We start from the raw sequence: 40999 nt of genomic DNA on the forward strand, positions 1-40999 counted from the left end.
GAAATGGGAGGCAGTTCACAGGCACCTTTGTGGTGGTTTTTTCGTTCTAGTCGTTCTAGTAGTATTCATTCTTAGCGATACCTACGAGCACAAGGAGCCTCTTATGGCAGAGCCACTTACCGCCGGAATCACCCGCGACCGTGCGTTCGAACTGCTCAACGAGCACAACAAGGACCCGTTCCACATCACCCATGGCGAAACGGTCGAGGGCACCATGCGCTACTTTGCGCGCGAGTTCGACCCCGAGAACGAGGAGTTTTGGGGCATCGTCGGCCTGCTGCACGACCTGGATTGGGAGGAGCATGAGGATGACCCCATGAACCACACCATCTATGCGGCCGAGATCCTCGAGGGCGAGGGCGCCTCTCCCGAGCTCATTCGCGCCATCCAGACGCACACGTCCGATTTCAACACCTCGCTGCCCAAGCCCGAACTGCAGATGGAAAAGATACTGTTCGCCTGCGACGAGCTCACCGGCCTGATCGGAGCCGCCGTCGTCATGCGCCCGAGCAAGAGCGTCATGGACTTTACGACCAAGTCGCTCAAGAAGAAGTTCAAGGACAAGCGCTTTGCCGCCGGCTGCTCGCGTGACGTGATTTCGCAGGGCGCCGAGATGCTGGGCTGGGAGCTTCCCGAGCTCTTCGACCGTACCATCGCGGCCATGCAATCCTTCGCTCCCGATCGCGACACCTTCCAGGCCTAACCGCCCACGCCACCTATAACCACCGCAAAGGGGACAGGAGCCTTTGTGGTGGTTTTTCGTTTGCAACAGGTTTAGGGACGGACCTGGCCGGTGCCGCGGAGCTTGTATTTGTAGGTAGTGAGGGCCTCGGCGGCAAAGGGGCCGCGGGCGTGGAGCTTTTGGGTCGAGATGCCGATCTCGGCGCCCAGGCCAAACTCGCCGCCGTCGGTGAAGCGCGTGCTGGCGTTGGCATACACGGCCGAGGCATCGACCGCGTCCAGGAAGCGCTCGCAGGCATCCTCGTCCTCGGCAACGATGGCCTCGGAGTGCATGGTGCCGTAGCGGTTGATGTGCGCGATGGCTTCGTCCTCGTTCGCCACGACCTTCACGCTCATCTCGAGCGCCAGATACTCGCGGCCCCAGTCCTCCTCAGTCGCGGCAACATAGTCGTCGCCCTCGGCAAGCCCGGCGGCAGCGCATGCGGCGCACGTGGCCCCGTCGCCGTGAATCAGCACGCCGTGGTCGTGCAGCACGGCAACGACCGCCGGCAAAAACGAATCCGCCACGGCACGGTCGACCAGCAGCGACTCGGCGGCATTGCACACGCCCACGCGCTGCGTCTTAGCGTTGACGATAATGTTGAGCGCCTTGTCAAAATCGGCGGATTCATGCACGTAGATGTGGCAGTTGCCTGTGCCCGTCTCGATCACCGGCACAAGCGACTCGCGCACGCAGCGCTGGATCAGGCCCGCACCGCCACGCGGAATGAGCACATCGACAATACCGCGGAGCTTCATGAGCTCGCCGGTGGCCTCGCGGTCGGTAGACTCGATCATCGAGACGGCCTCGCGCGGGAAACCCTGGGCCTCAAGCGCATCGGCCAGCAGCTCGGCAATCATGGCGCACGAGTGATAGGCCAGCGAACCGCCGCGCAGGATGCAGGCGTTGCCGGTGCGGATGCAGATGCCCGCGGCATCGGCCGTCACGTTGGGGCGCGCCTCGTAGACCATGGCAACCAGGCCCAGCGGCACACTCACGCGCGTAAGGTCCACGCCACTCGCAAGCACACGGTGATCGAGCACGCGGCCCACGGGATCGGGCAGCTCGGCGAGCTTCTCCAGGCCGGCGGCCATGCCCTCGACGCGCTCGGGCGTCAGCAGCAGACGATCGAGCAATCCGACCGAGGTGCCCGCATCACGCGCAGCGGACATATCGAGCTCGTTGGCGGCGACGATGGAGTCGATACCGTTGCGCAGTGCTGCGGCCATGGCGCGCACGGCCTCCTGGCGCTGCTCGTCGCTCGCCGTGGCAAGCGAGGCCGACGCTGCCTTAGCGGCAACGGCAAGATCGTGGACATACGTGGCTATATCGACCGACATGGACGGCCCTTTCTCCTAGAAGTTTGCAACCATGGTAGCCGATTTGCGCATGGCCTCGCCCGCGGCGGTAGAATTGGTCAACCCGAAACACCGCAACGAACGGAAGACTCACATGGCCCTCATTACTTCGTACCACGTCCCCGGCCTGTATGTCGAGGACCACAGCATCGACGTCCCCCTCGACTGGCGCGGCCTGGAGCCAATGCTCCTGGCCGTCGGCAGCACCATGCGCCGCGGCGCTATGCCGGCACCAATCGCCGGCGCGCCCGAGAGCATCAAGCTCTTCTACCGCGTGGTTTGCGCGCCCGACCGCATCAACGACGATCTGCCGCTGCTTCTGTTTTTGCAGGGCGGCCCCGGCGGCGAGAGCCCGCGTCCGCTGTCACCCACAAGCGATGGCTGGATCGAGGAGGCCGTCAAGCACTTCCGCGTGGTCCTGCCCGACCAGCGCGGCACCGGACGCAGTAGCTGCGTGGACGGACGCACGATTGCCACCTTGGGCGATCGCGCCGAGGCAGCCGGCGCCGATGCGGCCCGCTCGCAGGCGGACTTCCTCAAGCGCCACCTCGCCAGCTCCATCGTGCGCGATTTTGAGTACCTGCGCCTGGTGGGCTTTGGCGGCAAGCCCTGGGTCACACTCGGGCAGAGCTACGGCGGCTTTTTGACGTTGAGCTATCTGTCGCTCTTCCCCGAGGGCGTGGCGGCAAGCTTTACCTGCGGCGGCATCCCCCACGTGCCGGCGAGCGCAAGCGAGGTCTACGCGCACACCTTCCCGCGCATGGCTGCCAAGACACAGCAGTATTACGACCGCTACCCCGCCGACGTCGAGCGCGTGGCGGCTCTTGCCGATGCGCTCGAGGCTCAGAAGCCCGTGCTGCCCGACGGCTCGCCGATGACGGTCGAGCGCCTACAGCTCATGGGCAGCGACTTTGGCATGAAGCCGAGCTTTGAGCGCATGCATTGGATTATCGATCACGCTTTTGTTGACGGCGACGGCACGCTGACCTGCGGCGTCTCGATATCTGACAGCTTTTTGATGCGTGCCTTCGAGCGCACCAACACGCGCACGAATCCGCTGTACTGGACGCTTCAGGAGTTCATCTACGCCGACGGCGATACCATGCCCATTCGCTGGGCCGCGGCAGAGGAGAAGGCACACCGTGCCGAGTTCGACACCCTCGCGCGCCCGCTCATGTTTAGCGGCGAGGCCATGTTCCCGTGGATGTTTGAGCAGATGCCCGAGCTTAAGCCGTTTAAACCCGCCATGGACCTGCTGATGGAAGACACCAGCTGGGACAAGATCTACGACCCGCAACGCCTGGCCTGCAACGAGGTGCCGCTCCAGGCCGCGGTGTATTTCGACGACATGTACGTCGATTCGGGCCTGCAGCTCGATACGCTCAGCCGCGTGGGCAACTCGCATGCCTGGGTGACGAACGAGTTCGAGCACGACGGCCTGCACGGCAGCGTGGTGTTCAAATGCCTCTTCGACGAAGCCCTCAACCGAGGAGACCTGCGCCGGATCTTCTAGCAAAGGAGTGTCCCCACCTGCCGGCACAAAAGGAACGTCCCGAAGTGCCGCCGACGACAACGCCGCAGGTAGAGGACGGAAAGCGAAAACGCCCCTAAGCGATCAAGGTGACGTGAAAGAGGAGGGCATTGACCTTTTGGTCATGCCCGACGATTGAACGTCAGATTGCCGCTTAGGGGCGTTTGCAGCGTCAATTGGTTAGGCGAAGACGATCAGATTATCTCGATGGATCGCGGGCTTCTCGGCCAGGTTAGCGAGCAGGCGGTTGCTGGCGATCTGGTCCTGGCGGCGGCCGGCGGCAAGCTCCAGCACGTCCGAATCGGCCTCGGCGATACCGCGGGCGACGACCATACCGCTCGGGTCGCACACGTCGAGCACATCGCCCTCGGAAAACACGCCATCGACCTCGCGAATACCCACCGTAAGCAAGGAAGAGCCACGGCTTACCAGCGCCTTCGCAGCACCATCATCGACCGTCACCGAGCCATGTGCCTTGTCACCCAGCGCGATCCACAGCTTGCGCGGCGCAATGTCCAGGCGCTCCGCCGGCGGATCGAACAGCGTACCCACGCTCTCGCCGCGGGCCAGACGCACGAGCGCATCGGGCTCCTCGCCCGAGCAAATCACGCTCTGAATGCCCGCCGTCATGAGAATGCGGCTCGCGCGGATCTTGGTGATCATGCCGCCCGTGCCCACCGATGTGGAAGAATCGCCCGCCGAGGCGATGATCTTGGCGTCGATCTTATGCACGACCGGGACGAACTCGGCCGTGGGGTCCTCGTGCGGATTGGCGGTATAGAGGCCATCGATGTCCGAGAGCGTCACGCACAGATCGGCGGAAACCAGACAGCTCACAAGCGCCGCCAGCGTGTCGTTGTCGCCAAACTTGATCTCATCGACGGTGACGGTATCGTTCTCGTTGACGACCGGCACCACACCCAGCTCCACAAGGCGCAGCAGGGCGTCGCGCGCGTGCAGGTAGGACGTGCGGCGCGCCGTGTCGTGGCGCGTGAGCAGCACGAGCGAGGTGAGCAGGTCGCGCGCATGGAACTCCTCGTCATAGGCCGACGAGATGATGCACTGACCAGCCGAGGCGCAGGCCTGCAGGCTCGGCAGGTCACCGACCGGCTTACGGTCGAAGCCCAGCACGGGATAGCCGCAGGCAATGGCGCCCGAGCTCACCACGACCAGGCGCCAGCCAAGCTCGCGCAGCGCTGCGGCCTGATCGGCAAGCCCGCCGATAAAGGCGCGGTTGACCTTGCCGTCGGCGCCCACCACCGTGGACGAACCGATCTTTACCACCATCGTTTTATAAGAAGTCGTCATACGTCAAACCAATCAACTGTTCAGCGAACGGCCGAGCTGGCGGCCAGGAAAGCGTGACTCGCCCCTACCGCCCAAGGAATTAGTGAGCCCAGGGAAAGGCAGAGGCCGCGGCCATGTTCTTACGCACGAGCTCGTCGCGCACCTGAGCCAGGCCCTGCTCCATACCCACCACATAGGTCTGCGGGTACAGGAAGCGCTTGAAAGCTGCGTCCAGATGGTCGAGCGCCCAAGCACAGCGCTCGCGCGCGTCCTGGATGCTCTCACGCGGAGCCACCGCACTGCCATCGCGCACAATCGGCACCAGCAGCTCGCGATACTCGAGTTCGGACACGTCGGTCACCAGGGCGGCATCGTTCACGGCCACAAGGGTATTGCCGCGCGCGGCGCCCTCCCCCGCCAGATGGTCCTCGTCGTAGATCATGTCGCAGACCGGGCCGCCAAAGCCGTCGTAATAACGGCGCACGCGTTGCACACCCGGGATCGTGCGCTTGTATGGCTGCTCAGAGAGCTTGACCACCGGCGTCCATGGATCTGCCTCGCTCGCACGGCGGGCGGAAAGCTTGTACACGCCGCCCAGCGCCGGCTGGTCATAGCAGGTCGCAAGCTTGGTACCCACGCCAAAGCTATCGATGGGCGCGCCCTGGTCGAGCAGCGACTGAATCGTGTACTCATCCAGATCGTTAGAAACCGAGATCCCCACATAGGGCAGGCCCTCGGCATCAAAACGGCCGCGCACATACTTGGAGAGCTTGGCGAGGTCGCCGGAGTCGATGCGAATAGCCGACAGACGCTCGCCCACCGCCTCCATCTCCTTGGCAACCGTAATGGCATGCTCGCAGCCCTCACGTACGTCGTAGGTGTCGATGAGCAGCGTGCAGTTCTTGGGACTCGACTTAGCAAAAGCCCGGAATGCCTCGAGCTCGGAATCGAAGCTCATCACCCAGCTGTGCGCATGAGTGCCAAAGACGGGAATACCGTAGCGGCGGCCGGCGAGCACATTGGATGTAGAGGAGCAGCCGGCAACGTAGCTCGCGCGCGCGACGGCCAGCCCGCCATCGGGACCCTGGGCGCGGCGCAGGCCAAACTCGGCAACGGGACGGCCGTCCGCCGCCAGCACCACGCGCGCCGTCTTGGTAGCGACAAGCGTCTGGAAGCCGACAATGTTGAGCAACGCCGTTTCGAGCAGCTGGCACTCCAGCGCGGGGCCGGTGACGCGCACCATGGGCTCGCGCGGAAAGACGAGCTCGCCCTCGGGCACGGCGTCAATGTTCACATGCGCGCGGAAGTTGCGCAGGTAGTCGAGGAATGCGGGCTTAAACATCGAGCCGCCGGCCGGAGCCTGGAGCGAAGCTAGATAGTCGATGTCCTCGGGCGTAAAGCGCAGGTTCTCGACAAGCTCGGGCAGCTCGGCGGTGCCGCACATGACGGCATACGCGCTGCCGAAGGGATGGTCGCGGTAAAACGCCGTAAAGCAACCCTGCTCATTGGCCTTGCCGCTCTCCCACAGGCCCTGGGCCATAGTGAGTTCGTACAGATCAGTGAGCATTGCAATGTCGGTGGGATGCGAGATGTCGGTCAAAGCCATGGGGCGACCTTTCGGATGCGTTGTGCAGAGGTTGAGGGTTGGCGAGGCGGGCGTGCGGGCATGGAGCCCAGCGCGAACAGGCTAAAGCAGGCCCATGCTGGTCAGGATCGTGTAGCCCATAAAGATGACAAACGCGATGAGGGCAAGGACAATGATGATTTTTTGAGCCGGCGCCATACCGGGGATCTCGTTCTCACCCGCAGGCTCCTTGGAGGTAACCATGCGCTGGGCAAAGCTCATCTCGTCACGGCTCGGCTTGGGATCGACGGACTTGGGACGAGCGGCCTTTTTAGGCTGAGGTTTGGGCGCGGCAGGTGCAGGCTTCGCAGCAGCGGGCTTGGGTGCGGGCGCGGGCTTGGGCTCGGATGCAACCTTCGCAGCGGCCTCCTCGGCCTTCTCGCGCTCGGCACGCAGGGCGGCCAACTCCTCACGCTCGCGGCGTGCCTCTTCCTGGGCCTCGCGACGAGCTTTCTCGGCGCGGAGCTCTTCCAACTCGGCGCGTTCCTCGGCAGACAGTGGTTGGGACTCAAGCTCGGCCATGGTACAGCCCTTTCTTTTAAAAAAAGCCGCCGACACAATGTCAGCGGCTTATCAAATCCAAGGGTGGAGACGAAGGGAGTCGAACCCTCGGCCTCTGCCATGCGACGGCAGCGCTCTCCCAACTGAGCTACGTCCCCAGGACAAGTCGATATTTTACCTACGGCTCGCCAACTGTCAACGCCCAATAATCAGTCTTTTTGGGGCGCGGCTATTTTGACAACTTTTCGAGCAGGCGATCCTCTCGATGATTTTTCTGGGACGGGGATTAAAAAACATTGTGTACCGAATGATTTTTTAATCCCCGTCCCAGAAAAATCATCGGCGAATGCGTTACTTTGTGCTGGTAAGGACGCCGGTGGTATCGAAGGCTGGGGTGAAGCTCTCGTCTACCGCGCCGCCCTCTTGCCAGAACATCGTCGTAAAGCCCAGGTCGTCGGCATGGTCGAGCACCTGCTCATACTCCTCGCGCGTCACGGCGCGCGCCAAGTCGCCGCCTTGTTCGCGCATGAGCGCATTGGGCGTGTACTGGTTCATGACCGAGATCGGCACGTCGCCCACCGTCTGCCACACAAGGTCTAGCACGCGGCACGAGTCATCCGCATGCCCCGGCAGCACCAGGTGGCGCACGATCATGCCGCGCTTCATGAGCCCATTCTCGTCCACTAGCTCTCCCCCGCGGCGCTCGATCTCGCGTGCCATCTGCGCTAAGCCCGACACGGCCACACGCGGGTAGTCCTTAATGTGGGAGAGCGACTGCGCAAGCCCGGCATCGGCATATTTAAAGTCCGTAAGCCACACGTCGACCAGGTCGCCCAGCGCCGCCACGGCACTCGCGCGCTCGTAACCACTCGTGTTGTAGACAATTGGGATGACCAACCCGCGCGTCCGTGCCGCGGCAATCGCGGCAGGCAACAGGTGCGCATAGTGCGTCGCCGTCACCAGGTTGATGTTATTGGCGCTCTGGTCCTGCAGCTCCAGCATAATCTCGACCAAACGCTCGGGCGAAATCTCAAGACCGAAATTGCCCGTCGAGATCTCGTGGTTTTGGCAGTAGATACATTTGAGCGAACAGCCGCTAAAGAAAATCGTACCCGAGCCGGCCTCGCCCGAAATGGGCGGCTCCTCCCACATATGGAGCGCCGCGCGGGCGACCTTAAGCGTGTTGTCGGCGCCGCACACGCCACGCGCGCCCTCGTCGCGCGCCGCACCGCAACGGCGCGGACACAAATGGCAGGCGGGCGAAAAAAGTTCGGTCAACGACGTCGGCATAAAAACATGCTCCAAAACAATGATTCAGCAGCTCAAACGTAAAGGGACCAACCGCACAGACGGCTCGAGCCCAAGGCGCCGTAATCGTCCGACACGATTTTTATAATGTCAAGACTGGAATCGACAAAGTGCCGCTTTATGATGTAGGTATTCCGCCCCCCGCGGAGCAACTGGGTGAACCGTCGCGTTTATTTAGGGAGCCCACACAGTCGTACCTAGTACAGGTATCCTTCGTTGTTAAGGACGCTGGAACAGTCGATGAGGGCACCCACCTGTTTTAGGTGGGTTCATTTTCGTAACGTGGGGGGTGGTTTTCATTTGCCGAAAACCACCATTACAGCCCATATGGATCCCCGCCGGTATCCCGACAAGCTATCGACAATACCCTAATATCTGGTAAGCGCGTGATTATCGCTGCGTGCAATTCCATGCACCCCCCTTGGTCGAGTATCATGGTTCGGCTATGCCCTTTGCGCTTAGCAACCTTTGACCTTTTCCTTCGACGCTTGGCGGTTTTTAGATTCATGGCTTCATCCCCGAGCTACATACCGTATCTATGCGTGGCAGCAGCGGCCTTCATCACGACCTTCCTCACGGTGCCCCTGGTCAAGCGCTTGGCAATTAAGCTCGACGCCGTCGACTATCCTTCTAAGCGCCGCATCAACACCAAGCCCATCCCGCGTTTGGGCGGAACGGCGGTGTTTTTGGGCCTGGTCGTTGCCTGTATTGTGCAAATCCTAGGCACCTGGTACCTGGGTTGGCCGCCCGTTTTGGTGCCCCACCCCCGTCTGCACATCAGCTACCCCATACTTGCGCTTTCTTTTACCGTCATCTTTGCGACCGGCGCTATCGACGACGTCTTCCAGCTCAAGCCCAAGCAAAAGTTGGCCGGACAGGTCCTCGCCGCGCTTATCGCCTGTATCGGCGGCCTACGGATCGGCGTCATCGTCAACCCGTTTGCCCCCGGCGAGATCATGCTCGGATGGCTCGCCTACCCCATCACCGTGATCTATCTGGTGGCATTCACCAACATCATTAACCTCATCGACGGCCTCGACGGCTTGGCCACGGGCATCTGCGGCATCGCGTCGTTCACCATGTTTTCGATGGCCGTTCTCTCGGGCCGCATCGACGCCGCCGCGCTCTCCATTGCGCTCTTTGGCGCTTGCCTGGCCTTTTTGCGCTACAACTTCAACCCCGCAAGCATCTTCTTGGGCGACTCGGGGTCGTTGCTTCTGGGCTTTGCACTGGGCTCCATCTCGCTGCTCAACGTGAGCCGCACCGCCGCGCTCACCTCGCTTATCATCCCGCTCATCGTTGCCGGCGTGCCCATCATCGACACGTTTAGCGCCATCGTGCGCCGCAAGCGCGCCCACATTAGCATCGGGCAGGCCGACAAGGGCCACATCCACCACCGCCTGATCCAAGAGGGCTACAACCAAAAGCAGGCAGTGCTCCTCATCTACGCCTGGTGCATCATGCTTTCGGCCGGCTCCGCCGCGATTAACCAGGTCGAGGTGCCCATGCGCGTGCTCATCTTTACCGTACTCGCCATTGGCTCGGCGGCCTTTGCCAAGCACCTGCACCTGTTTGAGCCCGTGCTGCGCCACCATTACAACAAGCGCACGCACGAGGACGAGCTCGTCACCCCCGACGATCCCGCCTTTAAGCAGGAGGAGCAGGCGGCAGAAGAACGCAGGGAGGAGCGCCACCACAGGCGCTAGGGTAAGCTGCCGAGGCTGCGCCCAGGCGCCGCCGGCCAAACGCGCAGCCACGCCGCGCCCATCGCACATGCCGCCGCTCTCCCGCCCCTCGCGTACTTACGCCCCGACCCTCCAATAAACGCGTTATCATCTTGACCCATGAACATACGTTAGGAGCAATCATGCCAAACGAGAACAGCTACGAAGTCGCGCTGCAAAAGAGCAACGCCATTCGCGAGGGCCTGGCCAAAACGCCCGAGAAGTTCACCATGCTCACCGGCGACCGCCCCACCGGCCGTCTGCACCTGGGTCACTACTTCGGCACCCTCAAGGGCCGTGTTGAGCTGCAGAACATGGGCGCCAAGACCAACGTGCTCATCGCCGACTACCAAGTCATCACTGACCGCGATACGACCGAGCACATCCAGGACAACGTGTACAACATGGTCATGGACTACCTTGCCTGCGGCATCGACCCCGACAAGACCATGATCTACGCGCACTCCGCCGTACCCGCCGCAAACCAGCTCATGCTGCCGTTCCTGTCGCTGGTCTCCGAGGCCGAGCTGGCGCGCAACCCCACGGTCAAGGCCGAGATGGAGGCCTCGGGCCACGAGCTCACCGGCCTTCTGCTCACCTACCCGGTGCACCAGGCCTGCGACATCCTGTTCTGCAAGGGCAATGTGGTGCCCGTCGGTCGCGACCAGCTGCCGCACATCGAGCTCACCCGCACCATCGCCCGCCGCTTTAACAACCGTTACGGCAAGGTGTTCCCCGAGGTCGACGCGCTGCTGTCCGAGACCCCGCTGCTGCCCGGCCTGGACGGGCGCAAGATGAGCAAGAGCTACGGCAACGCCATTAACATCTCGATGACCGCCGAGGAGACGGCCAAGCGCATCAAGAAGAGCCAGACCGACTCCGAGCGCATGATCACGTTCGATCCCGAGAATCGCCCCGGCGTGTCCGGCCTGCTTTCAACCGCCGCCATCTGCACCGGCCGTTCCGAGGTCGAGATTGCCGAGGAGATTGGCATGGGCGGCTCCGGCCAGCTCAAGAAGTACGTGACCGAGGCCGTCAACGAGTACTTCGCGCCGATCCGCGAGCGTCGTCAGCGCTATGAGTACGATCTGGACTATGTGAAGGACGTGCTGCACGAGGGCAACCGTCGCGCCAACGAGATTGCCGAGCAGACCCTGGCCGAGGTTCAGGACGCCATGGGCATGGTGTACTAGGCAAAGCGCCTTCGCACAACATAGACGGTGAGGCTGAATCCTCACCGAAACAGGAACAGGCCCGCTGGCAGATAGTTGCCAGCGGGCCTGTTCCCGAAGTACACCGTTGAATCGCACAGAGGGGAGGAATGCGAATCAAACTCAACAGGGCAGGCTTTTTCATCGCCTATTGCCTGCTCCGTTGCTGAAAACAATATAGTTCACCGTGGTTTACTTTGCTGCGACAAACCGCGCCGCCATACCTTCTCCATAAGTTAACCTCGGTAAACCTGCCAAAACCACCACAAAGGGGATAGGCACCTTTGTGGTGGTTTAAGCCACGGCAGAGCCGCTAGAGCCCTGCAGGCCAGCGACAGGCGGCCAAGTCGACGTGCATGTCGTCCTTAAACGCCACACCCTCCCCTAGCAAAAGCTCACGTTGAGCATCGGGACCGCCAAAAGCAAAACCATCGCATATGCGGCCATCGGCAAACACCACGCGGTGACAGGGAATCTCGCCGGGGCGCGGATTGCCATGCAGGGAATACCCCACGTACCGCGCACTTCGTGGACGTCCAGCAAGCAGCGCCACCTGACCATACGTGGCGACCATCCCCTCGGGAATCTGCTCGACCACCTCGTACACCCGCTCAAAAAAGCCCTCAGACGCCATTGCTCGCTCCCTTCCACCCGGAATAGCATAAACCACCACAAAGGTGCCTGTCCCCTTTGTGGTGGTTTTGGCAGGTGGGCTAGTTAACGGGCTGGAAGAAGGCTACGGCTACGGCGCCGGGGCCTACATGGGTGCCGATGGTGGCGCCGATGGTGTGAACGGGCAGTTCGCCCTCGGTGTGGCCAGCCCACAGTGCCGCGCTGTCCTCGATATACTTCTTGAGCACCGCATCCGAAAGGCCCGTATAGCCGAGCGCCAGCGGCATGGAAAAGTCGATGCCGCCCGCCTTTTCGACCTTCTGGTTGAGCAGGTTACGTCCGTTCTTGGAACCGCGCGCCTTGCCCAGCTGCACGATCAGACCGTCCTCGGCAGCCACCACGGGCTTTACGTTGAGCAGCGTACCCACGGCACCGGCCGCAGCAGACAGGCGACCGCCGCGCACCAGGTACTCCAGCGTCTCGAGCAGGCCGATGACGACCACGCGGTCGCGCACGGCCTCGACAGCCGCCGCAACCTGAGCCGCGCCCTGGCCCTCGTCCACCAGGCGCAGCGCATACTCGACCAGCACGCGCTCGCCCAAGGTCACGTTATTGCTGTCCACGACGAACATGTCGCCGCCCGGCGCCTCGGCAAGTGCCGTACGAGCACTCTGGTTGGTGCCCGAGAGCTTGGCGCCCACGGTAATAATCACGGCCTCATCGCCGGCCTCACGCGCTTCGGCAATCGCCTGCGAAAAGGCGTACGGGTTGACCTGACCGGTCTTGGGCAGCTCATCGCGCTCCACAAGCATCTCGTAAAAGCGCTGGTGATCGATGTCGACGCCATCCATATACACATCGGTGCCAAAGGTGACGGACAGCGGCAGAACACGCAGAGCGGGGTGCTCCGCCGGCGACATATCGCTTGCGGAATCGGTAATAATGCGGACGGACATAACGAATCCTTTCTTGCGCAGGTCCCGCGCAGGGAATTTTGACAGCAATGCCCCGGCACGGCATACGCGCCCAAACGGGACTATGCAGTTTTTAATGGGAAGCAAATGCCTTGGCGGCCTTAGATCTCACGCAGGGTGTTGAGAATCGTACGCAGCGATGCATACATCTGCTCGCGCTGCTCCACGCCCATGGCCTTGCCGGTGGTATCGAGCACCTCGCGAATGATGCGATCGGCCTCGCTCATGCTCTCGCCGCCCAGGGCAGTCAGGCGCACCGGAGCACGATACTTGACGGCCGCATCACCCGAGTCGTCAACCTCGACGTAGCCGCCCTCCTCCAGATGTGCCAGTGTGCGCGAAACGGCGGCACGGGTAACGCCGGCCATGCGGGCGAGGTCGGCGCCAGTCAGGCCGTCCTTGCTGCGCTCAAGATAGTACAGGCACATAACGTCGGAGCCCTTGAGGCCCAGCCTTGCGCCTTCGGACGTCTTGATACGCTGAATCTCCTTGTAGAGGCCGCTGATCAGTCCGACAAAGTCCTCAAAACGTGTCTCGTCGTTCTGCTGCATGGTGACGACCGCCTTTCGCTTACATGATGCTAACGGGTAAACATCTTAGCCGCACAAGGCAACACCCGTACCCAAATATCCCATTTGTTAACCCATCAACATAAAAACCACCACAAAGGGGACAGGCACCTTTGTGGTGGTTTGGGGCATCGAGTTTGATCCGCAGACTTCGCTACAGCCCCACGCAAGGATTGTCGCGGGTCACAAGCGTTTTAACGACAACCGTCGCTCCCAGATAGCGCTCGAGCAGCTCGGCTAAGCGATCGATCGCGGCCTGGCAATCCCCCATCCGCTCGGGCTCCACGCACTCAATCGCCAGGAAAGCATCGGCCGAATCATCGGACAACGCCGTTCGAACGCCATCGCGCCAGTTCCAGCAGCGGCATACGGCGCCCGCATCATCGATGTAGGCGAGCTCGCCGGGCAGCGTCGGGTCATCTGTCTCCTCGCCAAGCGGCAGAAATGAATCGCCACCGTCGGTCACCTTCAGGCAAAGGTCTCCCTCAATCGCGTGCAAATCCTCGCCGCCTACGGGCAGCGCGTAGGACAGCGACACCGTGTTGTAGATGTCCACCGCGGGCGTAATGTGGCCCACCGGCTTTCCTTTGAGCACGCGCTTGAGCAGGTTCTCAATTGAGCAACGCGCGCCCTTCTTGGTCTTGAATAGGCGATATGCCTCGCGCCATGCCTTAACCGGCGCATTCTCGCTGATGGTATCACTCGTCAGGTGACGCTCCGCATCGATATTGGCGCGGTCGAGCAACGCGGCAATCGCATCAACGTCCTCTTGAGGAATCTGAGCCGCGGGCTTCATGCCCTTTACGACCACAACACCGACAGCCGCCTGCGGAAATAGCTCCCAAAACGAATCCTCGGCAATAAAGCCCTTCATACGTGCTCCCTTCACGATTCGCCCCACGCGAGCGTCTAAACAAAAAGCGCTCTTACAGCGGCCACCTTCAAAGTCCTACGGTGCCGCCACAAGAGCGCTTACGCTGCCCCCATCCGGAGAAGGGGGCAATATGTCAGGCGTATTGTAACCCGAGTCATCCGCGCGAGTAAAACCACCACAAAGGTGCCTGTCCCCTTTATGGTGGTTTTGGGTCTGAGGCGACGCTAGTGGCGAAGTCCCAGCAGGCCGTGGCCGCGATGACGGGCGTCGGCGCGCACCTGAGCATGCGGACCGGCGGCCTTGACGGATTCGGGCAGGTGCGAGTACTTCTTCTCGAAGTTCTCCTCGAACATCACGGCCAAGTTGTGCGCGGCCTCGTCGTAGCGAGCGGTGCTCTGCCAATACTGGCGCGGCACCAGGATGCCGTCGGGTACGCCGTGGCACGTGGTGGGAATGTCGACGTTAAAGATGTCGTCGTGCACGAACTCGCTGTCCTCGATGGTACCGTCGAGGGCGCGGGCCACCAGGGCGCGCGTGTAGGCAAGCTCGATGCGATGACCCACGCCGTAGCCGCCGCCGATCCAGCCGGTGTTGACCAGGTACACACGCGTGCGGCCGTCGGCGATGCGCTCACCGAGCATCTTGGCATAGACCATGGGGTCGAGCGGCATAAACGGCTCGCCAAACAGCGAAGAGAACGTGGGCGTGGGCTCGGTGACGCCGACCTCGGTGCCGGGGATCTTGGCCGTAAAGCCCGTCACAAAGTGATACATGGCGGAGTCGGCCGTCAGGCGCGAGATGGGCGACAGCACGCCAAAGGCATCGCAGGTCAGGAAGAGCACGACGCTTGGAGTGGTGCCCATGCCCTTGGTCCACGCGTTGGGAATGTGCTCCACAGGGTATGCCACGCGCGTGTTGTGCGTGATCGAGATGTCGTCGTAGTTGGGCTTGCGGTTCTCGTCGAGCACCACGTTTTCGCAGATCGCGCCAAAGCGGACGGCGTTGAAGATCTCAGGCTCGTGGAACGCGTCCAGGCCCTCGCATTTGGCGTAGCAGCCACCCTCGATGTTGAAGATGCCCATGTCGGACCAACCGTGTTCGTCGTCGCCGATCAGCAGGCGCGTGGGGTTGGCCGAAAGCGTGGTCTTGCCGGTGCCGGAGAGGCCAAAGAACACGGCGGTCTCATGCGTGACGGGGTCCATACTGGCCGAGCAATGCATGGGCAGCACGTCGTCCTCGACGGGCAGCAGGTAATTCATGACGCTGAAAATGGACTTTTTGATCTCGCCGGAGTAGCCGGTGCCGGCGACCAGAATCACGCGCTCCTGGAAGTTAATGACCACGGCGGCGCTGGAGTTGAGGCCCTTGATGGCGGGATCGCACTGGTAGCCCGGCGCGGCGAGCACGCAGAAGTCCGGCTCGCCGGTGCGTGCGATTTCACGGGCAAGCGGGCGGGCGAGCATCTGCTTAATAAAGAGCGCCTGGCTGGCACGCTCGCAGGCGACAAGCAGACGACGCGTATGGTTGCGGTCGGCACCGGCCATACCGCGAGTGACGAACACGTCGCGCTCGTTGAGATAGTCGACGATGCCGGCCTTGATGGCCTCGTAGCTCTCGACAGACAGCGGGCGGTTGACGGCACCCCAGGCAATCTTGTCGTGAACATCGGGGGTGTCAACGATAAAGCGGTCATTAGGCGAGCGGCCAGTGCGCTCCCCCGTCTCGATCACCAGCGCGCCGTTGGATGCCATGCGGCCTTCTTCGCGGCGGATAGCGTGCTCGACGAGCTCCGCGGCGGGTAGATCGACCAGCAGACGGGGCTGATTCTCGGCGGGATCTTCGACCAGCGTAATACCAAAGTTGGACAAAACATCTGCAGGGGTAACACCAGGCATGGGGCCTCCTTTAAAAACGCGACACGTGGACACGACGCGCACTTTACTCACGTAAAGCCCGTTGTACCCGATATGCAAAAACGTTTTTGCGGCAACGGCGAAGCGCCCGCCCAACGGTCAAAAATCGCACGCAAGCGGCCTAGTCGTTAGGGACACTCTTGAACAGGCAACAACCAAGGAGCGACCCCGGATGCCGGCACTTAGGGACGTTCCCAAAGTGCCGGCACATAAGGAACGTCCCTAAGTGCCGTCTACTGAATGGCGCCGCCGAAATTATCGAACAACCTGTTCAAAAACACGAACGAACACCGTCGCGTCTATACTAGAGCGCAGCAATAGAAAGGACTCCGCTTTGAGCATCACGCCCATCGATAGCATTCGCCGCGCCATCGCCCGCCGCAATGGCGTCGCCGACCCCACCGTATCGGACGGGGCGCACGGGCAGGGCGGACGCATCGAGAACGGCCTGTTCCCCGCATCGCACACCGCCGAGGAGCTCGCACGAATCCAAGAGCTAAGCCAGCGTAACGCCGGCGGTCCCGACAGCAGCCAGGCCACACGCCGTCGCCGCGAGCGCAATCGCCAGCCCGGCCCCATCCACCGCATGGTCAATGCCTGGTGGAACCGCCTGCTCGGAGCCGTCTACGGCGGCGGCTTCTCCACGCAAGAAGCCGAGTACGAAAATCACGCCACCCGTCGCGACTACCTTTGGAATACCCTGGGCACCGCCGTGTGGGGCATGGTGTTTCCGTTGCTCACCATCGTGTCCACACAGCTCGTGGGCGCCGAGGAGGCTGGCAAATTCTCCATCGCCTTTGTCACCGGCACGCTCATCATGATCGCGTGCAACTACGGCGTGCGCAATTTCCAGGTCTCGGACATCGACGAAAAGACGTCCTTTGCCTCTTACCAGCTCAACCGCTGGATCTGCGGAGCGCTCGCGCTGGCATGCGGCCTGGTATACAGCAGCGCCCGCGGCCACGATGCGCAGATGGCCACAATCGGCCTGGGCGTCTACCTGTATAAGGTGATCGACGGCATTGCCGACGTGTACGAGGGCCGCCTGCAGCAGGCCGACAAACTCTACCTGGCCGGCATGAGCCAAACGCTACGATCCGTCGGCGTCATCGCGGTCTTTAGCGTGGCACTGTTCCTCACGCGCAGCATGCCCATCGCCGCCATGGCCATGGGCATCGCCGCGATTGCCTCGCTCGTGCTGGTCACCGCCCCGCTCGCCCTGCTCGAAACCGAAAAATCACGCCGTATGAGTCTGCGCGAGGCTGGTCACCTGTTTATCCAGTGCGCCCCGCTCTTTGGTGCGCTGTTCCTGTTCAACCTCATCGAGAGCATGCCCAAGTTCGTGATGGAAGGTACACTGGCCTACAAATACCAGCTGTACTTTAATGCACTGTTCTTTCCAGCGCAGGCTATTTTGTTGAGCATTGGATTTATCTATAAACCGCAGCTCCTACGTCTGTCGAGCTTTTGGGCGAATCCGCGCAAGCGTCGCCGCTTTGACTTGATTATTGTTGCCGTTATGGCACTGATCGTGGTCATTACCGGAGCGTGCGCCGCATTTATGGCAGGCCCCGGCATCCCCATCATGAGCTTTATGTACGGCCTCAACTTTGAGCGCTACCGCACGCTGGCACTGCTAATGGTTGTCGCCGGCGGCGTCACCGCGGCAATCGACTTTATCTACGCCATCATCACGGTGTTGCGCCACGCCGGCGATGTCACCAAGATCTACCTGATCTGCTTCGCCGTAAGCGTGGTGCTGCCGGTGATCCTGATTAAGCTGCTGGGTCTGATGGGCGCCGTGGTGAGCTACCTAGCCATCATGGCCCTACTCCTGGTGCTGCTGATAATCGAGTACGCCCACATCCGCCAGCGCATCGAGCGCGACCGCAACCCCTACGGCGCCTAATTAGCTGCCCCGGTCACCGGAATTTGCGATGGAATCGCCCCGGCTGGGGTCTCGTTGAAGACAATATGCATTACGTAAAACTAAGTGAGTAGATTTTTACCGAATCCCTGACCACACCGACAGAGCACAAGTCTGTGACCTGCGGTTTTATTGAGGCAAATATGTTGGGTGCTCGGCATTTCCAAAAAAGTCTACTCACTTAGCCAGCGGGCAGCCAAATGATTATTTAATCCCCGTCCCAGAGAAATCAATTAGCGGGCAGAAGGGCAAGAGTAGTCAAAAAAGCCCCGTCCCAAATTAGCTACCACTTGCACCGATTATTCGCCCGGGTTGATGTTCGCGTAGAACTCCGCCCCATCATCGAGCCGCAGGATGCCCACGCGACCGAACTCGGAGCCGGTGGCGGCGGCGCAGTCGATGTCGATGCGATCGGGCACGCCGGCGGTATCCTCGCCACCCAGGCGCACAATCTGCCCGCGGCCCGACTCCTCATCGAGCCCCGCCAGGCCGCCAACCTCGCAATAGCGCCCAAGCGACACCGTGGGCGTGTGGCCGCTCACCACGACCGGGCCCTCGCCCTCGGCAGAAAGCAGTCCCGTCGGCGCATCCCAATAGCCGTGACGAATCCACAGCAGGTCATCGGACGACTGCACGGCGAGCATTTGCCGCAGCAGCTCGCTATCGGCATCGACCGCTCCCCTGCCGTCACCGCAATCGACACCATGCTCAAGCAAAAACGCGCGCGCCGCCTCGGTCTGGATGCCGGCATGCACCAGCAGGTACGGGCGCTCCTCGGTCTCGGCCACCGCGTAGAGCGGCAGCGCGGCCATCCATCGCACGAGCTCCTCGTATGCCTCAAATTCCATGTCGTTGAGCTGCTCGCTCGTCGTCCAGCCACCGTTGATATCCCAGGTCTCGGCATCGAGCGGGTCCTGGCCAATGATGGCATCGAGCATGATCTGCTCGTGATTGCCCTTGAGCACGTGGGCGTTGGGCAGCGAGCGCACGAGCTTAATAACGCCGACCGGATCGGGCCCGCGATCGATCATGTCGCCCAGCACGTACAGCGTGTCGTCGGACGTCAACGAGATCTTAGACAGGGCCTCGTCAAGCGCACGCACGTGCCCGTGAGCATCAGATGTCACATAGATCGCCATGGTACGCCTCTCCTTGCATTGCGGTCTAAGCCCGGCGCCGCAACTAAAACTTCAAGTTGAACTTAAACGTTACCCATTGTACTCCGTTGCAATAAAGCTGGAAAGGGTTTCCGAGCAGAGGCAAAGACGGCAGCCGTCTATGACGATATCGCGCACGCCCGTAATCCGCCCCCATAAACCCACCACCTTTGGGTACAAATAACCGCAGACAACTGACCGTGCCACGCCAACCACCCAGGAGCGGACACTATCCATGAACCAGATACTTCTCTTTATCGGCCTCGTCATCATTTTGTGCCTGACCATCAAACCCGTCGGCAAAAAACTCCCCTTCCCCACCCTCCTCATCTTTATTGCGCTCGGCATGCTGCTCGGCGTCAACGGTCCGGCGCACATCGACTTTAGCGACTACGCGCTCACCGAAACCGTCTGCAGCACGGCGCTGCTGTTCATCATGTTCTACGGCGGCTTTAACACCAACATCGACCGTGCCAAACCCGTCGCCGCGCCCGCTGTGCTGCTGAGCACGCTCGGCGTTATCGCCACCGCCGGCATCACTGGCGTGTTCGCACACTTCGCACTGGGCTTCGACTGGATCGGCGGCCTGCTGCTGGGCTCGGTCGTGGCGTCGACCGACGCGGCGAGCGTCTTTAGCGTGCTGCGCGAGCACAACCTGTCGCTAAAGGGCGGCACCGACTCGCTGCTCGAGGTCGAATCGGGCTCCAACGACCCCGTCGCCTACATGCTCACCGCGGTACTCGCCACCCTCGCGGCGGGTGGCAACATCGACATTCCCGTGCTGCTGGCCAAGCAGATCATCCTGGGCGTGGGGCTGGGCCTTGCCATCGGCTGGATATCCAGCCGCCTGATTGAGCGCGCACACGCAACGGCCGAGGGCGCGCAGACTATCTTTTTGTTCGCCGTGGCGATCGTCGCCTACGCACTGCCGAGCTACCTGGGCGGCAACGGCTTTTTGGCCGTATACCTGGCAGGCATTGTGCTGGGCGCGAGCGACATCACCGGCAAGGTCGAGATGGCGCACTTCTTTGACACCCTTACCGAGATGGCCGAGATGACGATCTTCTTCTTGCTCGGCCTGCTCGTCACGCCCGCGCGCCTGCCGCAAATGCTGCTACCCGGCCTGGCGCTCATGGCGTTTATGCTCTTTGCGAGCCGCCCCATCGCCGTCGGTCTGCTGCTGGCGCCCTTTAAGACGAGCCCTCGCCAGGTTGCGCTCGTAAGCTGGGCGGGCTTGCGCGGCGCGGCTTCGGTCGTCTTTAGCCTCTTTGCTGTGGTGGCCGGCGTTCCCGGCGGACACGACCTATTTGACCTGGTGTTTGTGATTGCCGTATCGAGCATTGTGGTGCAGGGTTCGCTACTGCCGGCGGTGGCGAAGAAACTCGATATGATCGATGCGGCCGGCGACGTGCGCCGCACCTTTAACGACTACCACGACGAGGACGGCATGTCGTTTGTAAAGCTCAAGGTGGGCGCTGGCCATCCGTTTGCCGGGCGCTCGCTCGCCGATATTGGCAGCGCGACGGACATGCTCGTGGTCTTGGTGCTGCGCGACGGGGCACACCCGGTACTGCCCAACGGCGATACCGTCATCGAGGAAGGCGACCTTCTGGTGATGGCAGCCCCAACGTTCGAAGAGCGTGCCGAGGTTACGCTGCGCGAGGTCACCGTGACGCCCCACGGTCGCCTGGCCGGTCAGCGCCTGCGCGACGTGCCGCAGGGCAAGCACCCGTTTATCGTGGTGATGCTCAAGCGCGACGGCCAAACCATCATCCCCGATGGCAACACCCTAATATACGCCGGCGACGAAGCCGTCATCGCCACGCTAGCTTCCTAGCAGCCCGTCCCTCTTCAGCTACTAGCTGTCACCCACAGCAAAGTCGCGGAGGTCGAGGCCTTCGCGTTCGGCTCGGGCTAGGAGCTCTTGGGGCGACTCGTCCTCGATATCCATCACGTCGAGCATGGCAGCGGGAAAGCCCACGCCAGCCGCGCTCCCCGCGTAGTCGAGCAAGCCCTCGCGCAGCTGGTCTACATCAACTTCAATCTTCACGGTGAATCCTCCTACCGGGCAATCGCGGCCGGACAAACCGCACGTCCCAACTGATGTGCAATAAACTCCAGATACGGCCATAATAAAATAATGAACATCAGGGAGGTTACGGATGATGGACAAGCTCACTGCCATGACAGAACAAGTCAGAGATTTTTGTGATGCGCGCGATTGGCGCAAATATCACACTCCAAAGGAACTTGCCATCGGCATAGCGACAGAGTCCTCCGAACTCCTTCAGCTTTTCCGCTTTATGAGCGACAAGCGCATTGCAGAAATGTTCGATAGCCCTGATCAGCGCCAAGCCATCGAAGACGAAGTTGCCGACACGCTCCTCTTTCTCCTACGTTTCGCCGATCTAAACGGAATCGACCTCCCAAAGGCGCTCTCGTCCAAACTCAAACGCAACGGCGAGCGCTATCCCGTCGACACCAGCTCCAGCGAATACAGAAAGGCGGCCCACCATGAGTAATGAGTTCGCCCTTCGACAATACACGCTTCCCCTCCCCCAACCCTTCGAGGCAAGCGAATCGCTGCAGGACTTTGGCACGCCAAAGCCCGGATTCCACCATGACGAGAGTTGGCCCGTTCTCTATATTCTGACCAACAGTAAAAACAAAACGGCGTACATCGGTCAAACGACCAATTATCGACGCCGCATGAAGCAACACGCCGCAAACGTGGACAAAGACTTCGACCGGACCCTCCTGATTGACAATCCAACCTTCAATCAGTCAGCAACATTTGAGTTTGAGAATCGACTTATCGAGCTGTTCTGCGCTGACGAAAAATACCAGGTAACCAACGCCAACAATGGCTATGCCCAGTTCGATTATTTTGAGCGACCTCAGTATCGCCAGAAGTTCAGAGACCTCTGGACAAAGCTTCGCGAAGAGAACTATGCGATCCACCCCATCGAAGAGCTCGAGAATACCGACCTGTTCAAATTCTCGCCCTTCAAAACGCTCACGCCCGATCAATACGAAACGATTGAGGCGATTTACAGGCGGCTCGAGCAAGAGCATGAAGACATTAAACACGGCGGTCCCAAGAAAGAGCGCGTAACCGTCGTGAACGGCGCGCCGGGAACAGGCAAAACAATCCTCGCCATCAGTCTCATGTTCAAAATCAAAAATGAGCCGAACCTTTCCGGTCTGCGGGTCGGCTTCGTGACGCCCATGGAGTCTCTGAGCAAGACGCTCAAAAAACTCACGCACTTCCTCCCCGGGTTAAAGCCCGGCGATATCCTGAGCCCCAACGACGTCACAAAAAACGATCGGTATGACGTCTTGCTTGTCGACGAGGCGCACCGACTGGGAAACTACTTATCCGCCGGCGCCGGCATCGGAGCTTTCTACAACACATGTGAACGACTCAGCTTGCCGCGCACGAGCAGCCAGGTGGATTGGATTTTCAAATGCTGCGACAAGGCGTACCTGTTCTTTGACCCCAAACAGCAAGTCCGCGCATCGGGACTCAACCGAGATGGCCTTGAGCAGCGACTCAACCAACTCGAAGAAGCCGGCATCGAGACCGAAGAATTCAACTTGAGTACCCAAATGCGCGTGCGTGGCGGCGATGAGTACCTCGATTTTGTCTACGACCTGCTTGATAACAAAGCGTACATGCATGCCGGCATGAAGTTCAAAGCACTCTTTTCATAGGAGCCTTACGATTCGCGAGCCGGGGATCCGGACAGCGATATCCCCAGATACCAGTTTGGAATCGTCGACCGATTTGAGGACTTCTGCTCTCTGCAGCAAACCAAGGAAGAAGAAGTTGGTCTATCCCGCATGATGGCAGGCTTTGCGTGGAAGTGGGAAACGAAGAATAACAAAGATGCGTTCGATATCGTCATCGAGGGCATTCCCAAACGCTGGAACTCAACCCAGAAGGATTGGGTTAACTCCGCCAACGCCGTCAACGAAGTCGGATGCATTCATACGGTACAAGGCTACGACCTCAACTACGGATTCGTAATTCTGGGTCCCGACATTTACTACGATTCGAACAAAGATGCAGTCAACGTTAACAGGGCAAACTTCAAAGATGCCGTTGCCAAGAAAAAGGCAAGCGACGATGATCTGCAAAAGATCATCGTCAACGCCTACTACGTCCTCATGACGCGCGGCATGTTAGGAACGTATCTCTATGTGTGCGACCCCGCGCTCAAAGAGTACCTGTCACGGTATATCCCGGCGATATAGACCTTGCGACCGCCCTCCCCCATGTAACCATCCTGTAAATCATAGCGGCGCACTCGAGTTTTACCGTGATGCGGTCGCGCCTGACGCAGCACTGTGCTAAAGTATCCCGAACGTTCAAACGACTACGAGGGGAACTAGAAGATGGCACGTGTGCACAACTTCTCAGCTGGCCCGGCCGCGCTGCCTACCAGCGTGCTCGCCGAGATCGCCGACGAGATGATGGACTACCACGGTTGCGGCATGTCCGTGCTCGAGATGAGCCATCGATCTAGCATGTACCAGCAGATCATCGACGACGCCGAGGCAACCCTGCGCCGCCTGCTGAGCATCCCCGATAACTACCGTGTTCTGTTTTTGCAGGGCGGCGCCACGCTGCAGTTTGCGGGCATCCCGATGAACCTCATGCGCCGCGGCCGCGCCGGCTACGTCGTGACCGGCAACTTCGCCAACAAGGCGTACAAGGAAGCCGCCAAGTACGGCGAGGCCGTGCTGCTCGCGAGCTCCGAGGACGCCAATTTCGACCGCATTCCCGCCATGGCCGACATCAACGCGCGCATTGCCGCCGAGGCCGCGGGCGGCGGGCTCGACTACGTCTACATCTGCCAGAACAACACCATCTTTGGCACCATGTACCACGAGCTGCCTAACTTCGGCGACGTACCGCTGGTCGCCGATGTCTCGAGCTGCTTTTTGTCGCAGCCGCTCGACGTCGAGCGCTACGGACTCATCTACGCCGGCGCTCAGAAAAACGCCGGCGCCGCGGGCGTCACCGTGGTTATCGTGCGCGACGACCTGATCGCCGACGGTCCAGCCTTTGCGCAGACGCCGCAGTACATGGACCTTAAGACCCAGGCCGCCAAGGGCTCCATGCTCAACACGCCCAACACCTTTGGTATCTACGTGTGCGGCAAGGTGTTCCGTTGGGTTGAGCAGACCGGCGGACTTGCCGCCATGGCCGAGCGCAACTGGGCCAAAGCCAACCTGCTCTATGACTTGCTCGAGCAAAGCAAACTGTTCCATGGCACCACGCAGGCCGACAGTCGCTCCATCGCCAACGTCACCTTCCGCACCGACGACGCCAGGCTCGACGCGGCCTTTGTCGCAGGCGCGGCCGAGCACCAGATTCAAAACGTCAAGGGCCATCGCCTGGTGGGCGGCATGCGCGCCAGCGTCTACAACGCCGTCACCATGGAGGACGTGCAGGCGCTGGCCACGTACATGAAGGACTTCGAAGCGCAGCATAGTTTGAGCCCGCGATCTAACTAGCCCGCAGCACGCGGGCCGACCAGCCATCTCAAACCACCCTGTTTAGATCAAAACCTGCTAAGGAGTTTTTCCATGCGTAAGATTAAGACCATCGACGACATCACCAAAGACGGCAAGGTCGAGTTTGGCGAGGGCTACGAGTTTGTGGGCACCGCCGAGGAGGCCGACGCCATCCTGATGCGCTCCACCGACCTGCACGGCTACGAGCTGCCCGAGGGCATCCGCGCCATCGCCCGCTGCGGCGCCGGCGTCAACAACATCCCCGTCGAGGAGTACGCCAAGAAGGGCGTCGTCGTCTTTAACTCCCCCGGTGCCAACAGCAACGCCGTCAAGGAGCTCGTCCTGGGCATGCTGGTGCTCTCGAGCCGCGGCGTGGTACAGTCGATGAACTGGGTGCGCAACAACGCCGACGACCCCGAGATCCAGGTCGACGCCGAGAAGGCCAAGAAGGCCTTTGTGGGCCGCGAGCTCAAGGGCAAGCGCATCGGCGTCATCGGCCTGGGCAACGTGGGCTCCAAGGTCGCCAACGCCTGCGTCGACCTGGGCATGGACGTCTACGGCTACGATCCGTTCATTTCCGTCGAGCACGCGTGGGTGCTGAGCCGCGAGGTGCAGCGCGTGGGCACGCTCGAGGATCTGTGCCGCGGCTGCGACTACCTCACCGTGCACGTGCCCAGCAAGGCAGACACCATCGGCATGATAAGCACCGAGCAGATTAACCTGCTGGCGCCCGACGCCGTGCTCATCAACTACGCGCGCGAGACCATCATTGACGAGGACGCCGTCGACGCCGCCCTGCGCGAGGGCAAGCTCAGCTGGTTTAGCTGCGACTTTGCCACGCCCAAGACCGTCAAGATGCCCAATACGTTTATCACCACGCATTCGGGCGCCGGCACCGGCGAGGCCGAGGCCAACTGCGCCGACATGGCCATCAGCGAGCTCAAGGATTACCTGGAAAACGGCAACATCGCGCACAGCGTCAACTACCCCGCCTGCAGCATGGGCAAGGCGCGCGCCGCAAGCCGCATTGCCTGCCTGCATGCCAACGTGCCCAACATGATCGGCCAGATCACGGCCATTCTCGCCAAGGACAACGCCAACGTGCAGCGCATGACCAACGAGTCCGCTGGCGAGAACGCCTACACTATGTTCGACACCGATGAGCACCTGGACGGCAGCACGATCGAGGCGCTCAAGCAGATTCCGTCGATGTATCGCGTGCGCGTGATTAAATAGCGCCGGTGCCAAGCCTGCCAGACAGACCACGAAGCCCATTCGCCCCCCGTTTTCACGAAACGGGGGGCGATTTTGTTGCTCCGGACGACTTTAAAATGATACCCGGAACAAGTTTTTTCAGATAATCGATAGTGAGGCTCCAGTCGCTAAGCACACCCGCTTTGATAAACAGCTTTATCAGGGACTTTAGTAGGTAAAAATCGGTCTCTATGTGCCGAATGTAAGTTGACTGTCTATTTTCCGAAACAACTTATTCTAGATAGCATTTTTAGGGTCCCTCCAAGGCAAAATTGAAGCCTTTTTGCGACCAGAACTCTAGCTCGCGCTACCGTTTACCCACCGCGCGACTACATTCCCGCCCAATCGATAAAAATCTCCTCACGAAGCCGCCGTTCGAGCTCCTGCTGTCGCGGCGTCTTGTCTTTCAGCGGCACATCGAGATAGGACATGATGAGCTCCATCACCACGCGGAAGGCATCGAAGTCGGCCAGCTGACCATAGGTCATCAGAACGACGGGATATCCCATGGCTTGCAAGGCCGTCGTTCGATCGGAGTCCGAGATCTTGTATTCAATGGATCCGTGAATGGCTTTACCTTGGCATTCAACCAGACACTCTCGGCTGCCGTCCTTATTTGCCAGCAGGATATCGGCATAGCGCCTATCAAGCCCCGAAATCAGGCGGGCGCTGCGCGTCATACGAATCTCAACGTTATTGGTAAGGCTCAGCCCTTCGCCGCCGCGCAACCTCGTAAGGCCAAACAGCATCGAAGCCTGGACCTCGAGCGGCGATGCTGCCACCCCCGTAATGCATTTCGCGGCTCGTATGAACGATTTAGCGCCGCGGAGCCCCCGGACCTTATCGACGAACTCTATAAGCTCAGAGAGCTCGATCAAGGGAGGTCGTTTCCACAAGTCCGTTGGATTCCCCGAGACATCCTTTACGTTTTCCCAGCCCGACCGTGCGTCACTCCATCGGCTCCCATATGCCTGCTCAAGTGCCGACTTTACCTGAGGCGCAATCTTGCACACGGCAAAGGTGCCGCACATCTCATACATGCACATGATTAGACGCTCGTTTGAGACCGAGGAAGCCAGGGTCAGCAGGGTAAAGAGCGGGGACGCGACATCGAGGCCAAACTCCGTCTGCCGCACGGAATCAAACGGCCTCTCCCCGTTCCAAACATGCCTGACAATGCGATCGCCCTTGCGCCCGCAGACGCCCTGCGCCAACACGTGTAACGGGGTGCCCAGGAAATGCTTGACGAGCGGATGCTCACATAGGTGCTCCCTGCGCGGATCGTCCGCAGAATCGGGCAGGTCCGGCATTATTGCCAAGACCTGTGGGGGTATCCGGTGATACCGAAAGGCAGATATGTCGCACAGCATGTCGTCCATGAAGGGTACGTACCCACCGCGTCGTTTGTAAACCCGCCTGGACGGCAAACGCGCTGGCTCGGCCTGCGAACGGTAAATACCGCTGCGCGTACGCCGCGGATCTCTCAAGAGGCTTACAATCGGTTTGGAAAGCAGACTGATTGTGAGGTTGCATATGGTTGATGAGGACTTTGCCTGGCGGCTTGCGCAGGAGCTCGTGCGGATCGACAGCTCAAACCCGGGCGCGTATGAGGATGAAATTGAGCGCTTCATTAAGAGGCTCATTGAGCAGCAGCTGGCACAACTTGATAGTTCTGCGCTCGATGCCGTGCAGATTGAGGAGCTCGAAGTGCTGCCCGGGTGCCGCAACCTTAAAGTCACCGTGCCGGGCCAAAGCGACGAGCCGCGGCTGATCTATATCTGCCACATGGATACCGTCACCTTGGGCGATGGTTGGGACGCAGACATCGCACCGCTTGGGGCGGTTGTGCGCGACGATAAACTCTATGGCCGCGGTGCCTGCGATATGAAGGGTGGCCTGGCCTGCGCTATTGCCGCACTGATCCATACGCTCGAGCGCGTGGCGGCGGATGGCGCGCTGCCACGCCGCGGCTTTTCGCTCATCTGCTCGGTCGACGAGGAAGACTTCATGCGCGGCTCAGAGGCCGCGATCGATGCTGGCTGGGTCAGCTCGCGCGAATGGGTGCTGGACACCGAGCCCACCGACGGACAGATCCAGGTGGCGCACAAGGGGCGTACGTGGTTCGAGATTGAAATGGCTGGCGTGACGGCGCATGCGAGCCAGCCTTGGAAGGGCGCGGATGCCGTCGCCGCCATGGCCGAGGTCGTGTGTTCGCTTCGTCGCGCGTTTGCGGCGCTGCCCGCGCACGATGAGCTGGGGCCTTCGACCATCACGTTTGGCCAAATCGAGGGCGGATATCGCCCCTACGTCGTACCCGACCGCGCCAAAGTCTGGGTCGACATGCGCCTGACCCCGCCGACCGATACGGCCGCCGCAATCAATATGGTCGAGCATACCATCGCCGTCGCCGAAGCCGCCGTTCCCGGTTGCCATGGCAGCTACACAGTGACGGGCGACCGCCCCGCCATCGAGCGCGACCCGAACTCTCCCCTTCTAGCAGCGCTCAAGCGTGCCGCCGATGACGTAACGGACGCGGACACGACCGTCGGCTTCTTTACCGGCTACACCGATACCGCCGTCATTGCCGGCAAGACAGGCAACCGCAATTGTATGAGCTACGGCCCCGGCTCGTTGGCGCTCGCGCACAAGCCCAACGAGTATGTGCCCCATGCCGATATCGTTCGCTGCCAAAACGTGCTCATCGCGCTTGCCGATAACACGCTCTGGGACGCAAGCGGCCAAGTTGGGGCATAATAAGCCGCGAACAAACCGACTCGTGCGTTAGGACCGCCCATGAAAGCACTTCCGTTTCCCTGCATCCGCCCGGCTCAGGACCGTGTGCTCGAGGCGCTGCCTGCGATGGGCGGTATCCTGAGCGGCAACGACGCCCTGCGCGGCGCCATTGCTGACGGCCTAATGCTCAAGGATCCAGGCGCGGCGTATTACGTGTACGAATGCTCGGGCGAGCCGGGACGTGTGACGGGTGTCGTGGCGATCTGCCCGACGAGTGTACTTGCGGGCGACAAGGGCGATGCCAGCGCCGACGTGGCCGCCGCCGCGCGCGCGATCGCCGAGCTCAAGGTGCAGCCGCGCCCCGTGTCGCTCGCCTACGAGGCCTCGCCCGTCATGGATATCATCCTGGGCGCTGCCAAAGAGGGCGCCTCGCTCTACGCCGTCACCGATCCTGCGGGCATTACGCACCACGTGTGGGAGGTCAAGCGCGAGGACGCCGTCGGGGCCATCCGCGCTATGCTCGACCAAGCACCGGAGCCGGCGCTGACCGACGACCCCGCCTACGCCGCCGCTCTGACCGGGGCGTCGCAGCTGCTGGCCGATGAGGCCCGTGCCGCCGGAACGTACACCGGCAAGGAGCCGGTCAACTTTACCGTTGCCGTGCTCTTCCCCGCCGCGCAGGTCAGCGGCGCCGCGCCGCAAGTTCCGACAGGTCTGCTCACGCACCAGGTCGCGCGGTTCTAGCAAGACCAGACCGCCCAGCACAAAAATCGGCAGCTCAACAAACAGGGGGGGGGCGGAGATGCAGCAGGTACATGCATCTCCGCCCCTTTTGCATCGAGAAGTTATGCCGGCGACCCGTGCCGCCACGCTCGCGTTATCCGCGCTGCGGACCTGCAGTAACCACAAGCGGTTCAAGACCCAGCTCGCGCGCGTAATCCTCCTGCGTAAAAATCTCAATCAGCTCAAACGTACCGGCCTCGTCGTCAAACACGAAATGCAGCACCGAGCAGTTGCCCGGCACGCGCTCGCGCTCGTCGGCCGCCGCTCCCCTCACGTGGTCCAAAAACTCCTTGATGGCCGATCCGTGGCTCACCGCAAGGACGCACTCGTGGTCCGGGCGTCGCATGAGCTCGGTCAGCGTCGTCACCATGCGCTCACGCACCTGCACCTGACCCTCGCCGCCAAACTGGCGATAGAAATCGCGCCACGGGCGCTCGGGCATGAGCATCACGCGCTCGGCCTCAAAGTCGCCAAAGAACCACTCACGCAGGCCGTCCAGGCGCTCGTACGCCAAGCCCGGCCACAAGTTGGCGATGGTCTGTTCGGTGCGGTGCAGCGTAGAGGTGTAGGCGTGGTCGGGCTCAATGCCGCGCGCACGCAAGAACATGCCGGCACGCGCCGCCTGATCGCAGCCCAGCTGTGTGAGCGGCGAGTCACTCCACCCCTGAATGATACGCTTAAGGTTGAATATCGTCTGTCCATGACGGACCAGATACAGATCTTTATTCATAGGGGTCCTTTCGTTCGTTACCAACCCAAGAGCGAAAACGCCCCATCGCAATAGCCAAAATGAAGCACGGCACCGTTGTCGGGTAGCTCCCCCCCGCCAGTCACATACTCAAGAAACTCCTGGCAGGCTGAGCCGTGGGAAACCGCCAGCACGCAGTCGTGCTGCGGCCTGGCCATGATGCGGGACAGCGCCGCGACCATGCGCGACTGAAGCTGCACTTCCGACTCACCGCCAAAGGCCACCGGATAATCGCCCCAGGGCTGCGGCGGCATCTCGCGATTTGATGTGCCCTCCAGCGAGCCAAAATGCCACTCACGCAGGTCATCGACCAGCTCAATGGAACGGCCCTCGCCAACGATAAGCTCGGCCGTATGCCGCGCCCGGCCCAACGGCGAGGAATACACATGATCAAAGGCCACGCCACGCGCCGCAAACGCCGTACGCGCCGCCAGCGCCTGCTCGCGCCCGCGCGCCGTAAGCGGCGAATCGTGCCAGCCCTGCAAAATGCTCTGCACATTGAGCTCAGTCTGCCCATGCCGCACCAAATACAGATCTGCCACACACCCTCCCCTCGTACCACCACAAAGGGGACAGGCACCTTTGTGGTGGTTTACCGTCTGATCACGCCGCGGTGACGCTCAGCTACACCAGCACGTCGGCGAGCGGGCGCTTGGGTACGTGGTGCACCTGCGCATCGTCACGCCAGTAATTAATTGAGCCGTCGGGGTTGGAATCGATCGCATCGATCATCTGCGTCTCGGCCGGCACGCCAAAAGCCATGATCAGCTTGAGCTCATACTTGTCGTTATCGAGCCCCATAGCATCGATCGCGTGGGGCGTAAAGGCCTTGAACATGCAGGCTGCCACCTCGGGCGTGGCGCTGCGAGCGGCGAGCATCATCGTCTGCGCGGCAATGCCCGTGTCGACCTCGGTGATGGGCGCGGCGGGCTTACCCGGAACAGCGCGCTCGGCAAGAATCGCGATGTAGCCGGTCGGGCGCTCGCCCTCATCGGGACCCGGCCAATCCTTGAGCGCACCGGCCCATGCAAGCTCGTCAAATACACGCGCGCAGTCCTCTGCACCGCTCACCACGTGAAAGCGCAGACGCTGAGCATTGGCGCCGCAGGGAGCCAGGTGCGCCAGTTCCGCCAGCTCGAGCAAAAACTCGCGCGGCACGCGCATAGACTCGTCAAAGCGACGGCACGTACGGGCACGACGGACCAGCGCATCAAACGCTTCCAGACCGAGCTTTTCGCAACCTTGCTTTGCCATCGATTCGACACTCGACGGTGCCTCGGGAACTGCTTCGTTCATAGGGACCCCCAATACAAGCCAATTGTCCTTAGGAAAATCTAACCTAAAACGTAGGCAATAACGAACAGGGCTGCAATGTTCTACACCTGTTGAATAGAAAACCGCGACGTGGGGAACAACGGAAACAATTCGGGACCTTTGGGTTACGTTTCGCCCTCCCCGACCCATACGCCAGCGCCTTTAAGCGATACTGGTTGTAACGATCAAGGCTTACGCCGCACGGAAAGGAGACGTTATGGGTATCTTTAGGAACGATGACCAAAAATCGAGCCAGTTTGGATTTGACGAGAAAAGTATGGCGGGCAAAGCCGTCAAGGCCGTGCGCTGGATCTACGCCATCACGGGCGTCGTGGCGCTCATTGCTGGCATCGCGCTGCTTTTTGCACCCGCCAAGTCCCTCGTCTTTTTGACGACCGTCCTGGGTTTTTACTTTGTAATCACCGCTGCCATCAGGCTGTTCACTGCCATTTTTGAGCCGCTGCTGCCCACTGGCTGGCGCGTGACGAGCATCATCTCCAACCTACTCATTATCCTGGGCGGCGTCATAATCCTGCGCAACCAGGCCTTCTCGACCGCGACACTCACCACGATGGTGGTTATCGTGGCCGGCTTTGGCTGGATTGTCGAAGGTGTCATGTCCATTCTGGAGTCCGAGCTTTCGTCCAACCGCGCCCTTGCCATCCTGAGCGGTGCACTCTCCATCATCGCCGGCATGTTCGTGTTTATCTATCCGCTGTGGTCGGCCAAGATGCTTGTCATCTTTAGTGGCGCCGCGCTGCTGGTGTTTGGCGTAACGCTCATTGTTCGCGCCATTCAATTTGGCAAACTGGTGCACTAGATGCCGCGAACGCTCTTTATTGATGCCGACGCCTGCCCGGTCACGCGCGAGTCGATTGACTGCGCGCGGCGGGCGGGCGTCGCCGTTGTTATCGCCGGCAATAGCACGCAAAACCTGGAACGACACATTCGCCGCGACGACCCGCGCGATGCCGAGCACGCGCGACGCGGCTTTTGGGTCACGACGCTCGACGTGAGCGTGGGCGCCGACAGCGCCGACTTTGCCATTGTCGAACGCCTGCAGGCGGGCGACGTGGTCGTGACGCAGGACATTGGCTTGGCGAGCATGGTGCTCGGGCGCGATGCCGCCGCCATCGGTGTGCGCGGGCGCGTGTACGACAAGGCGACTATCGATATGCAGCTGTTTATTCGCCACGAGGAAAAGAAGGTACGCCGCGCCGGCGGACGCACTCGCGGTCCGGCAGCATTTACCAGCGAAGACCGCGCCCGCTTTAAACGCAACCTCACCGAGTTGCTGCACTAACCAAGGTAGATTTTTGAGACATGCCTAAAATCTACCTTTTTGTTTTGAGCGGTGTGAGCGCTCGGAATCCATGGCTCAACAAAAAACGGGCTTCAAAATGCCATGCGTCGCCGCATTGCGCAGGCGCTGAGCATGGCTATTTGAAGCCCATTTTTTAGGCCTACTTAGAGGCCAACGGCGGAGAGGATGAGGCCCCAGCCAGCGCCGATGACGTACATCATGATCAGGAACACGGCATTTTCGCGGGCGCTGCGGTTGGTGCGGAACAGCACCAGATAACCCACGCCGGCGGAAATGAGCGTGCCGGCGAGCATCGGCGCCAGTTGCAGCGCGCCTTCCAGATACAGCTGTGTAATGACCACGCTCGCCGAGCAATTGGGAATCAGCCCGACAAGCGCCGAACCCAGGACAGCGAGTGTCTCGTTGCCGCGCAGGAACTGCTCGATCGCGGACTCGCCGAACGTCTCGAGCACGGCGACCAGAATCAGCGTCACCAGAAAAATGAATACCGAGACCTGCACGGTGTGCGAAATCGCACTGCGGATGATCGACAGGACAGGCGTCCCTTCGTGGGAGTGAGAGTGACCGTGACCATCATGGTGTTCATGTTCGCCCTCATGACCGTGATCGTGGCCATGTCCGTGTTCGTGCTCGTCCTCGTCTTCATCACAACCGCAATGGTCGCGCTCGCACAGCTCGTGGATGTGGTCGGCGCTCACGCCTGCCTCGGCCACCTCGTCGATGATGTCACCGCCGCTGTGGTCGTCGTGCGCGCAGTTCACGTGGGCCGGGTTGGCCGCGGTTCCCAGCACGGTACGGCGAATCGCCGCGTGCGCGCGGGCGTTACGGCGCAGGCCGCGAATGGCAGCGTCCACGATAAAACCCGTGACCAGTGCGATCAGCGCTTTCGAAGCCAAAAGCATCGCCATAGTCTGCACGGGAACCTGCTCGGCAAGCAACAGCGGCAGCATCTCATCGGAGGTCGAAAGGAACACCGCCACCAACGTGCCCAAGGTCACGACACGGCCGGCGTACAGTGTGGCCGCCATTGCCGAAAAGCCGCACTGCGGCACCATGCCCAGCAGCGAGCCAACCACGGGACCCGTGGCGCCGGCGCGCTTGATAGCGCCGTTGACGCGGTCGCCCGCAACGTGCTCAAGTGTCTCGAGAGCAAGATACGTCACCAACAAAAACGGCAGCAGCGACAGCGTGTCCTTGCCGGCGTCGAGCAGAATATCAATCAGTAAATCCATGACGGATGGAACCTTTCGTGTCTTTCGGCAGCATTGTAAAAGTCCTAGCGGTCAACTAGGGTATTGTAGTTGTCCCGGGCGCGGTGCCAATAGTTGCCTATGGTAAACTATCATCTCGCCATAACTCAGTAACCTCGAGCCGCACAACGCGGCCCGTCCAAGGAGTAGCATATGAACGTATCGCAAGCACTCGAATACGAGCGCCAGCCGTTTATCCCCATGTTTATCTACGGCGACCACGGCGCCATGGAGTCCGAGCGCCAGAAGGGCGAGGAGGCCCTCAAGGTGCTCGAGACCGAGTACTTTACCGCCGAGGGCGACCCCGGCTTCGACTTTGCCACCGTGCGCGACCTGGCCGACCGCAACCGCGACCTGTGCGACCAGATTGGCGAGGCGCGTCTGCGCAACGTGACGCCCGCGACGCTCTCGCGCGGCCTGTCCGATGCCGACACCTGCGCCGCCATCGGCAAGATGCAAAAGCGCACCGCCGCGTCCGTTATGCGCGAAATCCGCGGCGACCGCGACGCGCTCGGCGTGGCCTACGCCCGCAAGCCCATCCAGGGCACCGTGCTCGGTATCGACATCGAGACCACCGGCCGTGCACCCGAGCGCGGCTATATCATCAACGTGGGCTGGGAGATCATGGAGCTCACCAGCGACGCCGTCCCGCATGACGCCGAGGCACACTACTGCGGCCTGCCCGACATCTACCGCGGCGAGGATGTGCCGTTGTCGAATATCCACCACATCACCTGGGACGACATCGACGGCAAAAAGCCGTTCCGCGAGAACAAAGAGCTGCAAAAGCAGCTGCTCAAGCTTATGAAGAAGTACCCGTACATGGCACACAACGCCGCCTTTGAGGACAGCTGGTTCAAGATCCACCTGGACGGCTACGCCGAGGCACGCCGCGCCGGCAAGATCATCGTCATCGACTCGCGCCAGATCTGCCGCAGCCTGGACGCCGACGTGCGCTCGCTCCCCCGCGAGTCCGCCCCAGCCGCGCTCGAGAACTGGGCGCGCCGCCGTGGAACCCTCGCCGCCGACGCCAACGAGCAGCACCTGGGCTTGGACGACACCGACCTCATGCTCCGCACGGTACAGGCCGAGTTCAACCTCAAGAACCTGTTTGCGAAATAACCGATCCATCTGCGGGAGCGCCTGCCAGGCACAGTGCAATCCGTCTGGACGCACCGGCACGCAGTAAACTAGGGCGCAGTCTTATGGCTGCACCCTAGTTTGCATCAAAACGAGCAAATTCGCGTGCTTCACATAGTCGGCAGGTTGGCCCACCTACATTTTTCGAGTTGTTCGGCCAGCTGAACCACTAGTCAAGGCCCCTTGAACCGCAATCGAGCGCTATAGTCGCCCCAATTTCGCAACCAAGCCCTATAAATCTACCTGAATCAATTCGAATAGGACGTTGCGATCGCACCATTCGTATAGGATAAGGCCGAATAACTCAAATTATGTTGGTGAGGCATCTGAGCGGTCGGCAAAAACGCTTAGAAGCTACGAATCCGCAACTAAAGTTCACCAAAATGGGGCAGCCGACAGAAACCTCCCCAGCCGAAGCTGCCCCCCTCAATACGACAGCTCAAAACCCACCGTTCGCAGAAGATAAGCCGCGCCCCAATACCGTTGCCCGAAGTTTCGAGCGTATATGGCGTCCGCTATGCCATCATGCGCGTATGGGAATCGTTCTGTCACATACCACGGCACGCGCTGTATACCAAACAGTCAACTCGCTCGCAAGCCACGCGACCGATCCCATACCTATGGAAAAGATCAAGCTGTCTGCGCCGACCACGTCCAACCTGGAAGCGGCGCGAGCATGGCTCAACAGAAAGAATGTCGATTCTGAAAGCATCCATGTGCTGACGTTTTCCAATAATGCCAAAAGGCACCGCAAGGGCTGCATCTGCCACTGCACGCGCTATACGTTTGATGCAGAAAGCTACCTAGAACTCGAGCCGAACGTCCACATCGTCGATATCAAGCTGTGCGCGTTAGAAGCAGCAGCCGACCTCAACCTTTCGGAGCTCGTTGAGTATTACTTTGAAATCTGCGGCTCCTACGCGCTTGGAACGTCCGACGAAACTCAATATCGCGAGCGCCCAGCCCTAACCAGCGTTGAAGAGCTCAGAGCCTTCTTTTCAGAGGCATCGGGGTATCGTGGATCTAATAAAGCACTTAAGGCACTTTCTTATGTACGCGAAGGCTGTCGCTCCCCACTCGAAACGGCGTTTGTCATGATGCTGACAATGCCCAAGTCAATGGGTGGCTTAGCCATACGCGCTATCAAAACGGACTATCCGATCCCAGTCCCCAAAAGATACGCCGCCCTAACGCGACGGACGGTTTTCTACCTCGACGCGCTGCTCGAAAATTCGATGACCGATATCGAATACAACGGCTTTTACCACGACGAGCCCGAACAGCAATCAATTGACGAGGAACGCCGAAACACGCTGCGAAACATGGGATATGCCGTTATCACAGTTAGTCGTCATTCGTTTTTCAAGCAGTCCGCTTTTAGGCGGGTCATGGAAGCGATTCGCATTCGCGAGAAGATATGGCCCGGTCGACTCCCGGATAACTTCGCCATCCTGCAAGAAACTCTTCGTCAATTTGTCTTGCGGCGCTACTTCGAATACGGTCGCCGCGTCCTGGAGACACTCAAAGAAGAAGAGGCCGCCAAGCGCGAAATTGCAAGCCAATATCCGCAAGCTGATGACCCGAGCATCAACGATGTGCCAGAACCCGACGACATGCAACACGTCGGGGCCCTTGCTGAGGAAATCAATGGGCCTTGGGAATGCGACATGTTCGCAAAAATCGATGAAAACCGCACGGAAGACGACACGATTATTGATCTAATTGAGAATTCGCTCTTCTAAAGGCGATCTCTGCGGATGTCCACCTACATTTTTCGACTTATTCGGCCACCGATGTGCCAGATTGGCTGCAGCAATGCTCAATATAACTTTAGATAAAACTGATTCTGCAGGAACTCCCGTAGAGGAAGAACTGATTCTCGCGGTATTTAACACGATAAAGTACAAATATGAACAGTTCTAATGCTTCTCAAGGTGGCTTTCTTAGCATGCTGGCCGAACATCTCGAAATATGTTGGCGAGCATTGCGTCGATGTCTCCCAACCCGCAGAAAATCGCAGAGGCGGCAAGCAGTCATCGAAATTAACGTAAATAGTATTGACATATGAACATGCGCTCATATAATCGGAAGTAAGTTATATGAGCGCATGTTCATATGAAAGGATATTGCAATGAGCAGCCACGCTGATGAAACAAAGACTGGCATCGAGGCCACCGAGCCGATCGTCCCCACCACCTGCTCGCCCGAGGACCTTCCCGACGAGGAGCTGTTGTACGACCTGGCCGACCTGTTCAAGGTCTTCAGCGACACCACACGCATCAAGATCCTCTATGCCCTCATGGGCCGCGAGCTCTGCGTGGCTGACATCGCCGAAGCGACCGCAACCTCGCAGTCGGCAGTATCGCACCAGCTGCGCACGCTTAAGCAGTCGCACCTGGTCAAGTTCCGCCGCGACGGCCGCAACATTCTCTACTCGCTCGCCGACGATCACGTCTACACCATGCTTAACCAGGGCATGAGCCATATCTGCGAATAGCAATCAACCACGGTATCAGCGCGGCCGGCACCCAGACCGCTAACACAGGGAAAGGAACCCACCATGAAAAAGCAGTTCAAGCTCGACGAGATCGATTGCGCCAACTGCGCGCGCGAGCTTCAGGACGAGCTGGCTAAGCTCGAGGGCGTCAAGTCCGTTTCGGTCAACTTTATGACCCAGAAGCTGACGCTCGAGGCCGACGACGCCAAGTTCGACGAGGTCCTGGACCGCGTCGTTGAGTTCACCGCCGACGCCGAGCCGGACTGCGAGATCATTCTCTAACCCGCGCATACGTTGACCTGCGAGGCCGCGCTTGCCGCGGCCTTTGCTCGCGAAATTATATGAGCGAGTGTTCATAAACTCAAATGAGAGGTTTGAATCATGACAGCCGCCGATCCCAAAAAGAAAAAGAAGAAGCGCAAGAAGAAAGAGTCCCTTGAGCACAAGCGCAACCGCATCCTGGTAGCACTGGGCATTTTTGCCGTTGTTTATGCCCTCGACGAGCTCGGCGCCCTCACTATCGCATTTGGGGAGCCCGGCAACATCTACGCCAGCTTCGCGCTGTTCCTCGTGCCGTTTTTGATTGCCGGCTACGACGTACTGCAAAAGGCATTCAATAACATCCGCCGCGGCAAGGCCTTCGACGAGAGCTTCCTCATGGCCGTCGCGACCATCGGCGCGTTTGCCATGGTGCTCTTCCCCGACACCGACCCGCACATGGCCGAAGGCGCCGCTGTCATGCTGTTCTACCAGGTCGGCGAGTTGTTCCAGGCATACGCCGTGGGCAAGAGCCGCAAGTCGATCAGTGCCATGATGGACATCGCGCCCGACTACGTTAACGTCGAGCAAGCCGACGGCACACTCGAACAGGTCTTTCCCGATGACATCGCCGTCGGCACCGTGATCGTGGTCAAGCCCGGCGAGCGCGTGCCTATCGACGGCGTCATCGTCGAGGGCGAAACCCAGCTCGACACCGCCGCACTCACGGGCGAGTCGGTCCCCCGCCCGGCCAAGACCGGCGACGATATCATCAGCGGTTGCATCAACATGACGGGCCTCATCCACGTGCGCACCACCAAGCCCTTTGGCGAGTCCACCGTCGCGCGTGTTCTGGAGCTCGTGGAGAATGCCAGCGAAAAGAAGGCGCGCACCGAGAACTTCATCACGCGCTTTGCCCGCGTCTACACCCCCGCCGTCACTGGCGCTGCCGCGGTGCTCGCGCTTGGCGGCGGCCTGGTGACTGGCGCTTGGTCCGATTGGATCCTGCGCGGCCTGACCTTCCTGGTCGTCAGCTGCCCGTGCGCCCTCGTGATCAGCGTACCGTTGAGTTTCTTTGGCGGCATCGGCGGCGCGTCCAAGCTGGGCGTTCTCATCAAGGGTTCCAACTACCTCGAGACGCTCGCCGATGTGGACACCGTCGTCTTTGACAAGACGGGCACCCTCACCAACGGCACGTTCTCGGTGGTCGCGGTGCACCCCGAGGCTGGCTATACCGAGCAGTCGCTGCTCGAAGTCGCGGCCCTTGCGGAGTCGTTCTCCGACCATCCCATCGCGCAGTCGGTGCGCGCCGCCTTCCAGGGCGAACTCGACCCCAAGCGCGTTAGCGACTCCGCCAACGACGCGGGCCACGGCGTGACGGCAACCATCGACGGTAAGCACGTCGCCGTTGGCAATGCAAAGATGCTCGCCGCGGCCGGAGCAAAAGCGCCCAATTGCGAGGTCGCCGGAACGATTCTGCATGTGCTCGTTGACGGCGTGTACGCCGGTCACATCGTGATTGCAGACACCGTTAAGGCCGATGCCGGGCAGACTGTCCGCGACCTGCACGCCGCCGGTATCAACCGCACCGTCATGCTCACGGGCGACCGCGAGGAGGTTGCGGCGTCTGTAGCCAAGCAACTCGGTCTCGACGAGTTCCACGCGCAGCTCCTGCCGGGCGACAAGGTCGAACGTGTTGAAGCGCTGCTCGCGGCCGAAAGCGGCAAGGGAAAGCTCGCCTTTGTCGGCGACGGTATCAACGACGCACCCGTGCTCACCCGCGCAGACGTTGGCATTGCCATGGGTGCCATGGGTTCCGACGCCGCAATCGAGGCGGCAGACGTCGTGCTGATGGACGACAAGCCGTCCAACATCTCCCGCGCGATCCGCGTGGCGCGCAAGACCATGTCGATTGTTTGGCAGAACATAATCTTTGCGCTGGGCATTAAGCTGCTGATCCTTGTGCTGGCAGCGCTGGGTATCGCCAATATGTGGCTTGCCGTCTTTGGCGACGTAGGCGTGGCGATCATCGCCATCCTGAACGCCATGCGCGCGATGGGTGTCAAGAACCTGTAGCGCCTGTGGTCCCTCCGGCCGGGACCGGGCTTGGTTTTGAAAACGTCCTCGACCAATGAAGCGCCCCCGTTCTGCTCCTTCGGAGCTACGAACGGGGGCGCTTCTGGTCTGCGGAGTGTTTTCAAAACCAAGCCCGGTCCCGGCCTGCGGTAACGTTGCTGGCGGTTCTTGGGCATCGCTTGCTGGCGGGGTTCCTTGTCTGAGTTGGACTTGGTTGGCGGGGCTACTGGTCCCGGTCGTTGTCCCGTCCCAGCATCGCCCTCAGCTTCTCGAAGCTCTCCTCGCTCAGGCAGTGCTCCATGTGGCAGCCCTCTTGCGAGGCAACCTCTGCCGAAACGCCCGCGTCCTCGAGCAGCCCTACAAAAAAGCAGTGGCGCTCCCACATTTGACGGGCAACCTCAAGACCGCGTTCCGTCAGATGCACGTCGCGTTTGCCCATCTCCACGTAGCCGGTGCTCTCCAAGGCCGCCATGGCTTTAGAGACGCTTGCTTTGGTTACGCCCAAGTATTCGGCAACGTCGATCGAGCGCACGGTGCCCTGACGTTCCGACAGAACGTAGATCGATTCGAGATAGTCTTCTCCGGATTCACGTAGGGCCATGGCCGCCTTTCGCGATGGCTTCTAGTTAGCCTTTGGATACTTTTGCTTGATTTACTTTACCGCAAAAGTTGCCCATGTCTTACTACTTTGCCTAAAAGTTAGCCGTGTTTCACAAAACATGCGGGACGAAAACAAAATGGGGACGCCCCGCAAGGAGTGTCCCCAGCTGCCGGCAGAGACGATATGAGCAGGACATAAAAACATTGA

The 40999-nt window shown here is 60.6% G+C and carries 36 protein-coding genes, 1 tRNA gene and 1 pseudogene; 19 read left to right on the forward strand and 19 right to left on the reverse strand.

All coding sequences use genetic code 11. The features are described from left to right. The first annotated feature begins 103 nt into the window (after positions 1-103). Positions 104-703: an HD domain-containing protein gene (locus DW151_RS08315; protein WP_117648366.1), complete on the forward strand. Its 600-nt coding sequence runs from the start codon at positions 104-106 to the stop codon at positions 701-703. Positions 704-774: 71 nt separating this feature from the next. Here the strand turns inward: DW151_RS08315 and DW151_RS08320 are convergent, their stop codons facing one another. Continuing rightward, positions 775-2061, reverse strand: a complete 1287-nt coding sequence (locus DW151_RS08320) for a glutamate-5-semialdehyde dehydrogenase (protein ID WP_118335347.1) — start codon at positions 2059-2061, stop codon at positions 775-777. Positions 2062-2173: 112 nt separating this feature from the next. On the opposite strand from DW151_RS08320, the gene DW151_RS08325 reads away from it, so the two are divergent. Then, positions 2174-3592: an alpha/beta fold hydrolase gene (locus DW151_RS08325; RefSeq protein WP_118335349.1), complete on the forward strand. Its 1419-nt coding sequence runs from the start codon at positions 2174-2176 to the stop codon at positions 3590-3592. Positions 3593-3790: 198 nt separating this feature from the next. Here DW151_RS08325 and proB read toward each other — a convergent pair whose 3' ends face one another. The 5 genes from proB to DW151_RS08350 form a co-directional block, all read right to left on the reverse strand. After that, a complete protein-coding gene (proB, locus tag DW151_RS08330) occupies positions 3791-4918 on the reverse strand; it encodes a glutamate 5-kinase (protein WP_118335350.1) in 1128 nt (375 codons plus the stop codon). Between the two features lie 79 nt (positions 4919-4997). Beyond that, positions 4998-6503, reverse strand: a complete 1506-nt coding sequence (locus DW151_RS08335; RefSeq protein ID WP_118335352.1) for a nicotinate phosphoribosyltransferase — start codon at positions 6501-6503, stop codon at positions 4998-5000. An 81-nt stretch (positions 6504-6584) separates the two neighbouring features. Continuing rightward, positions 6585-7043: a hypothetical protein gene (locus DW151_RS08340; RefSeq protein WP_055252324.1), complete on the reverse strand. Its 459-nt coding sequence runs from the start codon at positions 7041-7043 to the stop codon at positions 6585-6587. 64 nt (positions 7044-7107) lie between these two features. Further along, positions 7108-7180: transfer RNA gene (locus DW151_RS08345), tRNA-Ala, on the reverse strand. A 193-nt stretch (positions 7181-7373) separates the two neighbouring features. Next, complete coding sequence (locus tag DW151_RS08350; RefSeq protein ID WP_117735601.1) at positions 7374-8312, reverse strand: radical SAM protein; 939 nt, start codon at positions 8310-8312, stop codon at positions 7374-7376. Between the two features lie 524 nt (positions 8313-8836). Between DW151_RS08350 and DW151_RS08355 the strand changes: the two genes are divergently transcribed. After that, positions 8837-10036, forward strand: coding sequence for an MraY family glycosyltransferase (locus DW151_RS08355; RefSeq protein WP_118335353.1), 1200 nt, complete (start codon positions 8837-8839; stop codon positions 10034-10036). A 161-nt stretch (positions 10037-10197) separates the two neighbouring features. Then, positions 10198-11247, forward strand: coding sequence for a tryptophan--tRNA ligase (trpS, locus tag DW151_RS08360; RefSeq protein WP_118335355.1), 1050 nt, complete (start codon positions 10198-10200; stop codon positions 11245-11247). A gap of 331 nt (positions 11248-11578) precedes the next feature. On the opposite strand, the gene DW151_RS08365 is transcribed toward trpS, so the two are convergent. The 5 genes from DW151_RS08365 to pckA form a co-directional block, all read right to left on the reverse strand. After that, a complete protein-coding gene (locus tag DW151_RS08365) occupies positions 11579-11899 on the reverse strand; it encodes an MGMT family protein (protein ID WP_118335357.1) in 321 nt (106 codons plus the stop codon). Between the two features lie 79 nt (positions 11900-11978). Continuing rightward, positions 11979-12833 (reverse strand): DegV family protein, encoded by an 855-nt coding sequence (locus tag DW151_RS08370; RefSeq protein WP_117641033.1) that lies wholly within the window; start codon positions 12831-12833, stop codon positions 11979-11981. A gap of 119 nt (positions 12834-12952) precedes the next feature. Further along, positions 12953-13402 carry a MarR family winged helix-turn-helix transcriptional regulator gene (locus tag DW151_RS08375; RefSeq protein WP_022093866.1) on the reverse strand — a complete coding sequence of 150 codons (450 nt, stop codon included), beginning with the start codon at positions 13400-13402 and terminating at the stop codon, positions 12953-12955. Positions 13403-13574: 172 nt separating this feature from the next. Further along, positions 13575-14294 (reverse strand): B3/4 domain-containing protein, encoded by a 720-nt coding sequence (locus DW151_RS08380; RefSeq protein WP_117803081.1) that lies wholly within the window; start codon positions 14292-14294, stop codon positions 13575-13577. 224 nt (positions 14295-14518) lie between these two features. Continuing rightward, positions 14519-16189, reverse strand: a complete 1671-nt coding sequence (pckA, locus tag DW151_RS08385) for a phosphoenolpyruvate carboxykinase (ATP) (RefSeq protein WP_199579929.1) — start codon at positions 16187-16189, stop codon at positions 14519-14521. Between the two features lie 352 nt (positions 16190-16541). Between pckA and DW151_RS08390 the strand changes: the two genes are divergently transcribed. Beyond that, positions 16542-18116 carry a lipopolysaccharide biosynthesis protein gene (locus DW151_RS08390; RefSeq protein ID WP_233543375.1) on the forward strand — a complete coding sequence of 525 codons (1575 nt, stop codon included), beginning with the start codon at positions 16542-16544 and terminating at the stop codon, positions 18114-18116. 317 nt (positions 18117-18433) lie between these two features. On the opposite strand, the gene DW151_RS08395 is transcribed toward DW151_RS08390, so the two are convergent. Then, on the reverse strand, positions 18434-19273 hold the full coding sequence (locus tag DW151_RS08395; protein WP_055252016.1) for a metallophosphoesterase family protein: 840 nt from the start codon (positions 19271-19273) through the stop codon (positions 18434-18436). A 253-nt stretch (positions 19274-19526) separates the two neighbouring features. On the opposite strand from DW151_RS08395, the gene DW151_RS08400 reads away from it, so the two are divergent. Further along, entirely contained in the window at positions 19527-21128 is a 1602-nt protein-coding gene (locus tag DW151_RS08400) for a potassium/proton antiporter (protein WP_117563970.1), read from the forward strand. Between the two features lie 21 nt (positions 21129-21149). Here DW151_RS08400 and DW151_RS08405 read toward each other — a convergent pair whose 3' ends face one another. Beyond that, entirely contained in the window at positions 21150-21341 is a 192-nt protein-coding gene (locus DW151_RS08405) for a hypothetical protein (protein WP_117563971.1), read from the reverse strand. Between the two features lie 112 nt (positions 21342-21453). On the opposite strand from DW151_RS08405, the gene DW151_RS08410 reads away from it, so the two are divergent. The 4 genes and pseudogenes from DW151_RS08410 to DW151_RS08430 all read left to right on the forward strand — a co-directional run bounded on the left by DW151_RS08410 (position 21454) and on the right by DW151_RS08430 (position 26050). Continuing rightward, positions 21454-21813 (forward strand): nucleotide pyrophosphohydrolase, encoded by a 360-nt coding sequence (locus DW151_RS08410; RefSeq protein WP_199570656.1) that lies wholly within the window; start codon positions 21454-21456, stop codon positions 21811-21813. Beyond that, positions 21806-23548 (forward strand): annotated as a pseudogene (locus tag DW151_RS08415) (DNA/RNA helicase domain-containing protein). The gene DW151_RS08410 and the pseudogene DW151_RS08415 overlap by 8 nt, the downstream one beginning before the upstream one ends. 141 nt (positions 23549-23689) lie before the next feature. Beyond that, positions 23690-24814, forward strand: coding sequence for a 3-phosphoserine/phosphohydroxythreonine transaminase (gene serC / locus DW151_RS08425; protein ID WP_118335359.1), 1125 nt, complete (start codon positions 23690-23692; stop codon positions 24812-24814). Between the two features lie 72 nt (positions 24815-24886). After that, positions 24887-26050 (forward strand): phosphoglycerate dehydrogenase, encoded by a 1164-nt coding sequence (locus DW151_RS08430; RefSeq protein ID WP_117800446.1) that lies wholly within the window; start codon positions 24887-24889, stop codon positions 26048-26050. Between the two features lie 347 nt (positions 26051-26397). Here DW151_RS08430 and DW151_RS08435 read toward each other — a convergent pair whose 3' ends face one another. Then, entirely contained in the window at positions 26398-27378 is a 981-nt protein-coding gene (locus DW151_RS08435; RefSeq protein ID WP_147351775.1) for a hypothetical protein, read from the reverse strand. Positions 27379-27589: 211 nt separating this feature from the next. Here DW151_RS08435 and DW151_RS08440 point away from each other — a divergent pair, with 211 nt between their 5' ends. Both DW151_RS08440 and DW151_RS08445 read left to right on the forward strand, forming a co-directional pair. Beyond that, the gene (locus tag DW151_RS08440; protein WP_233543376.1) at positions 27590-28822 is read left to right on the forward strand and encodes a M20 family metallopeptidase; all 1233 of its coding nucleotides are present in this window, start codon (positions 27590-27592) and stop codon (positions 28820-28822) included. Between the two features lie 39 nt (positions 28823-28861). Continuing rightward, the gene (locus tag DW151_RS08445) at positions 28862-29545 is read left to right on the forward strand and encodes a DUF1015 family protein (RefSeq protein ID WP_118335362.1); all 684 of its coding nucleotides are present in this window, start codon (positions 28862-28864) and stop codon (positions 29543-29545) included. Between the two features lie 133 nt (positions 29546-29678). On the opposite strand, the gene DW151_RS08450 is transcribed toward DW151_RS08445, so the two are convergent. From DW151_RS08450 to DW151_RS08460, 3 genes are all read right to left on the reverse strand, one after another. Further along, complete coding sequence (locus DW151_RS08450) at positions 29679-30314, reverse strand: histidine phosphatase family protein (protein ID WP_118335363.1); 636 nt, start codon at positions 30312-30314, stop codon at positions 29679-29681. 17 nt (positions 30315-30331) lie between these two features. Continuing rightward, positions 30332-30874 carry a histidine phosphatase family protein gene (locus DW151_RS08455; protein WP_118335365.1) on the reverse strand — a complete coding sequence of 181 codons (543 nt, stop codon included), beginning with the start codon at positions 30872-30874 and terminating at the stop codon, positions 30332-30334. An 82-nt stretch (positions 30875-30956) separates the two neighbouring features. Further along, positions 30957-31628, reverse strand: a complete 672-nt coding sequence (locus DW151_RS08460) for a nitroreductase family protein (protein ID WP_158571682.1) — start codon at positions 31626-31628, stop codon at positions 30957-30959. 235 nt (positions 31629-31863) lie between these two features. Between DW151_RS08460 and DW151_RS08465 the strand changes: the two genes are divergently transcribed. After that, complete coding sequence (locus DW151_RS08465; protein ID WP_055252055.1) at positions 31864-32466, forward strand: HdeD family acid-resistance protein; 603 nt, start codon at positions 31864-31866, stop codon at positions 32464-32466. Continuing rightward, positions 32467-32949 (forward strand): DUF188 domain-containing protein, encoded by a 483-nt coding sequence (locus DW151_RS08470; protein ID WP_055252057.1) that lies wholly within the window; start codon positions 32467-32469, stop codon positions 32947-32949. It begins immediately after the preceding gene. 164 nt (positions 32950-33113) lie between these two features. Here DW151_RS08470 and DW151_RS08475 read toward each other — a convergent pair whose 3' ends face one another. Continuing rightward, the gene (locus DW151_RS08475) at positions 33114-34202 is read right to left on the reverse strand and encodes a putative manganese transporter (protein ID WP_118335369.1); all 1089 of its coding nucleotides are present in this window, start codon (positions 34200-34202) and stop codon (positions 33114-33116) included. A 171-nt stretch (positions 34203-34373) separates the two neighbouring features. Here DW151_RS08475 and DW151_RS08480 point away from each other — a divergent pair, with 171 nt between their 5' ends. The 5 genes from DW151_RS08480 (at position 34374) to DW151_RS08500 (ending at position 40191) form a co-directional block, all read left to right on the forward strand. Further along, positions 34374-35342 carry a DNA polymerase III subunit epsilon gene (locus DW151_RS08480; RefSeq protein ID WP_089572078.1) on the forward strand — a complete coding sequence of 323 codons (969 nt, stop codon included), beginning with the start codon at positions 34374-34376 and terminating at the stop codon, positions 35340-35342. 638 nt (positions 35343-35980) lie between these two features. Then, positions 35981-37102, forward strand: coding sequence for a hypothetical protein (locus DW151_RS08485; RefSeq protein WP_147351776.1), 1122 nt, complete (start codon positions 35981-35983; stop codon positions 37100-37102). 389 nt (positions 37103-37491) lie between these two features. Then, the gene (locus DW151_RS08490; protein WP_055252065.1) at positions 37492-37857 is read left to right on the forward strand and encodes a helix-turn-helix transcriptional regulator; all 366 of its coding nucleotides are present in this window, start codon (positions 37492-37494) and stop codon (positions 37855-37857) included. A 63-nt stretch (positions 37858-37920) separates the two neighbouring features. Next, a complete protein-coding gene (locus DW151_RS08495; RefSeq protein WP_089572082.1) occupies positions 37921-38139 on the forward strand; it encodes a cation transporter in 219 nt (72 codons plus the stop codon). Positions 38140-38238: 99 nt separating this feature from the next. Beyond that, positions 38239-40191 (forward strand): heavy metal translocating P-type ATPase, encoded by a 1953-nt coding sequence (locus DW151_RS08500; RefSeq protein ID WP_199579930.1) that lies wholly within the window; start codon positions 38239-38241, stop codon positions 40189-40191. A 223-nt stretch (positions 40192-40414) separates the two neighbouring features. Here DW151_RS08500 and DW151_RS08505 read toward each other — a convergent pair whose 3' ends face one another. Beyond that, a complete protein-coding gene (locus DW151_RS08505) occupies positions 40415-40792 on the reverse strand; it encodes a metal-dependent transcriptional regulator (protein ID WP_118335373.1) in 378 nt (125 codons plus the stop codon). Positions 40793-40999 lie beyond the last annotated feature (207 nt).

The sequence above is a fragment of the Collinsella sp. AM13-34 genome (assembly GCF_003473055.1).
GTDB lineage: Bacteria > Actinomycetota > Coriobacteriia > Coriobacteriales > Coriobacteriaceae > Collinsella.

What these genes read in the sequence shown, in the direction of transcription:
- DW151_RS08435 (WP_147351775.1), bottom strand. Translation starts at nt 27,378, where the DNA reads ATGCCGGACCTGCCCGATTCTGCGGACGATCCGCGCAGGGAGCACCTA.
- DW151_RS08485 (WP_147351776.1), top strand. Translation starts at nt 35,981, where the DNA reads ATGGAAAAGATCAAGCTGTCTGCGCCGACCACGTCCAACCTGGAAGCG.
- DW151_RS08365 (WP_118335357.1), bottom strand. Translation starts at nt 11,899, where the DNA reads ATGGCGTCTGAGGGCTTTTTTGAGCGGGTGTACGAGGTGGTCGAGCAG.
- DW151_RS08400 (WP_117563970.1), top strand. Translation starts at nt 19,527, where the DNA reads ATGAACCAGATACTTCTCTTTATCGGCCTCGTCATCATTTTGTGCCTG.
- DW151_RS08350 (WP_117735601.1), bottom strand. Translation starts at nt 8,312, where the DNA reads ATGCCGACGTCGTTGACCGAACTTTTTTCGCCCGCCTGCCATTTGTGT.
- DW151_RS08335 (WP_118335352.1), bottom strand. Translation starts at nt 6,503, where the DNA reads ATGGCTTTGACCGACATCTCGCATCCCACCGACATTGCAATGCTCACT.
- proB (WP_118335350.1), bottom strand. Translation starts at nt 4,918, where the DNA reads ATGACGACTTCTTATAAAACGATGGTGGTAAAGATCGGTTCGTCCACG.
- DW151_RS08500 (WP_199579930.1), top strand. Translation starts at nt 38,239, where the DNA reads ATGACAGCCGCCGATCCCAAAAAGAAAAAGAAGAAGCGCAAGAAGAAA.
- pckA (WP_199579929.1), bottom strand. Translation starts at nt 16,189, where the DNA reads ATGCCTGGTGTTACCCCTGCAGATGTTTTGTCCAACTTTGGTATTACG.
- DW151_RS08325 (WP_118335349.1), top strand. Translation starts at nt 2,174, where the DNA reads ATGGCCCTCATTACTTCGTACCACGTCCCCGGCCTGTATGTCGAGGAC.
- DW151_RS08470 (WP_055252057.1), top strand. Translation starts at nt 32,467, where the DNA reads ATGCCGCGAACGCTCTTTATTGATGCCGACGCCTGCCCGGTCACGCGC.
- DW151_RS08475 (WP_118335369.1), bottom strand. Translation starts at nt 34,202, where the DNA reads ATGGATTTACTGATTGATATTCTGCTCGACGCCGGCAAGGACACGCTG.
- DW151_RS08430 (WP_117800446.1), top strand. Translation starts at nt 24,887, where the DNA reads ATGCGTAAGATTAAGACCATCGACGACATCACCAAAGACGGCAAGGTC.
- serC (WP_118335359.1), top strand. Translation starts at nt 23,690, where the DNA reads ATGGCACGTGTGCACAACTTCTCAGCTGGCCCGGCCGCGCTGCCTACC.
- DW151_RS08460 (WP_158571682.1), bottom strand. Translation starts at nt 31,628, where the DNA reads ATGAACGAAGCAGTTCCCGAGGCACCGTCGAGTGTCGAATCGATGGCA.
- DW151_RS08380 (WP_117803081.1), bottom strand. Translation starts at nt 14,294, where the DNA reads ATGAAGGGCTTTATTGCCGAGGATTCGTTTTGGGAGCTATTTCCGCAG.
- DW151_RS08465 (WP_055252055.1), top strand. Translation starts at nt 31,864, where the DNA reads ATGGGTATCTTTAGGAACGATGACCAAAAATCGAGCCAGTTTGGATTT.
- trpS (WP_118335355.1), top strand. Translation starts at nt 10,198, where the DNA reads ATGCCAAACGAGAACAGCTACGAAGTCGCGCTGCAAAAGAGCAACGCC.
- DW151_RS08495 (WP_089572082.1), top strand. Translation starts at nt 37,921, where the DNA reads ATGAAAAAGCAGTTCAAGCTCGACGAGATCGATTGCGCCAACTGCGCG.
- DW151_RS08370 (WP_117641033.1), bottom strand. Translation starts at nt 12,833, where the DNA reads ATGTCCGTCCGCATTATTACCGATTCCGCAAGCGATATGTCGCCGGCG.
- DW151_RS08490 (WP_055252065.1), top strand. Translation starts at nt 37,492, where the DNA reads ATGAGCAGCCACGCTGATGAAACAAAGACTGGCATCGAGGCCACCGAG.
- DW151_RS08480 (WP_089572078.1), top strand. Translation starts at nt 34,374, where the DNA reads ATGAACGTATCGCAAGCACTCGAATACGAGCGCCAGCCGTTTATCCCC.
- DW151_RS08375 (WP_022093866.1), bottom strand. Translation starts at nt 13,402, where the DNA reads ATGCAGCAGAACGACGAGACACGTTTTGAGGACTTTGTCGGACTGATC.
- DW151_RS08410 (WP_199570656.1), top strand. Translation starts at nt 21,454, where the DNA reads ATGATGGACAAGCTCACTGCCATGACAGAACAAGTCAGAGATTTTTGT.
- DW151_RS08505 (WP_118335373.1), bottom strand. Translation starts at nt 40,792, where the DNA reads ATGGCCCTACGTGAATCCGGAGAAGACTATCTCGAATCGATCTACGTT.
- DW151_RS08445 (WP_118335362.1), top strand. Translation starts at nt 28,862, where the DNA reads ATGAAAGCACTTCCGTTTCCCTGCATCCGCCCGGCTCAGGACCGTGTG.
- DW151_RS08315 (WP_117648366.1), top strand. Translation starts at nt 104, where the DNA reads ATGGCAGAGCCACTTACCGCCGGAATCACCCGCGACCGTGCGTTCGAA.
- DW151_RS08340 (WP_055252324.1), bottom strand. Translation starts at nt 7,043, where the DNA reads ATGGCCGAGCTTGAGTCCCAACCACTGTCTGCCGAGGAACGCGCCGAG.
- DW151_RS08450 (WP_118335363.1), bottom strand. Translation starts at nt 30,314, where the DNA reads ATGAATAAAGATCTGTATCTGGTCCGTCATGGACAGACGATATTCAAC.
- DW151_RS08355 (WP_118335353.1), top strand. Translation starts at nt 8,837, where the DNA reads ATGGCTTCATCCCCGAGCTACATACCGTATCTATGCGTGGCAGCAGCG.
- DW151_RS08320 (WP_118335347.1), bottom strand. Translation starts at nt 2,061, where the DNA reads ATGTCGGTCGATATAGCCACGTATGTCCACGATCTTGCCGTTGCCGCT.
- DW151_RS08395 (WP_055252016.1), bottom strand. Translation starts at nt 19,273, where the DNA reads ATGGCGATCTATGTGACATCTGATGCTCACGGGCACGTGCGTGCGCTT.